The organism is Nocardiopsis oceanisediminis, from assembly GCF_048595525.1.
Lineage (GTDB): Bacteria > Actinomycetota > Actinomycetes > Streptosporangiales > Streptosporangiaceae > Nocardiopsis_A > Nocardiopsis_A oceanisediminis.
Map to the genome: position 1 here is coordinate 6,313,226 of NZ_JAFMZJ010000001.1, position 57,671 is coordinate 6,370,896.

Consider the following 57,671-nt stretch of genomic DNA (forward strand, 5'->3'; position numbering starts at 1 on the left):
CGCCTTCCTCGCGGCGCGCGCCGTGCCCGGGGTGGAGGAGGTCTCCGGCGGGGTGTACCGGCGCGCGCTCGCCCTGCCGCACGGGGCCGGGGTCGCCGAGATCGACACCGCTCCGCGCACCGGCCGCGGCGCCCACCTCCGCTGCCGCCTGCACCTGGACGACCTGCGCGACCTGGGCGCCGCCGTGCAGCGCTGCCGGCGCCTGCTCGACCTGGACTGCGACCCCGGGGCGATCGCCGGGGTGCTCTCCGCCGACCCGCTGCTGGCGCCCTCGGCCGCCGCCCGCCCGGGGCTGCGCTCCCCCGGCGCCGCCGACCCGGCCGAGTACGCGGCGCGCGCCGTCATCGGCCAGCAGGTGTCGGTCGCCGCGGCCCGCACCGTCGCCGGCCGGCTGGCCGAGCGGTACGGCGAACCGCTCTCCCCCGCGCTGGCCGCGCTGCCCGGCGGGGTGGACCGGCTCTTCCCCTCCCCCGGGGCGCTGGCCGCCGCCGGCCCGGACGCCCTGCCGATGCCGGCGCCCCGGGCGCGCGCCCTGGTCGCGCTCTGCGCGGAGCTGGACTCCGGCGGCATCGACCTGGGCCCCGGCGCCGACCGGGAGGAGAGCGCCGCCCTGATGCTGCGCCTGCCCGGCATCGGCCCGTGGACCGCCGACTACATCCGGATGCGCGCCCTGGGCGACCCGGACGTCCTGCTCCACCAGGACCTGGTGGTGCGCAGATCGCTGGAGCGGCTGGCCCCGAACGCGGCGGCGGCCCCCGCCGAACGGGGCCGCGCCTGGGGGCCGTACCGCTCCTACGCCACCCACCACCTGTGGGCGCTCGCCGGCCCCGCCGCGCAGGACCCCGTCCCCGCCGCGGCCGGAGGCCGAGGATGACGCCCCTGCCCGCGCCACCGCGCCACCGCGTCGGCGGAGGGTACCGCCCCGCCCCATGAGCGGGCTCCCGGTGGACCGGCGGTCTCCGGCGCCCCCGCTACGGCGGAGCGCCGCGGCGGCCGCCGCCGGAGAGGGCGATAATCGAGACCGCTCCCGCCCGCCCCCGGAGCCCCGCGGGAGCCGCCGGATCGGCGGTGCGGCCGGCGGGACGGGAGCACCCGGCGCAGCGCCCGGCCGCACCTCTCGGTCCGGTGCAGGAGGCCGGTCCGGCGACCGGAGCGCCCCGCAGGACCGGGCGGCCGCCCCTCGGAGGCCGCGCGAGGCGAGCGGCGATCGACCGCACCCGGCCGCGCCGGGCCACCCGACGACTTACGGAGCAGCGATGACCACCCCACCGCCCGGCCAGGACGCCCTCCCGCTGGACGTCCCCGAGCCCGCCGCGGCGCCGATGGCCGACTTCCGCGCGCCGCTGCCCGGACCGGTCCGCTACGACCTGGTCCCCTCCCCGCTGGGCGACCTGCTGCTCACCGGGGACGGCGAGTCGCTGACCGGCCTGCACATGGACGCCCCGCCCCCGCCGGACGCGGTGCACGACCCCGGTTCGCTCCGCGGCACCGCCGAGGAGCTGCGCGCCTACTTCGCCGGCGAGCTGCGGGAGTTCTCCGCCCGGCTGGCCCCCTCCGGTTCCGCCTTCCAGCTCCAGGTCTGGCGGCACCTGACGGCCGTCCCCTACGGGCGCACCGCGAGCTACGGCGACATCGCCCGCGCCCTGGACGCCCCGGGCGCCTCCCGCGCCGTGGGCACCGCCAACAACCGCAACCCGATCTCGATCGTCATCCCCTGCCACCGCGTCGTCGGCGCGGACGGCTCCCTCGTCGGCTACGGCGGCGGCCTGCCCCGCAAGCAGACCCTGCTCCGCCTGGAGCGCACCGGCCGCCTCTGACGGCCGGGCCCCACGGCGGCACCGCACCGGGCGGCACCGCACCGGGCGGCACCGCACCGGGCGGCGCCGCATTGGGCGGGACCGGGCCGGGCGGCCCCGTGCGGAGTCGGGCCGCTTCAGTCGCCCTGCGACCACGCGGAGACCGGGAGCGCCAGGTAGACGCCGAAGTCGCGGAGCCCCATCGCGGCCCGGATCTCCCGGTGCAGCCCGTCCACCCGCTCCTGCCGGTCGGCGGCCCTGCTCTCGAACCACTTGGACTTCACCTCGATCACCACGTCCAGGCCGCTCCGGTCCAGCGGGCCGCGCATCCGGAAGCGGATCTCCATGTCGCCCGGCTTCACGTCCCCGTCGTAGGGCTCCTCGGGGCACTCCACGGCCTTGGACACCAGGTGCGGCAGTACCGAGCCCAGTTCGCGGAGCTCCGACTCGGCGACCCCGGGCGCATGGGTGACTTCGACGATCGGCATCGGCCCATCCTAGGCCGGTCCCCTCCGGCGCCCGCCGAACCGCGGCGCGGACGAACCGGTGGCCCGGCGCGGCAGCGCCCCAGGGGGTACGGCTCCGGGGAGCCCCGGCACGCCTCCGCCCCGGCCCCTCCCCGGACGCCTTCCCCGTCGTCCGCACGGACACCCCCGCAGAACGCGGCCCTGGGTCTATCGCCACCGCGCCGAAGCCCCCGCCCCTCGAAAGAGGGGAGGGCGCGAAGCCGCACCGGACCGAAGAGACCGGGCCTCCGCGAATCCGGTGAAGCGCCGCACCCCACAGACGATCCGGCGAGGCGCAGCCCCGGCCCTCCGCACCGCCGTACCGAAGACCCGGGCGCCCCTCGGCAAGGGAGAGGGCGCGAAGCCGCGCCGAGCCGAAGAGACCGGGCCCGTGAGGCCCGAGAAGCGCCGTCCGCCCACTCCGGCTGGGCCCGGCCTGCTCCCGCTCCGCAGGCCCGGCCGCCCTCGACAGAGAGCAGACGCGAAGTCGCGCCAGACCGAAGGAACCAGCCCCCGCGCCGACCCGAGAAGCACCGCCCCGCGCGGGGCGTGCGGCCGGGGCCGAGGGGCGCCGTGCTGCGCGGCAGTGCACCGTCCGGGCGGGATGTGCGGGTACGCCCGTTCGCGGCCACGCCCAAGGGACGGGGACGCGGGCGCCCGGCCTTCGGAAGCGGTGCCTTCTCGGCGAGGCCGATGAGCCCGGCTCGCGGGCGGCGCGCCCTGCCGACCGCCCCGGAGGGCACCGGCGGGGACGGCTCTCTGAAAAGCGGACCGGAGGCGTTTCGGGTAGCGTGGGGCCGTCCCGGCGGTAAGGGCCGCGTCGAGCATCACCGCTCCGCCCCCGTTCCCGCCTGCGCTCCGCACCGCGGAGTCGGCGCCCCGGGCGCTCCCCGAGGACGGCGCGCCTCCTTCCTCTCCGCGTCACCACCGCCTTCCGGTGCACGCGGTCTTCCGGTCCTCCCGGTTCCAGCCCCTGCCCGGCTCCGCGCGGAGCCGTCCGCCGGCGTGCCCTCGCACGTCCGCCGCGGGCTCCGCGCCCGACGGACACCGGCCTCCCTGGAAGGACCCCGACCATGCGCACCCCGCCCACGACCGGACCGGCGCGCGCCGCCCTCGCCTTCGGCGCGGGCGCGTTCTGCGTGCAGTTCGACTCCTTCGCGCTGAACACGGCGCTGCCCGCGATCGGCGCCGACCTGGGGCTGTCCGGGGCCCGGCTGCCGCTGACCGTGGGCGTCTACCTGCTGGCGTGCGCGGCCGCGATGGTCCCCGGCGGCCGGATCGGCGACGCGGTGGGGCACCGCGCGGTGCTGGCCTGCGGTCTGGCCCTGTTCGGTGCGGGTTCGCTGCTCTGCGCGCTCGCCCCCACCGGGGAGCTGCTCATCGCCTTCCGCGCGCTGCAGGGCGTGGGCGGCGGGCTGGTGATGCCCTCGGGGCTGGCCCTGGTCGGCCGGGACGCCCGCGCGGCGGGGCTGGCGCTGGGCGCGGCGGGGTCGGCCACGGCGCTCGGGCCGGTGCTCGGCGGCATGCTGACCGAGCTCGCCGGGTGGCGGTGGGTCTTCGCGGGGGTGCTGCCGATCACCGCCGCCGCGCTGGTCGCGGCGGTGGCCGCGGGTTCCGCAGGCGCCCCCGGGAAGGCCGCCGACGGCCCCCGGGAGGGCGCCGGAGGCGGTACCGGCGGCACCGTCGACAGCCCCCGGGAGGACGTCCCTGGGGCCGGCACCGGCGGCGGCGCGGGGCGTCCGGGCCGCGGTGCGGGGCTGGGGCGGGAGTTCGCCGCGGGCACCGCCCTGGGGGCGCTGGCCAACGCCGCGACGGTGGTGTGGCTGTTCGCCGGGCCGGTGCTGCTGCAGGGCGCGGCGGGCCTGACCCCGGCCCAGGCGGGCCCGGCGTTCGCGCTCCCCTCGCTGGCCATGGCCGCGGCCGGGCCGGCCGCCGGGCGGATCGCCGACCGGTTCCCGGCGCTGCCCGCGCTGGCCCTGCTGACCTCGGCGGGCTGCGCGGGCCTGGCCGCGCTCCCCGCCGCGGCGTCCGCGCCGCTGCCCGCGCTGCTCGCCCTGCTCACCGCGTGCGGCCTGGCGCTGGGCACCGCGAACGCGCTGGCGCTCATCGCGACCCGGCGCGCGGCCCCCGAGCACTCCGCCGGCCTCGCCTCGGGCATCGCCAAGACCGCGGTGACCGCCGCGGGCGGCGCCGCCATGGCCGCACTGGGCGCCCTGCCCGCCGCCCGGTGAGAGCGGACCGCCCGCACGGACGCCGAGGCCGCCGTCCCGCCCGACCGGTCGCCGGTGCCCGTCGGGGCCTGGTCCGCAGCTCGCGGTGTCCGCACGGTGCCGGCGGGCCCTCCCCGGAACCCGGGCCTGCGGCCCGCCCTCCGGGCCCGGAACCGCGCGGCGGTGGAGCGGCGGGGCCGACGCTTCAGCGGGCCGCCCGCCTCTCCCCGGGAAAGGAGCCGGGCTCCGGCGCCGAGCGACCCGGCCGGCCGCCGGGGCCCTCTCGGGAGAGGCGGAAGGCGGGCGCCCTGCGGCGTCCGCCGTCCTTCTGCCGTCGGAGGCCGGGACCGTGCGGCGCGGCGGAGGGGACACCGGCGTCCGAGGCGCGCCCCGGCCCTGCGGGCCCCGGCTCGCGGGGCAGGGGCCCGGCCGGACGCCGGAGAGGGGCGGAGGCCGCGTCCTTCCCCGCGCCCCTCACCGGCCCTGCGGGCCCCTGGCCGTCGGCGGGGTCAGGGGGTGGAGGGGCCGGGGAGGTCGGCGGGGTCGTCGACCTCCAGGATCGCCATGAGTTCGCCGAGGGCGTCGACCTGGGCCGGGGAGAGGCGGTCGAAGACCCGGCCGCGGACCGCGGCGACGTGCCCCGGGGCGGCGTCCACCAGGGTCTCGGCCCCCTGGTCGGTGAGGACCGCCCAGAAGCCGCGGCGGTCGTCCTCGCACGGTTCGCGGCGGACGTGGCCGGCCGTCTCCAGCCGGGAGATCTGGTGGGTCAGCCGGCTCTTGGAGACCAGGACCTCCTCGGCGAGGCGGCGCATCCGCATCCGGCGGCCCGGCGACTCGGAGAGCGCGACCAGGATGCCGTACTCCACCAGGGTCAGTCCTCCGGTCCGGCGCAGGTCGCGGTCGAGTTCGGTCTCGATCCCGGCCTGGGCCCGCAGCAGGCTCCGCCAGACCCGCTGCTCCCGGTCGCTCAGCCACTCCACCTCGCCCATGCGCGTCATCGTAGCCGCGCCAGCCGCTCCCGGGCGGCGTCCACCAGGTGCGGCGGCAGGGAATGCCCGCCCGGGTGCTCGGCGAGCTCCACCCCGGCCCCGCGCGCGCCGAGCTGCTCGGCGAGCAGCCGCGCCTGGCCGACCGGGGTGATCGGGTCGGCGGCGCCGGCGCCGATGAACACCTCGGTCCCGGTCAGGTCGGCCCCCGGCGGTTCGCGGTCCTGCAGCGGCGCGGCGGCCGCGAACAGCGCGGCTCCGCGCAGCAGCCCGGGGTGGAGCAGGAGCAGCGCCGCGGCCATGTTGGCGCCGTTGGAGAAGCCCGCCGCGACCACCCGGCCGGGGTCGAAGCCGTACCCGTCCGCGGCCTCCCGGACGAAGCCGGCCAGCTCCGCGGCGCGGGCGACCACGTCGTCGACGTCGAAGACCCCCTCCCGCAGCCGGCGGAACCACCGGTTCGCGCCGTTCTCGTCCACCCGGCCGCGCGGGGAGAGCAGCCCCGCGCCCGGGTGCAGCGCCCGGCCCAGGCCGAGCAGGTCGTGCTCGTCGGCGCCGGTGCCGTGCAGCAGGAGCAGGGTGGGGGCGCCGTCCCGCTCGGCGGGGCGGTGGACGTGGGCGAAGCCGCCGGGGGTCACCGACGCCCCTCCGCCCCGGTCGCGGCCAGCTCGGGCAGGTTCCGCTCGATCTCCGCCCGGCGCGGCTCCAGCCACGGCGGCAGCCGCAGCGCCCGGCCCAGGTCCAGCAGCGGCTCGTCGTAGTCGAAGCCGGGGCCGTCGGTGGCGATCTCCAGCAGCACGCCGCCGGGTTCGCGGAAGTAGATCGAGGTGAAGTAGGAGCGGTCGCGGATCTCGGTGACGTCCACGCCGCCGTCGGCCAGGGAGCGCCGCCACCCCTCCTGGGTGGAGGCGTCCGGGGCGCGGTAGGCGACGTGGTGCACGGTTCCGGCGGCGACCAGGCCGCGCTCGGCCCGCGGGTCGGCGAGCACGTCGACCACGGTGCCCACGCCGCCGCCGGCGCCGGAGGTGCGGAACCGGTAGCGGCCGCCGCGCTCCTCGGCCAGGCGGAACCCGAGGGTGCCGCCGAGCATCCGCGCGGTGCCCTCGTGGTCGTGCTCGGTGAGCGTCACCGCGCGGATCCCGCGGATCGCGTGCTCGACCGGGACGGCGCCGCCGTCCCACGGGTCGGCCCCGGTGTGGTCGGCGGCGGCGACCAGCTCGATGGCCAGGCCGTCCGGGTCGCGGAGGCCGAGCACGTCCTCGTCCATCCGCTCGGCGGGGCGGGTCGCCTCGACGCCGAGCCGGGCCAGGTGCCGGCTCCACCAGCCGAGCGACCCCTCCGGCACCGCGAAGGAGGTGGTGGTGGCCTGCCCGGCGCCGATCCGCCCCTTGGGCGCGTCCGGCCAGGGGAAGAAGGTCATGACGGTGCCGGGGTTGCCGGCCCGGTCGCCGTAGTAGAGGTGGTAGGTCTGCGGGGCGTCGAAGTTGACCGTCCGCTTCACCAGCCGCATGCCCAGCGCGTTCAGGTAGAAGTCGGCGTTGGCCTGCGGATCGCTTGCGATCGCGGTGACGTGGTGGATCCCGTTCGGGCGGACGTCCATGGCGGCCTCCTCTGTGGTGCGGTCGGGTACCGGCACCCGGAACAACAGTTCAATTTTCAACTACATTCCCGTATCCGCCCTCCCTGGGCCCCCGCGGAGCTAATCTGACCCGCATGGCGCACCGACACCCCAGCAGACTCAACGCCGAGCACGTCGCCCACCCCTCGGCGCGGCGGCTGCTCAAGGCGGAGCTCGCCAACTGCGCCGAATGCCGCGCCTCCGGCGACGCCGAGGCCCTGCGCCACCCCGACGTCCTCGACTCCCTGCTCCGCGGGTTCGTCCTCAAGCGCGCCGCCCAATGGCGCGACCGCCACTCCCGCTACCCCACCGCCCTCTACGACCTGGCTCCCCCGGCCGAGCTGCGGCTGCTGTCCGCCCCCACCCGCGAAGCGGCCCGGCTGTGCGTCATCGGCTCCCGCTCCGGCGACCGGGTCGACACCACCGCCGCCCTGGACGAACTGGAGGCGATGACCGCCGCCGAGCGCCGCCGGGTCCTGGACGACATCATCGACGCCCTCCTCGAAGGCGAGGGCTGACCCCCTCCCCCGCACCGCGGATCACCGCGGGCGGCCACCGGGCCCGGGCGCCGTCGGATAGGGCGCCACCGTGCTGGTGTTCTCGTTCACCAGCAGCGGCCGCCCGGCCGGCGGGAACGCCCGCTGCGGGCAGGCCGGCCGGTCGCACACCTTGCACCCCAGGCCGATCGGGACCGCCGCGCGCGGATCGGCCAGGTCCAGCCCCGCGGAGTAGACCAGCCGGCGGGCATGGCGCAGCTCGCAGCCGAGCCCCACCGCGAAGGCCTTCGGCACCGCCCCGTGCCGCACCGGGGCGCCGCCCACCGTCCGCGCCACCCAGAAGTAGGACCGCCCGTCCGGCATCTGCGCGATCTGCGTCCGGACCTCCCCCGGAGAGGAGAACGCCGCGTAGACGTTCCACAGCGGGCAGGTGCCGCCCGCCCGGGAGAAGTGGAACCCGGTCGCCGACTGCCGCTTCGACATGTTGCCCGCCCGGTCGACCCGGACGAAGGAGAACGGCACCCCCTTGCGCCCCGGCCGCTGCAGCGTGGACAGCCGGTGGCAGACCGTCTCGAACCCCACCCCGAACACGTCGGCGAGCAGCCCGATGTCGTACCGCTCCGCCTCCGCCGCCTCCAAGAACGCCCCGTAGGGCAGGATGAACGCCCCCGCGAAGTAGTTCGCCAACCCGATCCGGGCCAGCTGCCGGGCCTGCCCGGTGCGCAGCTCATCGCCCTGCGCCAGCTCCGCCAGGAGCGGACCGTGCTCCAGGAACGCCAGCTGGGTCGCGGCCTGGAACTCCCGCTGCCCCGGGGTGAGCCGCGCCGGCAGCGACAGCACCCGCGCCACCGGGTCGTAGCCGCGCTTGCGGCGCTCCTCCTCCCCCGGTGGCCCCGTCACCACCCGCACCCCGTGCCGCTCGGCCAGCCGCCGCTCCGCACTCCCCGCGGCGGCCAGCTCCTCGGCCGACTCGTCCAGCTCCCCCACATAGTTGCGGCGCGCGTAGAAGAAGTCCCGGACCTGCTCGTAGGCCATCGGCTCGGCCGGCCCCGCCCCGCCGTCGCGCACCTCCGCCAGGGCCGCCGCCTGCCCGGAGACGTCCCGGTACCGCCGGTGCAGCGCCAGCACCGAGCGGGCCACCGACGGCAGCGACCCGGCCAGCTCGTCCAGGTCCTCCGCGGACGCCTCGGGCAGCGCCTCGCGCAGCTCCGCGATGAGCCTGGCGGTATCGGACTCGGAGAAGAACCCCGGGTCCACACCGAACGCCTCGGCCAGCCGGAGCAGCACCGGAACGCTCAGCGGGCGCTGGTTGCGCTCCATCTGGTTCAGATAGCTGGGCGAGACGCCGAGCTCGCGCGCCATCTCCACCTGCTTGAGGGAGCGCTCCTGGCGCAGTCCGCGCAACCGGGCCCCCGCGAACACCTTGCGCATGCCCCGGAGTATACGCATTTCCTGCACGCCGGATCTTCGCAGGATTCGCAGAATCACCGCCGACAATTAACAAGAATAGGCTTTTTCACCCACTCGACCTGCGCACAGGCCGTTTGGCAGGCTCAAGGCGAAGGAAGCGAAGAACGACCAGAAAAGGCTGCGCATGCAGGCACACCGGGTCCGCGCCCACAAGAGTTCCGAGCCGCTGGAGCCGCCCGCCCAGCTCGCCCACCGCATCGCCGAGGTCGCCGCCGACCCGGTCCCGGTGGACGCCGAGACCACCGAGATGGTCGGCAACCGGATCATCGACAACGCGGCCGTGGCCGCCGCCGCGCTCCGCCGCCGCCCGGTGCGCAGCGCCCGCGCCCAGGCGCTCCGCCACCCCTTCGCACCCGGCGCCGCCGTACTCGGCGCCCCCGCCTCCACCCGCGTCTCCCCCGAGTGGGCCGCCTGGGCCAACGGGGTCGCCGTCCGCGAACTCGACTTCCACGACACCTTCCTCGCCGCGGACTACTCCCACCCCGGCGACAACATCCCGCCGGTGCTCGCCGTCGCCCAGCACACCGGCCTGGGCGGGCGCGAACTCGTCCGCGGCATCGCCGCCGGCTACGAGATCCAGGTGGCCCTGGTCAAAGGCATCTGCCTGCACGAGCACAAGATCGACCACATCGCCCACCTCGGCCCGTCCGCCGCGGCCGGCATCGGCGCCCTGCTCGGCCTGCCCGTCTCCGCCGTCCACCAGGCGGTGCAGCAGGCCCTGCACGTCACCACCACCACCCGCCAGTCCCGCAAGGGCGAGATCTCCAGCTGGAAGGCGTACGCCCCCGCGTTCGCCGGGAAGATGGCGGTGGAGGCCGTCGACCGCGCGATGCGCGGCGAAGGCGCCCCCTCCCCCGCCTACGAGGGCGAGGACGGCTTCATCGCCCGCCTCCTCGGCGGCTTCGGCGCCTCCTACACCGTCGAACTCCCCGCCCCCGGCGAGCCCAAGCGCGCCATCCTGCAGACCTACACCAAGGAGCACTCCGCCGAGTACCAGAGCCAGGCCCTCATCGACCTGGCGCGGCGGATGCGCCCCCGCGTCGGCGACACCTCCCGGATCCGCTCGGTGACCATCCGCACCAGCCACCACACCCACCACGTGATCGGCACCGGCGCCGGGGACCCGCAGAAGACCGACCCCGGGGCGAGCCGGGAGACCCTGGACCACTCGATCATGTACATCTTCGCGGTGGCCCTGCAGGACGGCGCCTGGCACCACGAGCGCTCCTACTCCCCCGAGCGGGCCCGCCGCCCCGACACCGTCGACCTGTGGCGCAGGATCACCACCGTGGAGGACCCCGCCTGGACCGAGCGCTACCACAGCACCGACCCGGAGAAGAAGGCGTTCGGCGGGCACGTCGCCATCGAGCTGGACGACGGCTCGGTGATCACCGACGAGCTCGCGGTCGCCGACGCCCACCCGCTGGGCGAGCGCCCCTTCACCCGCCCCGACTACATCGCCAAGTTCCGCACCCTGGCCGACGGCGTGGTCTCCCGCACCGACCAGGACGCCTTCCTCGACCTGGTGGAGCGGCTCCCCGAACTCGCCCCCGAGGAGGTCCGCCGGCTCACCCTCACCGAGGACCCCGCGACCGCCCCCGGCGACCTGCCCGTCTCGAAAGGACTGTTCTGACCATGCGGTACGCCACCACCACGCCGAACGAGCGCCGCCGGGCCCTGCGCGACGGCCTCGCCTCCGGCCGGCTGCTGCGCGTCCCCGGCGCCTTCAACCCGCTGACCGCGGTCCTCATCGAGGAGCTCGGCTTCGACGGGGTGTACGTCTCCGGCGCGGTCCTCTCCGCCGACCTGGCCCTGCCCGACATCGGCCTGACCACCCTCACCGAGGTCGCCGACCGCGGCGGCCGGATCGCCCGCAGCACCGACCTGCCCGCCTTCATCGACGCCGACACCGGCTTCGGCGAACCGCTCAACGCCGCCCGCACCGTGCAGACCCTGGAGGACGCCGGCCTGGCCGGCTGCCACCTGGAGGACCAGGTCAACCCCAAGCGCTGCGGCCACCTGGACGGCAAGGCCGTGACCGGCACCGACGAGATGGTCCGCCGGATCCGCGCCGCCGTGCAGGCCCGACGCGACCCCGACTTCGTCATCTGCGCCCGCACCGACGCCCGCGCCGTCGAGGGCCTGGACGCCGCGATCGAGCGCGCCCGCGCCTACGTCGACGCCGGCGCCGACATGGTCTTCCCCGAGGCCGTGCGGGACGCCTCCGAGTTCGAGGCGTTCCGCAAGGCCGTGGACGTCCCGCTGCTGGCCAACATGACCGAGTTCGGCAAGAGCGAGCTGCTCACCGCCGGGCGGCTGGAGTCCATCGGGATGAACATGGCCATCTACCCGGTCACCGCGCTCCGGCTGGCCATGGGCGCGGTCGAGGCCGGCCTCACCGAGCTCCGCGACGCCGGCACCCAGACCACCGGGCTGATCGAGCGCATGCAGACCCGCTCCCGCCTCTACGAGCTCCTCGACTACGACTCCTACACCGCCTTCGACTCCGGCGTCCACGACTTCGCGCCGCCCGCCGGGGACGAGCCGAACACATCCGAACGGAAGGGGTGAGACGGCCATGGCCGACACCGCGATCCACAAGGGCCTCGCCGGGGTGGTCGCCGATACGACCGCGATCTCCACGGTCGACGCCGCCACCGACTCGCTCACCTACCGCGGCTACCCGGTGCAGGACCTCGCCGAGACCCGCACCTTCGAGGAGGTCGCCCACCTCATCTGGACCGGTGAGCTGCCCGGACCCGAGCAGCTCACCGCGTTCACAGCCCGCGAGCGGGCCGGCCGCGCCCTGGACCGCAACACCCTCGACCTGCTGCGCCGCGTCCCCGAGTCGGCCCACCCGATGGACGTGCTGCGCACCGCCATCAGCTACCTCGGCGCCGACGACCCGGCCGAGGACCGCGGCGCCGACCCGGCCACCGCCGAGCGGCTGATGGCCCGGCTGCCGTCGGTCATCGCCGCCGACCGCAGGCGCCGGCACGGCCTGGACCCGATCCCGCCCGACCCGTCCCTGGGCTTCGCGGAGAACTTCTTCCACATGTGCTTCGGCGAGGTCCCCGACCCCGAGGTGGTCCGCTGCTTCGAGGCCTCCCTGGTGCTCTACGCCGAGCACGGTTTCAACGCCTCCACGTTCGCCGCCCGCGTCGTCACCTCGACCCGCTCCGATGCCTACAGCGCGGTCACGGCGGCCATCGGCGCGCTCAAGGGCCCGCTGCACGGCGGCGCCAACGAGGCCGTCATGCACATGCTGAACGAGATCGGCACCGCCGACCGGGCCGAGGAGTGGGTGGAGCGCGCCCTCGCCGAGAAGCGGCGCATCATGGGCTTCGGGCACCGCGTCTACAAGCACGGCGACTCCCGCGTCCCCACCATGCACCGCGCCCTGGCCCGGATGGCCGGGGCCCGCGGCGCCGGCGACCTGATGGAGCTGTACGCGGCGGTGGAGCGGGCGATGGCCGACCGCACGGGCATCCACCCCAACCTCGACTACCCGGCCGGCCCCGCCTACCACCTGATGGGGTTCGACGTGCCGATGTTCACCCCGATCTTCGTGATGTCCCGGATCACCGGGTGGACCGCGCACATCCTGGAGCAGCAGGCCGCCAACGCGCTCATCCGCCCGCTGAGCGCCTACAGCGGCCCCCCGCACCGGGCGGTCCCCGATCAGCGCAGCCAGGTCTCCGCGGTGGCGAAGGGGTAGTCGAGCCGCGCCCGCAATGCCTGGAAGCGGGCCGGCCGCCCGGGAAGGGACCGGCTCGGGCCGACCGCCGGCCCCGCGGCGCCCAGGTGCTGTGGGTGGACGATCCGGCGCACCCGGTGGACCGGCCGGCCCCTGGTTGCTTCGCGCAGACTCCGATCCGATGGGACCGGAATCGAGTACAGGAAGCCCCGGCGCCGGACACGGCGCCGGGGCTTCCTGTCGTGCAGGTCTACCCGTCGTGCTTGACCTCCGCAACGAAGGCGGCCCACTCCTTGGCCCCGAAGAGCAGGTGTCCCAGCTCCCGGTGCTGGGTGTCGCGCACCGCCGATCCGATCGGCAGGTCGGCGACCTCCACGCAGTCGTTCCCGCGAGGGTGGCTGTAGGAGGACTTCCGGAAGGCGCTGTCTGGAATCGAGTGCATGACGCGTCCTAGTCGATGAGTGCTTGTAGTCGTTCGATGGTTTCCTGCGGCCGGTAGGCCGCAAGCCGGAGGTGGTCGGCGAGGCGGCGGTAGCGCGCCACCTCTTCGGCGTCCTCCAGGTACAGTCCGTCGGTCTCGGTCTCCAGGTAGACCACCGGCGGGTCGATCACTTCGGGGAAGTCCATGATCACGAACGACCCTCCGGACGCCGGGTTCAGCCGCCGAGACGACGTCATCTGGATGGTGATCGTGGGCGCGGCCGCCATCTCCAGCAGGTGGGCCACCTGCTCCCGGAGAAGGTGGAGGGTTTCCTGTCTGTGGCTCGGGGCGGTGGGAGCATGGTGAACGACGTCCGCGAGCGCGCCGCCCTGCTCTGGAGGAGCCCGTGACCGAAGCCGCCCGCCGGGGTGTGACCGGCCCCGGCTGAAGTCTCATCAATGGGCGTCTGCGCTGTAGCTCCCGGGCGCCCAGTCACCTACTATGTGAGCGGGAATAGAGTGCGAGCGGCCCTCGGAGAAGATCCGAGGGCCGCTTTCATGTCGCGAATCTAGGTGAGGTCGCTGCGTACCCCGTGGACGAAGGCGGCCCATTCGGCAGCGGGGAACCCCAGGGGAGCCGCGTCGGGGTGCCGGCTGTCCCGCACAGCGCACACGGTCGGGGTCTCAGCGACCTCGACGCAGTTGCCACCCTTGGGCTGGCTGTAGCTGGACTTGTGGAACAAGGCGTTGGGAATAGAGCGCGTCGATGTCATGTCTGGTCGGTCAATTCTCGTAGTCGGGCGATGGTCTCCCCAGGGCGGAGCGCCCCGAGGCGCAGGTGATTGAAGAGGCGCCGATACCGCGCGACCTCCTCGGCTTCTTCCAGGTAGAGGCCGTCGGTGTCAGTCTCCAGATGCACAACCGTGGGATCTACACGGTTCGGGAACTCGGTGATCACGAACGGGCCGGCACTCCCGGCGTTGAGCTGGTCTGCCCTGGTCATCTGGATGGTGACCGTGTTGTCGTCTTCGGCCAGCTCCAAGATGTGGGCGATCTGCGCGGTCATGACCTCGGGGTACTGGCGGAGCCGAAGGAGCACCCCCTCGTCGAAGATCGCCCACAGCTCCGGCGGGTCGTCGGTGAGGATGCGCTGCCGCTCGATCCGGCTGTCGATGACCCTCTGTACGTCGTGAGGCTGTGCCAGGGCAGCTCGGGCGGTCACCTCGATGTACTCCGGAATCTGAAGCAGTCCGGGCACCATCAGCGGCTCCCAGGTCGAGATCACCGACGCTTCCATCTCGAACCCCACATAGCGCCCCGGCAACACGTCTCGATAGCGAGCCCACCATCCGCGCTCGCGCGACTGCCGGCACAGCTCCAGGATCTCCTCGCGCTCCCGCTCGTCGGTCACCTTGCACGCGTCGAGGATGGCCCGGACCTCCGCAAGCTGGGGCCGCTGCTTCGCTCCCGACTCGATGTTGCCCAGGGTCGACTTCGGGATCTCGGCCCGCTTCGCGGCCTCCTCCAGCGTGATCCGCGCGGCTGAGCGGATGCGCCGAAGTTCTGCGGACAAGCGGCGTCGCCGGACGGTCGGGCTGTAGCGATGGGCGGCCATAGGGGTCTCCTCCAGGGTGCGCTGCTCTGAATCGTAGAGCCGTAACCAAGAAACGGACATTCCGGAATCCAGGACTCGGATTCCAACTAAATCTTCAACATCCCTTGCAGACTTGGATTCCAAGTTTCAATATGAGAGAGCACTCTATCCCGCCGGGCTTCCCACCCGGCCGACCCCCTTGGGGGATCCATGTCCGCTTCTCCACACGCGCCTCCGTGCACCTGCGGCCGGTCCGGCGCCCAGGCCCTTCTGGACGCCGTCGCCGAAACGCTGGCCCCGCCGCCGGCCCTCGACCCCTGGCGGCGGCAGGACCTGCTCGCCCGCCGCGCCGACCACGTCGCCGCCGTCCTGGCGATGTCCGGCGAGGTCGGCGCCGACGCCCTGCTCGACGGCGTCCGCCAGGCCCCGGTGTTCTTCCCGGTCGACTACCGGGAGGCGACGCTGTGACCATCACCTACACCCCGCCGCTGCTCAGCGGCCCCGCCTGCGACCGCCTCGCCGACCTGACCCTGCGCTACACCGCCTGGTCGCTGACCTACGGGACCGACGGCGCCGGCGCCGTCGCCTACACCGCCTCCCACGGCGCCGGGGTGAGCCTCACCGCCCGCGACCCGGACACCCTCTCCTTCCTGCTGCGCATCGCCGACGAGCGGATGCTGGACCTGGAGCCGCCCCCGCCGCGGGTCCGCCCCTACCTCATCGCCTGGGAACGCCACCAGGCCGCCGAAGAGCAGGCCGAACTGGCCGACCTGGTGCGCGAAGCCCTGACCGGGCAGGAGGCACCGGCATGATCACCGGCAAACACCTGATGACCACGGCCGAAGTCGCCGACCTGTTCCGAGTGAACACCCGGACCGTCTCCGCCTGGGCCCGGGAAGGCCGACTCGTGTCCGTGCGCACCCCCGGCGGTGACCACCGCTTCCCGGAGGAGACGGTCCTGCGTTTCCTCTCTCCTCGCGCCGAGGAGGCGCAGTGACCGCAGACGAACACGGGCGCCCCGCACGGCGCCCCCGGGGGACCGGCGCCGGGGCCCTGAACCGCCGCCCGCCCGCGTCATCCCTTCCGCGGGCGGGCGGCACCCCCGGGGAGAAAGCCGAGACCGCCATGCCCGAGCCCGACACGGCGCCTGCCCGGATCTTCTACCCGCGCCCGAGAGTGCACCGCCCCGACCCGGCCACCGAGGCCGCCGACGACCTGTACGACCGCCTGTCCGAGCTGCTACGCGAGCGCGGCGGCACCAAGGCCGACCTGGCCGAGCGCCTGACCGCCGCCGACGCCGCGTTCGACGCCCTGGACGAGCATTTGCACACCGGCGGCCGGCTGCCCACCCCGTGGCGGCGCGCCACCGCCCCTGACCAGAGCTGACAGAACCGAGGAGACTCCCGTGCGGAAGAGCATCCGCGACGCCGTTTCTCCTCCGCCCTCGTCGGGCCGGGGAGCGCCGCGGGCGAGCCACCGCACCAGACCACCCCACGCGCCGGGTCGAGGGGCCCGGCGCACCCGCAGGCGTCCGCCTCTGCACGCGGACGCCCGGCTCCGCTCCCCCCGCCACAGGGGAGGGAGCCCGCCCCCGCCGCCCGCCCGGCCCCACTCGTCTGCCGGGCGGGCGGCCACCTCCGGCCCTGGCCGGCCCCCGGTCGGCCGCTTGCGGCCGCGCCCGTCACAGGTGCCCGACACAGGGCCACCGCGACCGCCCGCAGTTCACCCACGACAACTCGCCGCGGCCGCCGAGGCAGGGCTGGACGTGCCCGAGACCCTGATCACCTCCGACCCCCAGGCCGCCCGCGACTGGGCGAAACACCTCGGCAAGCCGATCGTCTACAAACCCCTGAACGGGGTGTGGCACGCCGACGAGGGCCAGGCCCGGCTGATCTACACCACCCCCGTCCGCGACCCCGGCGACCTCCTCGACCCCCGCCTCGCCCTGACCGCCCAGCTGTTCCAGGAGCGCGTCCCGCTCGGGTTCGCGGTGCGCGCCACCATCGTCGGGGAGAAGGTGTTCGCCGCGCGGATCGACACCGACGACCCGGCGGCCCGAGAAGACTGGCGCGCCGCCTACGACGCGCTGCGCCACTCCGTGATCGAACTCCCCTCCCCGGTGACCGCCAGCCTGGTAGAGCTGCACCGGCGGCTCGGGCTGGTCTACGGCGCCGCCGACCTGCTCTGCGACCCCGGCGGGCGGTTCTGGTTCCTGGAGACCAACCCGTCCGGCGAGTTCGGGTGGATCACCGACCGCACCGGCCTGCCGATCGCCGACCTGCTGGAGGAAGCCTCATGAGCACCGCTGAAACCCTGGCCGACGAACTGGGCCTGACCGGATGGCTGCGAGAGGCGGTGCTGGCCGTGCCCCGCCAGGAGTTCGCCCCCGGCACCGGGTGGGCCGCCCCGGCCCGGGGACCGGGATACCCGATCGACCGGGCCGCCCGCCCGCGGGAATGGCTCCGGGCGGTGTTCTCCGACGCCGCGGTGGTCACCCAGTGGGAGGACGGGCCGACCGACCCCGGCGAGGTGGATCCGCTCCGCTCCCCGGCCTCCAGCTCCCTGTCCGCCCCCGGAATCGCGTTCGGCTTCCTGGACCTGCTCGCGCCCCGGCCCGGGGACCGGGTGCTGGAGATCGGCACCGGCACCGGCTACACCGCCGCCGTGCTCGCGGAGCGGGTCGGCGGGGGCAGCGTCACCAGCATCGAGGTGGACCCGGCGGTCGCCGCGCAGGCCGCCGAAAACCTCAAGCGCGCACGGTACGCCCCGCACCTGGTGGTCGGCGACGGCGCGCAGGGGCACCCCGGCGGCGCGCCGTTCGACCGGGTGCACGCCACCTGCGCCGTCCGCCGCATCCCGGGCGCCTGGGTCGCCCAGAGCCGGCCCGGCGGGGCCATCGTCGCCCCGTGGCAGCCCGGCCACGACTGGGGGTGGATGGTCCGGCTGACGGCGGACGGCGAAGGGGCCGCGCACGGCCGGCTCCACGGCCGGTCCGGCTACATGATGCTGCGCGGGCAGCGCACCGAGATGCGCTTCCGCCAACACCACCGCGAGGACGCGGACATCTCCACGACGGAGCTGGACCCGCGCAGCATCGCCGACGGCGGGGACGGCGCCGAACTGGCCATCACCGCGCTGGCGCCCGACATCAAACTCATCCCCCGCACCGGCGGCGACGGCGCCTTCACCCTGGCGCTGTACGAGATGGGCGGGCCGGGCGGCTCGTGGGCGGTCTGCGAGCATTCTCCCGGCGCCGACAGGTTCGAGGTCGCCCAGTACGGGGCGCGGCGCCTGTGGGACGAGGCCGAGGCCGCCTATCTGCGCTGGGTGGGCGCCGGAAGTCCCGATGCGGAACGGTTCGGCCTCACCGTCGGCGCGGACGGCCGGCACCGGGTCTGGCTGGACTCGCCCCGCAACCCGGGGGCCCTTCCGGACGGTCTTCCGACCTGTTCCGATGACCGGGCCTGCCGGCAGCAGCCCGGTCCGTCCATCCGAAAGGGATGAGATGACCACCCCCTCACGCCCATGACCCGGCCGTTCCACCGCTGCGGTTCGTCTGGCTGGAGATCACCGGCAAGTGCCGGCTCGCCTGCGCCCACGGCACCATGACCGCCGGCGACCGGCGGCGCGCCATCGACGAGGTCGCCGACACCGGCGCCGGCATGGTCCAGTTCATCGGCGGCGAACCCGTCCTCCCCCCGACCTCGCCGACCTGATCGGCCACACCCTGGGCATCCTCGACTGAGAGGGGGGAGGCGCCCCGCCCGGCCGGGGCGCCTCCCCCCTGTACTGCCGCAGCCTCACCCACCCGCCGACCGCCCGCCGGGTGCGCGAGGTCTTCGCCGACCGGCTCGACACCCCCGACGGGGTGCGCGCCCAGCTGTTCGTCATCGCCAGCAGGGTGGACGCCTCATCCGCACTGGGCCTCCTCCGCCGCCCTACCCCCGCGCGCCGCGCAGCGACCCCGGGGTCCGGCCCAGCAGCCCGCCGGCCGTCCGGGTGAAGTGCGCCTGGTCGGCGAAGCCGGCCTCGGCCGCCGCGTCCGCCGCGGACCCGTCCGCGAGCAGGCCGATCGCCGAACGCAGCCGGGCCCAACCGCGCAACCGCACCAGCGGCACCCCCACCGAGGCCCCGACCAGCGCCCGCAGCCGCACCGGCGACAGCCCCACCTCGGCGGCGATCGCGCCGATCCGCCCGCTCTCCCCGCCGGCCCGCATGCTCGTCCGGACCGCGTACTCCACCCGCGGGTCGAGCGGCGCCCCCGCCCCGGTCACCCGGGTGAGCTCCGCGAAGGCCGCGGACGTGTCCGGATTCTCGGCCGGCGGCCCCAGCGCGGCGAGCAGCCTGCGCACCTCGCCCCCGCCGAGCGGCACCGGTCCCGCCGCCGGGCGCAGTAGCCAGGGATCGACGAAGAGCGCGGTGAACGCCCCCGCCGCAGTGCACAGGTGCCCGGTCTCCGGCGGGACGGCCAGCCCTGCCCCGCCGATCCTCCGGCCGTCTCCGAGGACGGCCTCGACCGGACCGCCGCGCCCCAGGACCACCTTCCAGGCGGGCCCCCTGTGCCGGCCGACCCCGAAGGCGCCGTCCTCCGCGTAGACCGTCATCTCGGCGCCGGCGGCCAGCGCCGACCGGCGATCGCTCCGTTCAAGCACCCACGTCCGGCAGGCCGCCATCATCGCCCCATGACCGACTCCGCCGTTCCCGCCACGCCCGCTCCGCCCATGGACACGCTCCTCACGGACATACCGCCCTCGCTCTTCCCCGCAGCGGCCGGCCCCGGCGCTCCCGTCGCCATGGCGCTCGGCTGCTTCCTGGGAGCGGTCGGCCTCTGCCACTTCGCCTTCCGAAGTTACTTCCGGTCCCTGGTCCCATCCTGGCTGGCCCCCGTCTCGGGGCCGCTGGTCCTCGTCAGCGGGGTGGTCGAGATCCTGCTCGCCGTGCTGCTCTTCGTCCCGGGAACCCGCTCCCCCGCCGCCTGGGGCGCGGCGGCTCTCATCACCGGCTACCTGGTGTCCCATTTCGATGCGCTGGCCCGGAGCGACCGCGACGCCCGGCGCTTTCTCGACCGGCCCGCGGGCGGAGCGGCACGCGTGGCCGTCAATCTGCTCTATATCGCCTGGGCCGTGACCGCGGCCGTTCTCTCCTGACCTTCGGGCCGACCAGGGAATGCATGTTTCACATGTTCACAAGGCGGTGCGAAAAAAGGGCCCCCCAGCACCCCGAAAGGCACCAGGAGACCCCCGAAAAAGAAATGCGGCGGCGACCTACTCTCCCACCCCCACCATGGAGGCAGTACCATCGGCGCAGGGAGACTTAACGACCGGGTTCGAAAAGAGACCGGGTGTGACCCTCCCGCCATGACCACCGCAAACCCAACAGACCCGCGGACCCCCCACCCGCCGAAACCCCCAACACGAGGCCCCCGGCGGCGGGGGAAAAACAGTGTGCGCGAACACCCAGCATCTGCGGCGGACAAGCCCTCGGCCTATTAGTACCGGTCAGCTCCACGCCTCACGACGCTTCCACACCCGGCCTATCAACCCGGTCGTCTACCGGGAGCCTTACCCCCTCGAAGGGGCAGGAGACCTCATCTCGAAGCAGGCTTCCCACTTAGATGCTTTCAGCGGTTATCCCTCCCGAACGTAGCCAACCAGCCATGCTCCTGGCGGAACAACTGGCACACCAGAGGTTCGTCCGTCCCGGTCCTCTCGTACTAGGGACAGCCCTTCACAAGTCTCCAACGCGCGCAGCGGATAGGGACCGAACTGTCTCACGACGTTCTAAACCCAGCTCGCGTGCCGCTTTAATGGGCGAACAGCCCAACCCTTGGGACCAACTCCAGCCCCAGGATGCGACGAGCCGACATCGAGGTGCCAAACCATCCCGTCGATACGGACTCTTGGGGAAGATCAGCCTGTTATCCCCGGGGTACCTTTTAGCCGTTGAGCGACACCGCTTCCACACGCCGGTGCCGGATCACTAGTCCCTGCTTTCGCACCTGCTCGACACGTCCGTCTCACAGTCAAGCTCCCTTGTGCACTTACACTCAACACCTGATTGCCAACCAGGCCGAGGGAACCTTTGGGCGCCTCCGTTACCCTTTGGGAGGCAACCGCCCCAGTTAAACTACCCACCAGACACTGTCCCCGAACCGGATCACGGCCCAAGGTTAGATGCCCGAAACAGCCAGAGTGGTATTTCACCAACGCCTCCACCGCCACTAGCGTGACCGCTTCACCGGCTCCCACCTATCCTACACAAACCATCCCAAACACCAATGTCAAGCTATAGTGAAGGTCCCGGGGTCTTTCCGTCCTGCTGCGCGAAACGAGCATCTTTACTCGTAGTGCAATTTCACCGGGCCCATGGTTGAGACAGCGGGGAAGTCGTTACGCCATTCGTGCAGGTCGGAACTTACCCGACAAGGAATTTCGCTACCTTAGGATGGTTATAGTTACCACCGCCGTTTACCGGCGCTTAGATTCCCAGCCTCGACCCCGAAAGATCTAACCGGTCCTCTTAACGTTCCGGCACCGGGCAGGCGTCAGTCCGTATACAGCGTCTTACGACTTCGCACGGACCTGTGTTTTTAATAAACAGTCGCTTCCCCCTGGTATCTGCGACCCCACCCAGCTCAGAAAGCAAAGTTCCATCACCGGACAGGGCTCCCCTTCTCCCAAAGTTACGGGGACAATTTGCCGAGTTCCTTAACCATGGTTCACCCGAACGCCTCGGTATACTCTACCTGACCACCTGCGTCGGTTTCGGGTACTGGCCGCCCGCGAACTCGCTAGAGGCTTTTCTCGACAGCACGGGATCACTCACTTCACTGAAAACAGCTCGGCATCACGCCTCACCCTTGTGAGGGGCACGGATTTACCTGCACCCCGGGCTACACGCTTACCCCCGGACAACCACCGCCGGGTAGAGCTACCCCACTGCGTCACCCCATCACTTACCTACTACCCCATCGGGTCCCACGCCTCCACCATCATCCCCCCGAAGGGAGAAAACGGCTTCGGTGGTGGTTAGCATCAAAGGACTCGGTATCGGACGCGCACGGACGGGTACGGGAATATCAACCCGTTGTCCATCGACTACGCCTGTCGGCCTCGCCTTAGGTCCAGACTCACCCTGGGCGGATTAACCTGCCCCAGGAACCCTTAGTCAATCGGCGGCAACGTTTCTCACGTTGCTCTCGCTACTCATGCCTGCATTCTCACTCGCACGCCCTCCACGACACGGTCACCCGGCCGCTTCACCGAACGCACGACGCTCCCCTACCAACCCGCACAAACGTGCAGGCTCCACGGCTTCGGCGGTGTGCTTAAGCCCCGCTACATTATCGGCGCAGAATCACTTGACCAGTGAGCTATTACGCACTCTTTAAAGGATGGCTGCTTCTAAGCCAACCTCCTGGTTGTCTCAGCAACTCCACAACCTTTCCCACTTAGCACACGCTTAGGGGCCTTAGCCGATGATCTGGGTTGTTTCCCTCTCGACCACGAAGATTATCCCCCGCAGTCTCACTGCCGCGCTCCACCTGACCGGCATTCGGAGTTTATCTGACGTCAGTAACCTTGTCGGGCCCATCAGCCAAACAGTAGCTCTACCTCCAGCAGGCAACACGCGACGCTGCACCTAAATGCATTTCGGGGAGAACCAGCTATCACGGAGTTTGATTGGCCTTTCACCCCTACCCACAGCTCATCCCCCAGGTTTTCAACCCTGGTGGGTTCGGGCCTCCACGACCTCTTACAGCCGCTTCACCCTGGCCATGGGTAGATCACCCCGCTTCGGGTCTGCAGCATGCGACTCATGCGCCCTATTCAGACTCGCTTTCGCTACGGCTACCCCACCCGGGTTAACCTCGCCACACACCACAACTCGCAGGCTCATTCTTCAAAAGGCACGCCATCACCCGGCTTGGGGCTCTGACGGCTTGACAGCACACGGTTTCAGGAACTATTTCACGACCCCTCACCGGGGCACTTTTCACCTTTCCCTCACGGTACTAGTGCACTATCGGTCACCAGGACGTATTTTGGCTTAGCAGGTGGTCCTGCCAGATTCACACGGAATTTCACGGGCTCCGCGCTACTCGGGAGCATGCCAACGCCCAGGCTCTTCCTTCACCTACGGGACTCTCACCCACTACGGCTCCGCTTCCCAACGGATTCGGCTAAAAGAACCATCAGCGCACCCGGCCGGCAGACCGGGAACAGGCACATCCCACAACCCCGCGAACGCAACGACCGCCGTCTATCACACGCCCGCGGTTTAGCCACATCCCCTTTCGCTCACCACTACTCAGGGAATCACTGTTGTTTACTCTTCCTGCGGGTACTGAGATGTTTCACTTCCCCGCGTCACCACCGACCGCCCTATACATTCAGGCGGCGGCAACCCGACACGACTCGGGCTAGGTTTCCCCATTCGGACACCCGCGGATCACAGCTCGGTTGACAGCTCCCCGCGGCCTATCGCGGCCTCCCACGTCCTTCATCGGCGCCTGGTGCCAAGGCATCCACCGTATGCCACATTCACTTGGCCACCACAGATACAAGATGCTCGCGCACACTATCCACGAATCAAAACACCAGCCACGAACCCGCCTAAAACACCCGCAACCCAGCCGGCGCACCAACCCGAACAGGCAGGAACCGGACAACCAGGGAAGACAGGGTCTTCGACCGGGGTGGCACCCGGAAACAACCAGCGGTTGCTCCCTCAGACACCCAACAGCGCGCCCCGAGGCCTTCCAGAAAACCTCGGGGAAGTTCAATCTCTACGGCCATCCCGGAAAACCCCAGGCCGAAGCCTGCGAGTCCGGGTCCACTTTCGAGTCCGCCGGCCAAACTTGGAAAACAGCCGGCTGCAAAAGACTCCTTAGAAAGGAGGTGATCCAGCCGCACCTTCCGGTACGGCTACCTTGTTACGACTTCGTCCCAATCGCCAGCCCCACCTTCACCCGCTCCCTCCCGAAGGTTGGGCCACAGGTTTCGGGTGTTGCCGACTTTCATGACGTGACGGGCGGTGTGTACAAGGCCCGGGAACGTATTCACCGCGGCATTGCTGATCCGCGATTACTAGCGACTCCACCTTCATGGGGTCGAGTTGCAGACCCCAATCCGAACTGAGACCGGCTTTTAGGGATTCGCTCCGCCTCACGGCATCGCACGCCCACTGTACCGGCCATTGTAGCATGTTTGCAGCCCAAGACATAAGGGGCATGATGACTTGACGTCATCCCCACCTTCCTCCGAGTTGACCCCGGCAGTCTCCCATGAGTCCCCACCATCACGTGCTGGCAACATGGAACAAGGGTTGCGCTCGTTGCGGGACTTAACCCAACATCTCACGACACGAGCTGACGACAGCCATGCACCACCTGTCACCGATCCCCGAAGGACCCACCATCTCTGGCGGTTTACCGGTGATGTCAAACCTTGGTAAGGTTCTTCGCGTTGCGTCGAATTAAGCAACATGCTCCGCCGCTTGTGCGGGCCCCCGTCAATTCCTTTGAGTTTTAGCCTTGCGGCCGTACTCCCCAGGCGGGGCGCTTAATGCGTTAGCTGCGGCACGGGAACCGTGGAAAGCCCCCACACCTAGCGCCCAACGTTTACGGCGTGGACTACCAGGGTATCTAATCCTGTTCGCTCCCCACGCTTTCGCTCCTCAGCGTCAGGTAAGGCCCAGAGACCCGCCTTCGCCACCGGTGTTCCTCCTGATATCTGCGCATTTCACCGCTACACCAGGAATTCCAGTCTCCCCTACCTACCTCTAGCATGCCCGTATCCACTGCAAAACCGGGGTTAAGCCCCGGCCTTTCACAGCAGACGCGACACGCCGCCTACGAGCTCTTTACGCCCAATAATTCCGGACAACGCTCGGACCCTACGTATTACCGCGGCTGCTGGCACGTAGTTAGCCGGTCCTTATTCCCCACCTACCGTCAACCCCGGGAGAACCCGGGGCCTGCGTGAGTGGTAAAAGAGGTTTACAACCCGAAGGCCGTCATCCCCCACGCGGCGTCGCTGCGTCAGGCTTCCGCCCATTGCGCAAGATTCCCCACTGCTGCCTCCCGCAGGAGTCTGGGCCGTGTCTCAGTCCCAGTGTGGCCGGTCGCCCTCTCAGGCCGGCTACCCGTAATCGCCTTGGTAGGCCGTTACCCCACCAACAAGCTGATAGGCCGCGAGCCCATCCCCGACCGACAAGACTTTCCACCCGAACCCATGAGGGTGCGGGTCGTATCCGGTATTAGACGGCGTTTCCACCGCTTATCCCGGAGTCGGGGGCAGGTTGCTCACGTGTTACTCACCCGTTCGCCGCTCGTGTACCCCCGAAGGGGCCTTACCGCTCGACTTGCATGTGTTAAGCACGCCGCCAGCGTTCGTCCTGAGCCAGGATCAAACTCTCCATCAAGGTCTAACCCACCCGCCGGTCGCCCGGGGGTGAAACCTGGAAGAGAAACCCTGACCGAACCCGGGTGGCGGAAAAACCACCCGATATCCAATCAAAGGAACCCTACGGACCATCGGCCGAAAGACCGCGATCCGACGGGGCCAAAACAAACATGGCACATAAAGTATTGAACACGCGCTGTTGAGTTCTCAAGAAACAACCGCTCATCCCGTAGAAGCTTCCCCGCCGATCTTGGATCGGCCCGGTCGCTCTTCCGCTAGAGGCGGCGCTTTCCGCTTTTTCGGGGCTGACCCCTCGCCGTCGAGCTTATCAGAAGCTCTGGCTTGAGACCAACTCTCCCAGTTTACTCAGAAATTCCTACCCGTCAAGGACCGGTGAGGTTTTCCGGAGTGGTTCCCACCCTACAAGGCCGCCGCGAGTGCTCGCGCCATCCGTTGGAGTGGGGGTCGGCCGCTCTGCGGTGTGACCCGCTTCCGCCTGCCGATGTCTCAACTCTACAGGCTCCCCGCAGTGCTTCGGACGCTTTCCCGGAAACTCCGGTGTGTCTCCGAGGCGTCCCCCGGGTTGCATCCCCGCGTCCACCGGCCGTACGGCGGATGTCCCCCTGTACGCCGAAGGGCCGGCGCCCGCGCGGCGCCGGCCCCTGGTGTGCTTCTCCCGCGAGGCCTCCGCGGACCCTCTCCGCGGATCCCTAGAGCTTCTCGATCGGGGCGAACTTGACCAGGAAGTCCTTCTCCCCGATGTCCGCGCCGAAGTCGATGCGCGCCTTGGTCTTGTCCCCGGCGCCGTCGACCAGCATCACCGTGCCCATGCCGAAGGAGTCGTGGGTGACCTTGTCCCCCGGGCTGAGCAGCGGGACGTCCTTGGCGGGGCGGCGCGCCGGCGGTTCGCGGCGCGGGCGCGGGGAGGACAGGCTCGACATCGAGGACTCCGCCCGGCGCCAGTCGACGAGCTCGCCCGGGACCTCGTCCAGGAAGCGCGACGGCGGGTTGTAGGACGGGGTGCCCCAGGCGCTGCGCACCGCGGCCCGGCTCACGTACAGCCGCTCCTGCGCCCTGGTGATGCCGACGTAGGCGAGCCGGCGCTCCTCCTCCAGTTCGCGCTTGTCGCCGAGGGTCCGCATGTGCGGGAAGACCCCGTCCTCCATGCCGGTGAGGAAGACGACCGGGAATTCCAGCCCCTTGGCGGCGTGCAGGGTCATCAGGGTGACGACGCCGCCGCCCTCCTCCGCGTCCGGGATCTGGTCGGTATCGGCGACCAGGGAGATCTGCTCCAGGAAGTCGACCAGGGTCGGCTCGCCGGGTCCGGTGTCCGGCTCCGCCCCCTCCTCGGCACCCTCGTCCTCGGCGCCCTCCTCGGCGTCCTCCGGGTAGAGCGGGCCGGAGAAGGTGTTCTCGAACTCCCGGGCGACGTCGACGAACTCCTCCAGGTTCTCCACCCGGCTCTCGTCCTGGATGTCCTTGGAGGCGGTGAGTTCGGAGAGGTAGCCGGTGCGCTGCAGCACCGCCTCCACCAGCTCCGCCGGGGAGGAGGTCTCCACCATCCCGCGGAGCTCGTCCAGCAGGGCGTTGAACTCGCGGATCGCCTTCAGCGAGCGGGTGGCCAGCCCGGGCGCCTCGTCCGCGCGGGCCAGTGCGCGGGCGAAGGAGGTGCGCTCCCGGGCGGCGAACAGCTCGACGGTCTCCTCGGCCCGGTCGCCGATGCCGCGCTTGGGCACGTTGAGGATGCGGCGCAGGCTGACCGTGTCCTCGGGGTTGGCCAGCACCCGGAGGTAGGCCAGGATGTCGCGGATCTCCTTGCGCTCGTAGAAGCGGAGCCCGCCGACGATCTTGTAGGGCAGCCCGGTGCGGATGAAGACGTCCTCGAAGACCCGGGACTGCGCGTTGGTCCGGTAGAAGACGGCGACGTCGGAGGGCTTCGCGGCGCCCTCGTCGTTCAGGGTGTCGATCTCGCCGACGACGAACGCCGCCTCGTCGTGCTCGTTGTCGGCCACGTAGCCGGTGATCCGGGGGCCGGCGCCCTGGTCGGACCAGAGGTTCTTCGCCCGGCGGCCGTCGTTCCGCTCGATCACCGCGTTCGCGGCGTTCAGGATGGTCTGGGTGGAGCGGTAGTTCTGCTCCAGCAGGATGGTGCGGGCCTGCGGGTAGTCCCGCTCGAACTCCAGGATGTTGCGGATGCTGGCGCCGCGGAACGCGTAGATGGACTGGTCGGCGTCGCCCACCACGCACAGCTCGGGCGGCGGGGCGGCCGCGGGGGCGCCCCCCTCCGCGCCGGCGTCCCCGACGAGTTCGCGGATCAGCGCGTACTGGGCGTGGTTGGTGTCCTGGTACTCGTCGACCAGCAGGTGCCGGAACCGGCGCCGGTAGTGCTCGGCGACGTCGGGGAACATCTGCAGCAGGTTGACGGTGACCATGATGAGGTCGTCGAAGTCCATCGCGCCGGCCTCGTGCAGCCGCCGCTGGTAGAGCGCGTAGGCCTCGGCGAGCCGCTTCTCCTGCTCGGTCTGCGCCTGGTCGGCGTGGGTGTCGTAGTCGACCAGCTCGTTCTTGAGGTTGGAGACCTGGGCCGAGAACGACTTGGGCGGGAAGCGCTTGGGGTCGAGGTCGAGCTCCTTGCAGACCAGCTGCATCAGCCGCTTGGAGTCGGCGGAGTCGTAGATGGTGAAGTTGCTCGGGTAGCCCAGCCTGGTGGCCTCGCGGCGGAGGATCCGCACGCAGGCCGAGTGGAAGGTCATCACCCACATGGTGTTGGCGACCCGGGAGCCGAGCAGGCCCTCGATCCGCTCCTTCATCTCGGCCGCGGCCTTGTTGGTGAAGGTGATCGCGAGGACCTCGCCGGGGCGCACGCCGCGCTCGGCGAGCAGGTGGGCGATGCGGTGGGTGAGGACCCGGGTCTTGCCCGACCCCGCCCCCGCCACGATGAGCAGCGGGGAGCCGGAGTGCGTCACGGCTTCCCGCTGGGGGGCGTTCAGGCCTTCGAGGAGCGACTCTGCAGAGGACACCCGTCCAGCCTACGAGGGTTCCCGGGCTGCTTCCTCCCCGCTCCGGGAGGGCCGGTGGAATACCGTCGCCCGCCCGGCCGTCGAATAGGGTGGTCGGTCGGGCATTTCGCTCCGACAGCCACGTTCCACCTGCGAACGGCCGCGCTCCGCCCGGAGCGCCCGCCGTCCCGAAAAACGATTGGGGGGCTCCCGTGCGCGTCTTCATCGACTGCGACCCGGGGATCGACGACGCCTTGGCGCTCGCCTACCTCACCGCCGACTCCGGTGTCGAGCTGGTCGGCGTCGGCACCGTGTTCGGCAACAACAGCGTCGACATCACCACCGACAACGCGCTCCGGCTGCTGGAGCTGTACGGCCGCCCGGAGGTCCCGGTCGCGCGCGGCGCCGAGCGGCCGCTGGTGCAGGAGCCCAGCCTGGCCGAGTCGGTGCACGGCGCCAACGGCCTGGGCGACGTCGAGCTGCCCGCCCCGGCCGGCTCCCCGGTCGAGGAGTCCGCCGCCGAGCTGCTGGTCCGGCTGGCCCGGGAGAACCCGGGCGGGATCGACCTGCTCGCGGTCGGCCCGCTCACCAACATCGCGCTGGCCCTGGCGCTGGAGCCGCGGCTGCCGTCGCTGCTCCGCAAGGTCGTGGTGATGGGCGGCGCGGTGCAGGAGCCGGGCAACGTGACCCCGTGGGCCGAGGCGAACACCTCCAACGACCCGGAGGCCGCCGAGCGGGTGTTCGCCGCCGGCTTCGACCTGGACCTGGTGGCGCTGGACGTCACCATGAAGACGGTGGCGCCCGGGGAGTGGCTGGACGAGCTGAAGACGCTGGCCGGTGAGCGCGCCGGGAAGACCGCCGCGTTCCTGGACTTCTACTACGGCTGGTACAGCAGCGTGTTCGGGGTGCGGCAGAGCGCCATGCACGACCCGCTGGCCGCCGGGATCCTGCTGGACCGGTCGCTGGTGACCCGGTCGGTGGACCGCCCGGTCATGGTGGAGCTCAAGGGCGAGTACACCCGCGGCCTGACCATCGCCGACCTGCGCCCGTTCTCCACCGCGGAGGGGGCGGAGCGGCCGCTGGTCACCCTGGTGCAGGAGGTCGACGGCGACGCGTTCCTCAAGCGGATGATGGACGCGCTGCGCTAGCGCCGGATCCGGTCGCGGCCCCTTCCCGGTTCCGGGGAGGGGCCGCGGTGCTCCGGGGCCGGGGCGGCGCTCAGACGAGTTTGCGGGCGGTGGCCCAGCGGCTGAGTTCGTGCCGGTTGGAGAGCTGGAGCTTGCGCAGCACCGAGGAGACGTGCGTCTCCACGGTCTTCACCGAGATGAAGAGCTCCTTGGCGACCTCCTTGTAGGCGTAGCCGCGGGCGATCAGCCGGAGCACCTCGCGCTCGCGCTGGGTCAGCCGGTCCAGCTCGGGGTCCATCGGCGGGGCGTCGGTGGCGGAGAACGCGTCCAGCACGAACCCGGCCAGGCGCGGGGAGAAGACCGCGTCGCCGTCGGCCACCCGGACGATGGCGTCGGCGAGCTCCTTGCCGGAGATGGTCTTGGTGACGTAGCCGCGGGCGCCGCCGCGCACCACGCCGATGACGTCCTCGGCGGCGTCCGACACCGACAGGGCCAGGAAGCGGATGTCGGGGTGCTTGGCCAGCACCCTGCGGAGCACCTCCACTCCGCCGCCGCCGGGCAGGTGCACGTCGAGCAGGACCAGGTCGGGGCGGTGCTCGGTGATGACCCGGACCGCCGCGTCGACGTCGCCGGCCTCGCCCACCACCTCGACCGCGTCGCCCAGTTCGCCGCGGACACCGCTGCGGAACAGCCGGTGGTCGTCCACGATCACGACGCGGGGGACCTCCGCGCCGTCGGCGAAGGTGCTCTTACCGTCTCCCACAGTGTCTCCCACACTGTGGACTGTACCCATCCGGGCGGCCCGGCCGGGAGCGGTGCCCTCATTCGGCCGCGGTGATCCGCGGCATCCGCAGCTGCACCTCGGTTCCCTCGCCCGGGGCGGTGCGGATCCGGGCGCTGCCGCCGTGCCGCTCCATCCGGCCGATGATGGAGCCGCGCACGCCCATCCGGTCCTCGGGGACGGCGTCCAGGTCGAAGCCCTCGCCGCGGTCCCGGACGAAGACGAGCACCTCGTCCGGTTCGACCTCGCCGAAGACCGAGACGGTGTCGGTGCCGGCGTACTTGGAGGCGTTGACCATGGCCTCGCGGGCGGCGCGCAGCTCGGCGTGGACCGCGTCGTCCATTTCGCCGTCGCCGACGCAGACCACCTCGATCGGCACCCCGTGCTCCTCCTCCACCTCGGCCGCGACCCGTTCCAGGGCGGCCTTGACGGTGCTCTCCGCGTCGGCCGGGCGCTGGTAGAGCCAGCTGCGCAGGGCGCGCTCCTGCACCCGGGCCAGGCGCTGGACCTCGCGCGGGTCGGAGGCGCGGCGCTGGATGAGGGTGAGGGTGTGCAGCACCGAGTCGTGGATGTGCGCGGCGAGTTCGGCGCGCTCCTGGCTGCGGATGCGCTCGCGGCGCTCCCGGTCGCGCTCGCGGACCAGGCCGACGATCCAGGGGGCGGCGATGAGGCTGATCCCGGCGAGCATGGCCAGCGCGAAGGTGAGCCCGGCCCGGGCCTCGTGCAGCTGCTGCTGGAAGGCGAGGAAGCCGAACACCCCGATGACGATGAGCATGATGCCGGCGCCCGCCCGCATCCAGCTCTTCCGGCTGCGGATCGCGGTGACCGAGACCCACTCGTCGCGCTGGGCCGGGTTGGCCTGCTGCCAGAGGATGGCGGCGCCGATGGCGCCGAAGACCAGGAACCACAGCAGCGGGTCGAACAGGCCGCCGAAGACCAGGAAGAGGACGCCGAGGCCGGCGGCGAGGGCGAGGTAGCCGAGGAGCTGGCTGAGGTCGCGGCCGCGGCGGCGGGAGGCGTCCTGCTCGTCCTCCCGGGTCTCCGCCCCGTTCTCGACGGGTACCAGGAAGAACAGGGTGGCGTAGACGGCGATGCCGATGCCGCCGAAGGCGAGGGCGAGCAGGGCGAGCCGCGCCACCACGGGGTCGATGCCCAGGTGGTGGGCGAGGCCGGCGCCGACCCCGCCCAGCAGGCGGCCCTCGCGCGCCCGGTACAGGCGGGGCTCCTCTTCGGCCGCCGTGGTCTCCGCCGCCATCGCGTCGCGTTCTCCGTTCCGTGGCCGGTGCTCGGCTACCAGGATGCCGCGCGGCGGGCCGGGGCGGCATCAGGGGCTCGCCCGGAGCGGGCCCGGAGCGGGGCGCGCGGGGCTCAGGGTGGGGTCAGGGTCGTCCCGGATGGGAAACGGTGCTGGTGGGCGCGACCATGGTGGCGTGGAGGAGACGTGGTGAGGACCGTGGACGAGGAGCCGGAGGCCGAGGAGGGCACGCTGCGCCGCGACCGCGACGCGGGGGTGCTGACCGGTGTCTGCACCGGCCTGGGCCGCTACACCGGCACCGATCCGGTGGTGTGGCGGGTCGCCTTCGCGCTGACCGGGCTGGCCGGCGGCGCGGGGGTGCTGCTCTATGTGGGCGCCTGGCTGACGATGCGGGACGCCGACGGCGGTCCGGCCATGTTCGAGCAGCTGCTGAACCGGAGCATCCCGCCGCGGGCGGTGCCCGCGCTGCTGGCCGTGGCGCTGGCCGCGCTGACCGCGCTGAGCCTGGTCGGCGGGTTCGGCTGGGGGACGATGGTGCTGGCCGCGCCGCTGATCCTGGGGCTGCTCTCGGCCCGCAACCGCGGCGTCAACCTGCAGCGGCTCTTCCGCGAGCTGCCGTCGCTGCTCAGGGCGCACCGGCCGCCGCCGGCCGCGCCGGCCCCGGAGCCGAAGCCGGCCTACTACAACCCGGCCCAGCCGTGGGCGCAGCCGCTCTCGGGCCCGATCGACCTGGCGGTGGTGGCCGGCCGGGGCGGCGAGGAGGACGCCGAGGAGGAGGCGGACGGGGGCGGGGAGGCCCGCGAGGACGGGCCGGACGGAGGCGGGGAGCGGGACGGGAGCAGCGGATGCGGGGTGCCGCACCCGCGGGCCGGGCGGCGGTCCCGGCGCGACCGGGGCGTGCGGCTGCTCGCCTTCGCGTTCTGGGCGGCCGTCGCGGCGGCCGGGGTCGCGATGATCGCCACCGGCCGCTATTCGGCGGACACGCTGTTCGGCCCGGAGACCGGGCCGGTCTACCTGGGGAGCGTCGCAGTGATCATCGGTGCGGCCCTGCTCGTCGGGGCGTGGGCGGGCGACCCGCGCGGCCTGGTCGCCGCGGGCGTGCTGGCGGTGGCGCTGACCGCCGCCTCCGCCGCCACCGACCTGACCGAGCTGCGGTTCGGCAGGGCCGAATGGCATCCGCGGAGCGCCGCGGACCTGGCTGAAGAGGAGTACCGGTTGACCGTGGGAACCGCTGATCTGGACCTGACCGGGATGGAGCTGGATCCCGGGGAGCGGGTGGACGTCGAGGCCGACGTGCGCTTCGGGGCGCTGGACGTGTTCGTCCCGCCCCAGGCCCGGGTGGTGGTGAACGGGAGCGCGGTGGTGGGCGAGATCCGGATGCAGGGGTGGATGCGCTCGGGGACCCGGCTGAAGGCGGCCAACACCTTCGAGCCCGAGGCCCCCGCGGGCGGGCGGAAGGGGGGCGGCGCGGAGCCGCCCACCCTGGTCGTCAACCTCTCCTCGTACGCGGGCGATCTGGAGGTGCACCGTGTCGCGCCGTAGGACCGACTGGGGCTCGCTGGTCGCCGGCCTCCTCTTCATCGGCCTGGGGGCCGCGTTCGTGGTGCGCGGCACCGGGGACTGGGGTTTCGACCTGGTCTGGGTGCTGCCGGTGCTGGCGATCGGGTTGGGGCTGGCGGGGATCGCGCGGGCCCTGGTGAAGTCGCGCGACCGGGAGGCCCGGCGCGGGGGGTAGTGATCCAGGTCACTTTGTTTTAGGTTGGTCGGTACTGTTCCGCGGCTACCCGCGCATCAGCGCTCCCCCGGTTGGTCTCCAGATCCACGACCCGGGAGGTCTCGGTCCCATGCCCGACATCCGCGTATCCGTCGACGGCGTGCGCTACCACGACCAGGTCGAGGCGCGCCGCCTCCTCGTCCACTACCTGCGTGAGGACATCGGCAAGACCGGCACCCCGATCGGCTGCGACACCAGCAGCTGCGGGGCGTGCACCGTCCTCGTGGACGGGCTGTCCGTGAAGAGCTGCTCGGTCCTGGCCGCCCAGGCCGACGGCAGCGAGATCCGCACCGTCGAGGGCCTGGCCCGCGACGGGCGGTGGCACCCCCTGCAGCGGGCGTTCCACCGCAGGCACGCCCTGCAGTGCGGCTACTGCACGCCGGGCATGCTGATGGCCTCCATCGACCTGCTCCGGGACAACCCCGACCCGAGCGAGGACGAGGTCCGCGAGGGCCTGGAGGGCAACCTGTGCCGGTGCACCGGCTACGCCAACATCGTCGCGGCCGTGCTGGACGCCGCGGCGGAGATGCGCGGCGAGGCCGGGGTGCCCCGGCAGAGTGCGCGCGGGGAGGCGCCGGCGGCGGCCGGCGCGGTGCAGGGAGGTGCGTCGTGACCGGCGCCCCGGAGGCCCCGGCCCGGCAGACCGGGCTGGCGCTGCCCCGCAAGGAGGACGCGCACCTGCTGACCGGCCGCACCGAGTGGACCGACAACATCGCGCACAGCGGCACCCTGCAGGTGGTGTTCCTGCGCAGCCCGATGGCGCACGCCCGGATCACCGGGATCGACGCCTCCCGGGCCGCGGAGATGCCCGGGGTGGTCTCGGTGCTCACCGGCGCGGACTTCGCCGGCGAGCAGGGCTCGCTGCCGTGCGCCTGGCCGGTCACCGACGACATCGTGCTGCCCGAGCACCCGCCGATGGCCGTGGAGGAGGTCCGCTACGTCGGCGAGGCGGTGGCCTGCGTGGTCGCCCGGGACGCGGCGAGCGCCGCCGACGCCCTGGAGGAGATCGACGTCGACTACGAGCCGCTCCCGGCGGTGCTGGACATGGAGCGGGCCATCGCCCCCGGCGCCGACCTGGTGCACGCGGACAAGGGCACAAACACCTGCTACGTGTGGCCGTTCGCCTCGGGCGACGTGGACGCCGCGTTCTCCGGGGCCGACGTGGTGGTCACCCGCCGGTACCGGCAGCAGCGGCTGATCCCCGCGGCGATGGAGCCGCGCGCGGTGGTGTGCCGGCCGGAGAACGGCGGGTACACCATGTGGTCGGCCACCCAGATCCCGCACATCCTGCGGCTGATGCTGGCGATGACCACCGGGATCCCCGAGCAGGACATCCGGGTGATCGCGCCGGACGTGGGCGGCGGCTTCGGCTCCAAGCTCCAGGTCACCGCCGAGGAGGTGCTGCTGCTCCTGCTGGCGCGGCGGCTCGGCGCCCCGGTGAAGTGGACCGAGACCCGGTCCGAGGGGTTCCAGACCACCCACCACGGCCGGGACCAGATCCAGGACGTGTCCATCGCCGCCGACGCCGACGGCAGGATCCGCGGGCTGCGCGTGCAGCTCCTCGCCGACATGGGCGCCTACCTGATGCTGGTCACCCCGGGGGTGCCGATCCTGGGCGCGTTCATGTACCCGGCGATCTACAAGATGGACGCCTACTCGTTCACCTGCACCGGGGTGTTCACCACCACGATGCCCACCGACGCCTACCGGGGCGCCGGGCGGCCCGAGGCGACCTACGCCATCGAGCGGATCGTGACCGAGCTCGCCGAGGAGCTCGGCATGGACCCGATCGAGCTGCGGCGGCGCAACTGGATCGGGCACGACGAGTTCCCCTACACCACGGTCGCCGGGCTCACCTACGACTCGGGGAACTACGAGGCGGCCACCGAGCAGGCCACCGCGCTCTTCGGCTACGACGGGCTCCGCGCCGAGCAGCGGCGCCGCCGGGAGCGCGGCGACCCGGTGCAGCTCGGCATCGGGGTGTCCACCTACACCGAGATGTGCGGGCTGGCGCCCTCCCGGATCCTGGGCGAGCTCAAGTACGGCGCGGGCGGCTGGGAGCACGCCGCGGTGCGGATGCTGCCCACCGGGAAGGTGGAGGTGGTCACCGGCTCCTCGGCGCACGGCCAGGGGCATGAGACGGCGTGGAGCCAGATCACCGCCGACCGGCTCGGGGTCCCGGTGGAGGACGTGCGGGTGCTGCACGGCGACACCATGGTCTCCCCGCGCGGCATGGACACCTACGGGTCGCGCTCGCTGGTGGTGGGCGGGTCCGCGGTGGTCCGGGCCTGCGACCGGGTGGTGGACAAGGCGCGCCGGTTCGCCGCGCACCTGCTGGAGGCCGCAGAGGACGACCTGGAGTTCTCCGGCGGGCGGTTCTCGGTGCGCGGCACCGAGCACCCCTCGGCCACCATCCAGGAGGTGGCTCTGGCCGCGTTCGCCGCGCACGACCTCCCCGACGGGGTGGAGCCGTCGCTCGACTCCGACGCCGCCTATGAGCCGTCCGACTTCTCCTACCCGCACGGCACGCACCTGTGCGCGGTCGAGGTGGACACCGAGACCGGCGGGGTGCGGATCCGCTCCTACACCGCGGTGGACGACGTCGGCACGGTGGTCAACCCGCTGATCGTGGACGGGCAGGTGCACGGCGGGCTGGCGCAGGGCATCGGCCAGGCGCTGTTCGAGGAGGCGGTGCACGACGCGGAGGGCAACCTGGTCACCTCGACCATGGCCGACTACCTGGTGCCGTCCGCGGCGGACCTGCCGGACTTCACCACCGACCGGACGGTGACGCCGTCCACCACCAACCCGCTCGGCGCCAAGGGGGTGGGCGAGGCGGGCACCATCGCCTCCACCCCGGCCGTGGTCAACGCGATCGTCGACGCGCTGCGCCCGCACGGGGTGCGCGACGTGCACATGCCGTGCACGCCGGAGCGGGTCTGGCGGGCGATCGCCGACGCGAAGGAAGGCGGTGCGCGATGATCCCGCCCCGTTTCGACTACCTGCGGCCCGGCACGGTGCCGGAGGCCGTGGACGCGCTGGCCGCCGACGAGGACGCCAAGGCGCTCGCCGGCGGGCAGAGCCTGGTGCCGCTGCTGCGGTTCCGGCTGGCCGCCCCCACCACCGTGGTGGACCTGGGCGGGCTGTCCGGGCTGCGCGGCGTGCGCGACGAGGGCGAGAGCCTGCTGATCGGCGCGATGACCTCGCACTACGAGGTGATCCGGGACCCGCTGGTGCGGGAGCACTGCGGGCTGCTCCCGATGGCGGCGCGGACCGTCGCCGACCCCGCGGTGCGGCACCGGGGCACGCTCGGCGGCGCCCTGGCCCATGCCGACCCGGCCGGCGACCTGCCCGCCGTCGCGCTGACCCTGGACGCCGAGTTCCTGCTGACCGGCCCGGACGGCGAGCGCTCCGTGCCCGCCGCGGAGTTCTTCGTGGACTACCTGACCACCGCGATGGAGCCGGGCGAGGTGCTGACCGGGGTGCGCTTCCCCAAGTACGGCGGCTGGTCGTTCCATTACGAGAAGTTCTCCCGGACCGCGCAGGCGTGGGCGATCACCGGGGTGGCGGCGGCGGTGCGGCCGGACGGCGGCGGGATCGCCGAGGCCCGGATCGGGCTGACCAACATGGGCCCGGTCCCGATGCGGGCGCGCGCCGCCGAGGAGGCCTGCCGGGGCGTCCCGGCCCAGGCCGGGGCGGTGCACGACGCGGCGGAGCGGGCCGACGAGGGCACCGACCCGCCGAGCGACCTGAACGGCCAGGCCGACTACCGCCGCCACCTGGCCCGGGTCCTGACCGGCCGCGCCCTGCTGGCGGCCGCCACCTGAGCGGGCGGGCCCGCGCTCCGGCCCGGAGGGGCGGCACGGCGCCCGGCCGGGCCGCCCCGCACCCGGAGCCGGCGGCCGAGCGGCCCGCGCATCCGCGCCGGAGGCCCGCGGCACCGCCCGCCCCCGGCCGGAGCCCGCGCTTTTCCGGGGCCGGGGCACCGGGTACCGGTTCCGGAGGCGGTGCGGGCGCGCCCGCGCCGCCCCGTGCCCCGGTGCCGGGGCGGCGGGGCCTCCGGCCGCCGGGGCGCCGGCTCGGGCGGGGGCGGAGGGCAGGACCGGGATCGAACGGCCCGGCCGGGCGCCGGCCGGGCCGGGGCAGGCGGCCGCTTTTCCGAGAGGAGTCCGATGAGCATCCGGCTTGAGCACCGGTTCACCGTCCCGGTCCCCGTCGAGGAGGCCTGGGACGTGCTGCTGGACGTGGAGCGGGTCGCCCCGTGCATGCCCGGGGCGACACTGGAGTCGGTCGACGGCGACGAGTTCACCGGCAAGGTGCGGGTGAAGGTCGGCCCGATCACGGTGACCTACCGCGGGCGGGCGCGGATCACCGAGAAGGACCCGCGGGCCCGGACCGTGCGCATCGAGGCCTCCGGCAAGGAGGCGCGCGGGTCGGGGACGGCGAGCGGGACCGTGCTGGCCCGGCTCTCCGACGCGGACGGGGGCACCGAGGTGGCGGTGGAGACCGACATCACGGTGACCGGCCGGGTCGCCCAGTTCGGCCGGGGCGTGATGGCCGACGTCAGCGAGCGCCTGGTCTCCCGGTTCGCCGACGGCCTCGCCGCGGAACTGGCCGGATCCGGCGGACCGGCGCCGGCCGCGGCGGCCCCTGTGGCCCCCGGGGAGCGCGGCGCGGAGGAGCCCGCGGCCGCCGGGGAGCGCGGCGCGGAGGAGCCCGAGCGGGCGGAAGGGGCGGGGAAGGCGGAGGAGCAGGCCGCCGCGGAGCGGACCCGGGCCGCGGCCCGCGCCTCCCGGGAGGCCGATCAGGAGGCCCTCGACCTGCTCCGGACCGCCGGGGTGCCGGTGCTCAAGCGGGCCCTGCCGATCCTCGCCGGGGCCGCCGTGGCGGTGCTGGTGCTGCGTCGGCTGCGCCGGAGGCGCCGCCGGGGCTGACCCCGGACGGGTAGCCCCGGACGGATGGGGCCCGCCCTTTCGGATCGCCGCCGGGGAGGCCCGCCCCGGGACGATGCTCCCGACGCGGCGGGGGTGCCGGCGCGCGCCGATGCCCCCGCAACGCCGAGGTCATCGGGGAGGAGCGGCCGGCGGGTGCTCTCCGCCGTCGGCCGTCCTTCTCCCCTCGGCGGCCCCAGGGGACGTGCGGAACGCCGCGAAGCGGTGCGAAGCTGGCTAGGATCGCTCCCGCACACCTGCGTCCCCCGCCCCCGTGAAGAAGGAAGTTCCGCATGGCTCCGGGCAGCGAACCGACCGGCGCGCCCCTCCCCCCCGAACTGAGGCCGCTGCGCGAGGAGGACCCGCGCCGGATCGGCCCCTACCGGGTGGCCGGTCGGCTGGGTCAGGGCGGCATGGGAACCGTCTTCGGCGCCATCGACGCCGACGGCCGGTGCATCGCGGTGAAGGTGGTCTCGCCCCGGCACGCCTCCGACCCGGCGTTCCGGGCTGCGTTCGCCCGCGAGGTGGAGCTGATGCGCCGGGTGGGCGGCGTGTGCGCCGTCGCGGTGCACGGCGCCGACACCCGGGCCGACCCGCCGTGGGTCGCCACCGACTTCGTCCCCGGCCCGACGCTCGGCGGCCACGTCCGGGAGAGCGGCCCGCTGGAGGACGAGATGCTGACCGCGTTCGCGGCCGGCACCGCCGAGGCGCTCGCCGCGATCCACGCCGCGGGGATCGTGCACTGCGACGTCAAACCGGGCAACGTGATCCTCTCCCCGGACGGCCCGCGGGTGCTGGACTTCGGCATCGCCCGCCCGGCCGCCTCCCGGCCGGACCCCTCCGGCGCGGTCTTCGGGTCGCCCGGGTGGGTCAGCCCGGAGCGGTTCCGCGGAGCGCCGCCGGCCCCGGCCTCGGACGTGTTCGCCTGGGGCGCGCTGGTGGCCTACGCCGCGACCGGCCGCTCCCCGTTCGCCGCCGACGACACCGGGGAGCGGCAGCGCCGCGCGGTGGAGGAGGACCCCGACCTGGACGGGGTGCCCGCCGGGCTGGTGCCGATGCTCCAGGCCGCGCTGGCCAAGGACCCGGCGCACCGCCCGGACGCGGAGTCCATCTACCGGGGGCTGCTCGACTACTCGGTCGCCGAGGACATCAGCGCGGTGCCCACCTCCGACCTGGCGGGCCGGCTGCGCGGGCTGCTCTCCGGGGTGTGGACCGGCATCGACGCCTCCTGGCACGACCCCCGGATGTGGGCGGCCGCCGCGGGCACCGCCGCCGCCGGGCTCGGCGCGGTCGCGGCCGGATCCGCCGCCGCGGGCGCGGCCGGAGCGGGCACCGGAGCCTCCGGCACCGCGGGCGCGGCCACCGGCGCCGCGGCCGGCACGGGGGCCGGAGTCGGGAGCACCGCCGCGGTGGGCGGCGCGGGCAAGCTCGCCGCCGTGGTCACCGCGGCGATCGTCGGCACCGTCGGGGTCGGCGTGGGCGGCCTGTTCGTGGCCCGCTCCGTCGCCGGCGAGGGCGCGCCGCAGGCCGAGGCCTCCCCGAGCCCGACCGCCCCGCCGACCCCGGAGGAGGCGGTGGCCGGGGTCATCGAGCTGTTCGAGACGGCCGAGTCGTACCACGCGGTGCTCGAGAACGAGAGCTCGCCCGACGACCCGGCGCCCCGCCCGGTCGAACTGTCGTACGTGCACCGCTCCGACCCCGACTTCTACCAGCGGCACAGCGGCGGCACGGAGGCGGTGGACGCCGTCTACGACGTCCACAACGACCGGAACCTGCAGTACGGGCCCGCCTTCGTCGCCGACTTCAGCCCCAGTTCGGACGGGAACTCCATCGAATCGGAGGAGGACGCGCGGGCCCCCGTCCTGCGGCCCTTCCGGGACCTCTTGGAGAGCATGGAGGTCCGGGAGGAGGAGACCACCGAGCTGGACGGCACCCCCGCGACCCTGATCTCCGGCGACTACCAGGGGAGCGAGCCCGACCCGAGGACCGGGGAGGACCGCCTCGAGGACCGGGCCTTCTCCCTCTGGATCTCCGAGCAGGGGGTTCCGCTGCGGCTGGAGTACACCAGGCCTGAGAGCCCGACCCCCTGGACCTGGACCTACAGCGCCTTCGACGGCGACCTGGACCGGTGGAACTGCGGCGCGGTCTCCGCCGCGCCCGCGGTCGACGAGGTCGTGCTCGTCGCGACCTCCCCGGACATCTCCTGCTCCGAGGGCCGCCCCGTCGTCGAGCGGTACCTGGAGACGCCCGAGGCTCAGGGGGGAGCCGCTCCCCCGGCCGGCTTCGAGGGATGGACGTGCACCTTCCAGCCCTCCGCCCAGTCCACCCGGACGAGCGCGGAGCTCGGCTCCTGCGCACCGGAGGGGGCGGCGCAGGGCGAGCGGCTCGCGATGATCCAGATGTTCTGACCCGGCGCGGCCCGGACCGGTTCCGGCGGCGCGCACGGGTCGGCCCCGGCGGGAAGGTTCCCGCCGGGGCCGTTCCGCGTGCGGCACGCGGCCGCTACTCCCACTCGATGGTGCCCGGGGGCTTGCTGGTCACGTCCAGGGTGACCCGGTTGATCTCGCGAACCTCGTTGGTGATCCGGTTGGAGATCGCGGCCAGCACGTCGTAGGGCAGCCGGGTCCAGTCCGCGGTCATCGCGTCCTCGCTGCTGACCGGGCGGAGCACCACGGGGTGGCCGTAGGTGCGGCCGTCGCCCTGGACGCCGACCGAGCGGACGTCGGCGAGCAGCACCACCGGGCACTGCCAGATGTCCCGGTCCAGGCCGGCCCGGGAGAGCTCCTCGCGGGCGATCGCGTCGGCCTCGCGGAGCACGTCCAGGCGGTCCCGGGTCACCTCGCCGATGATGCGGATGCCCAGGCCGGGGCCGGGGAACGGCTGGCGCCAGACCATCTCGGCGGGCAGGCCGAGCTCTTCGCCGACCCGGCGCACCTCGTCCTTGAACAGCTCGCGGAGCGGCTCCACCAGGGTGAAGGCGAGGTCGTCGGGGAGGCCGCCGACGTTGTGGTGCGACTTGATGTTGGCGGTGCCGGTGCCGCCGCCGGACTCCACCACGTCCGGGTAGAGCGTGCCCTGCACCAGGAACTCGACCTCTTCGCCGGCGGCGCCGCCGTCGGCGACCACCTCGCGGGCGGCCTGCTCGAAGACCCGGATGAACTCCCGGCCGATGATCTTGCGCTTCTCCTCCGGGTCGGTGACCCCGGCCAGCGCGGACAGGAACCGCTCCTGGGCGTCGACGACCTTCAGCCGGGCGCCGGTGGCCGCGACGAAGTCCTTCTCCACCTGCTCGGCCTCGCCCTTGCGGAGCAGCCCGTGGTCGACGAAGACGCAGGTCAGCTGGTCGCCGATGGCGCGCTGCACCAGGGCGCCGGCCACCGCGGAGTCCACGCCGCCGCTGAGCGCGCAGATCGCGCGCTTGCCGCCGACCTCCTCGCGGATCCGGGCCACCTGCTCGTCGACGATGTTGACCATGGTCCAGGTGGGGCGGCAGCCCGCGCCGTCGTAGATGAACCGGCGGAGCACGTCCTGGCCGTGCTCGGTGTGCATCACCTCGGGGTGGAACTGCACCCCGAACAGGCCGCGGCCGGTGTCCTCGATGGCGGCGACCGGGGCGCCCGCGGTGCTGCCCACGGTGCGAAAGCCCTCCGGGGCCTCGGTGACCGAGTCCCCGTGCGACATCCACACCGACTGGGCGGCGGGCAGGCCGCCGAAGAGCACCGAGTCGGTGCCCAGCTCGGCGTCGGTGCGGCCGAACTCGCTCAGCCCGGTCTTGGCGACGGTCCCGCCGAGGGTGGAGACCATGGCCTGGAACCCGTAGCAGATCCCGAAGGTCGGCACCCCGGTCTCGAACAGGCCGTCCGGGGCCTGCGGGGCCCCTTCGGCGTAGACCGAGGACGGGCCACCGGAGAGGATGATCGCCTTCGGCTTCTTGGCGAGCATCTCCTCGACGGGCATCGTCGAGGGGACGATCTCGCTGTAGACGTGCAATTCGCGCACCCGCCGCGCGATCAGCTGCGCGTACTGCGCGCCGAAATCGACGACGAGAACGGTGTCGAACGTGCTGTCGCCAGCACCGGCAAGGGACACGTAACGGCCTTCCCGCAGGTAGAGGTGGATCGTTACCAGTCTAAATCGTCGCCGCCGGACCCGGGACCGCGCCATCGGGCCCCGCCCCCGCCGCCTTCCGGGCGAAGGTCCGGGTCGGCGCTCCGCACCGCTTCCCCGTTGATCTTGGGGTCGCGGGGGTATCGGAGCGCTCCGGTACCCCCGCGACTCCAAGATCAACGAGGCGGCCCCACCGGGCGGCCGGCCGGTTCCGCGTCCTCCCGGACCGGTACCGGGTGCGGGGCCGGCGGCCGGTCAGAGGGCGGCGACCAGTACCGCGCGGTCGTCGGCGCGGCCGCCCTCGTCGGACCAGTCCATCACCGCGGAGCAGACCTCGGCCGGCTCCGCCCCTCCGTCCCCGCCCAGGCCGCCGAGGAGGCCGGCCAGGGCGCCGACGCCCTGGTCGATGGAGGCGCCGCGGCGCTCCACCACGCCGTCGGTGTAGAGCACCAGCAGGTCGCCGGGGGCGGTCCGCTTCCACCTGCGGCGGTGGCGCAGGCCCAGGGCGCAGCCGAGCGGCGGGTCGGGGCGGCCGGGAAGCGGCTCGCACCGGCCGTCCGCGCGGACCAGGATGGGCGGGACGTGCCCGGCGATGCAGTAGCAGAGCCGGGCGGCGTCCGGGTCGTGCACCGCGTAGGCCATGGTGGCCATCTCCTCGGGGAGGAACGCCTCGACGTAGCCGTCGATCCGGTCGGCCATCCGGTCCGGCCGGGCGCCGACCTCCAGCGAGCAGGCCCGCACCGCGCTGCGCAGCTGCGCCATGACCGCCGCCTCGGCCAGGCCGTGCCCGGCGACGTCGCCGATCACCAGCCCGGTCTTGGCGGTGCCCGCGACGGTGAAGGCGTCGTACCAGTCGCCGCCGACCTCCGAGCCGCGCGCGGTGGGCGCGTAGGCGGCGGCGACCCGCAGCCGGGTGGTGTCCACCCGCTCGGGCAGCAGGCTGCGCTGGAGGCGGAGCGCGGCGGCGTGCTCGTGCTCCAGCCGGGCGCGGAGCCGGCGCTCCCGGGCGCCGCGGGCGGGGGTGGTCCGGTCCGCTTCGCGGACCGGCACCAGGCGGACCTGGACGGCCGGGCCGCCGGTGCGCGCCCAGGAGGCGCGGGCTCCGAAGCAGTGGCAGCGCCGCGGGCGGCCGTCCCGGTCGATCAGGGCGAGCGAGCCGGCCAGCGGCCGGCCGGAGCGGGCCCAGCGGTGCAGCGTCTCCCCGACCTGCTCGGGGCCGTCCGCGGCGAGCCGGTACAGGTCGGCGCCGACCTCCGCGCCGGGGAAGAGCCGGCGCATCACCGCGTTCCGGCCGAGCACCTCGCCGTCCTCGGCGACCAGCAGCATCGGGTCGCTGACGGTGCGGGTGATGGAGCCGAAGAGGTCTCCGGCTAGCACGGGCCGTCCGCTCCCGGACCGTAGTACTCCTCGCCGGGGCCGTCGTCCGGGCCGGGGTGCAGGCTGATCTCGATCAGGCAGCGGGGGCGGCCGCGCGCGATGGTCTCGGCCAGGTCGACCCGGGCGTAGCCGGTGTGCCGGGCGGCGAGGTCGCCGGCCAGGCCGGAGGTCATGGTGCACAGCGCCTCGCGGCCGCGGACCCCCGCGCCGAACGGGCATGCCAGGTTGGCCAGCACGATCCGCTCGCCGTCGCAGGAGACCAGCCGGAGGTCGCCGTCGATGCCGCGGTAGAGGTCGATCAGGGCGGCCGCGATCCGCTCCGGTCCGAGGGGGCCGCGGGGGCGGTGCGGGCCGAGTTCGTCGCCCATCCGCTGGGCGGCCAGACCTATGTGGCCGGCGGCCTCCTCCGGGCCGATGGTCTCCTCCAGCGACGCCGCCAGCTCGACGAGCAGGCGGCGCATGAAGGCCTCCGTGTCCACGGGCACGGCCGCTTCCGCAGGCATGGCCCCTCCCCTCCCCGGCGATACCCAGAACGTAACGCGCCAGAGTGGGATCACGCAGGGTTTTCCGCCTTTTGGGCCGGACCACGGTGATCGCCGGAATCGGTACCCGCCCCGCGATCCCGGCGCGGGACCCGCAGGAGGGCCGCGCCGGACGCCTCCGCATCCGGAGAAGGGGCCCGGAAGCAGGGCGGGGACGCCCGGTACCGCCGGTCCGGCGGGGGCCGGCCGCGCCCGGCCGCGGTGCCCGGGGCCGGGAGGCGGAGCCGTCGGCGGAGAACGGCTCCCGGCTCCCGGGCAGCGGCCGCCGGACCCCTGAGAGGCTTCCGGGGTGTCCGGCCGGTCGCCCGGTGGGGCCCCGCCCCGCGCGTACCCGGCCGCGGCACCGGGGCCGGGGCCGGCCGCGGGGGCGGCCCCGGGCAGCGGCCTGCGGCGGGGAAGGAGCCGGGCCGCCCGTTCCGGCCGGGGCGGGCCGGGTCAGCGGATGCGGAAGCGCTTCATCAGCCGGGCGCCGGTGGTCATCAGGCCGGCGAGCCGCTCGTAGTCCATCCCGGGGGGACCGCCGAAGCCGATGATGTGCTGGCTGGCGATGGTCTGCGGCTCGGTGAACCGGAGCAGCCCCTCGTCGCCGTGCCGGCGGCCCAGGCCGGACTTCTTCATCCCGCCCATCGGGCCGCCGTAGCTGGCCCAGGCGGCGGCGAAGCCCTCGTTGACGTTGACCGTCCCGGACCGGATCCGCTCGGCGATGCGCCGGCCGCGGCCGGTGTCGCGGGTCCACACGCTGGCGTTGAGCCCGTACTCGGTGGCGTTGGCCAGCCCGATCGCCTCGTCGTCGTCGGAGTACCGGTAGATCGAGACCAGCGGGCCGAAGGTCTCCTCGGCGCAGGCGGACATGTCCGGGTCGACGCCGGTCATCAGCGTCGGCTCGTAGAACAGCGGGCCGATGTCGGGGCGGGCCCGGCCGCCGGCGAGGATCTCGGCGCCCTTGGCGCGGGCGTCGTCCACGTGCTGGACGACCCGGTCGAGCTGCCGCCGGTAGGTGAGCGAACCCATGTCCGGGGCGTAGTCGAAGGAGGTGCCCAGCCGCATCGCGGAGACCGCCTCCGCGAACCGGGGGACGAACTCGTCGTAGAGCGCGTCGTGCACGTACATCCGCTCGGTGGAGATGCACAGCTGGCCGGCGTTGCTGAAGCAGGACCGGATGGCGCCCTCGACGGTCCGCTCGACGTCGGCGTCGTCGCAGACGATCATCGGGTTCTTGCCGCCGAGCTCGGCGGAGCAGCCGATCAGCCGGGCGGCGGCGCGCTGCGCGATCTGCGCGCCGGCCCGGGTGGAGCCGGTGAAGGCGACGTAGTCGGCGAGGTCCACCAGGGGGTCGCCGATCTCGGCGGGGTCGCCGAGCACCGGGATCCACAGGTCCTCCGGGAGGCCGGCCTCGACCGCCAGGTCGATCGCCCACAGCGCGGTGAGCGCGGTCTGGGTGTCCGGCTTGGCGACCACGGCGTTGCCCGCGAGCAGCGCGGGGACGGCGTCGCTCACCGGAAGCGACAGCGGGTAGTTCCACGGCGTGATGACGCTGACCGCGCCCTTGGCCTGGTGGTGCACGTAGGACCGGGTGGCACCGGGGATCGCGCCGGGGACGCGGCGGCGGCGCAGCAGCGCGGGGGCGCGGCGGGCGTAGTGCAGCGGGCCGGCGGCGGCGTCGTAGACCTCCTCGAAGGCGTGCCGGCGGGCCTTGCCGGTCTCCCACTGCACGATGTCGAGGATCTCGGTCTGCCGGTCCAGCACCAGGTCGTGGAAGCGGAGGAAGACGGCGGCGCGCTCGGCCGGGGTGCGCTCGGCCCAGCCGGCCCGGGCGGCGCGGGCCCGTTCGAAGGCGGTGGCGACGTCATCGGCGGTGGAGAGCGGAAGCTCCGCCAGGGGCTTGCCGGTGAACGGCGCCTCGGTGGTCGCGGTGGCTCCGGAGGAGCTCTGCACGCGGCGGGTGAGTCCGGAGATCAGGGCGGGGTCGAGCGCGGGCGGCTCCGCGGTCTGCGGCGTGGCGTTTCCCATGACCGCACCCTAGTCCAGCGCCCCGCACATGACTACCGGTCGGTAACACCGAGATTCCGCAGCGGAGCACCGGGCCGGCGCCCCCGGCGGCGCCCTATTCGGGGTAGCCGTCCGGGTTGGCGGTCTGCCAGCGCCACGCGTCGGCGCAGGCCTCGGCGATGTCCCGCTCGGTCTTGAAGCCGAGGTCGCGCAGGGCCGCGGAGGGGTCGGCGTAGCAGGACGCGATGTCGCCGGGGCGCCGGGCGGCCACGCTGTAGGGCACCCGGGCGCCGGTGGCCTCCTCGAACGCGCGGATCGCCTCCAGCACCGAGGTGCCCCGGCCGGTGCCGAGGTTGTAGACCCGGCGGCCGGGCGCGTCGCCGAGGTGCTCCAGCGCGGCCAGGTGCCCCCGGGCCAGGTCCACGATGTGCAGGTAGTCGCGGACCCCGGTGCCGTCGGGGGTGGGGTAGTCGTCGCCGAAGACCTTCAGCTCCTCGCGGCGGCCGGCGGCGGCCTGGGCGATGAACGGGAACAGGTTGGCCGGCACGCCCTTGGGGTCCTCGCCGATCAGGCCGCTGGGGTGCGCGCCGATCGGGTTGAAGTAGCGCAGCGACACCACGTGCCAGCGCGGGTCCGCGGCGGCGAGGTCGGCCAGGATCTGCTCGGCGAAGAGCTTGGTGGCGCCGTAGGGGTTGGTCACCGACAGCGGCATGTCCTCGGTGATCGGCACGGTGGCCGGGTCGCCGTAGACGGTGGCCGAGGAGCTGAATACCATCCGCCGGACACCGTGGTCCTCCATCGCCTCGCAGAGCGCCATCAGCGCGGAGAGGTTGGTGCGGTAGTAGAGCAGCGGGCGCTCGGTGGACTCGCCGACCGCCTTGAGGCCGGCGCAGTGCACCACCGCGTCGATCCGGTGCTCGGTGAAGATCCGGTCCAGCAGCGCCCGGTCGGCGCAGTCCCCGGTGTAGAAGGGGATCTCGGTGCCGGTGATGCGCTCCACCCGGCGGACCGCCTCGGCGCGGCTGTTGTACAGCGCGTCGAGCAGCACCACGCCGTGCCCGGCTCCGGCCAGCTCGACGGCGGTGTGCGTGCCGATGTAGCCGGCGCCCCCGGTCAGCAGAACGTTCACAGCCACGGCCCTCCGAGCCCCTCGCATCCCCGCGCTCCCCGCGGGCGCCCCCAAGGATATGCGCCGCCACCGGGGACCGGTCCGCGGACGCCCCTCCCCGGCCTGGGCGCTTCCCCGCCGGACGCAGCCCCCGCCCCGCGGGCCCGCCCCGGCCCGGGTTCCCGCCTCCGCCGGCGTACGCGTCCCGGCCGGCTCCCGTCCGGCCGCTCGGGCCGGGCGGGAGCGGGCGGGAGCCGGCCCCTCGGTCCGGCGGGGTCCCGTCCTCCCGTCCTCCCGTCCGGCGGGGAGGCGCCGCACGCTCCCGCACCGCGTCCGGGCCCGCGGGGCGGTCCGCCGCTTCCCGGGCCGGGCGGCGGTCAGAGCCGGGGGTCGACCGGTTCGGACTCCAGGGCCAGGGTGGCGAAGACCGGCTGGTGCACCCGCCAGAGCGGTTCGGCGCGGGCGTGCCGCGCCAGGGCCTCCAGGCCGAGCTTGTGCTCCCGGATCGCCAGACCGGACTTGCGGCCCAGGCGCCGGTCGCGGAGCCGCTCCATCCGCTCCGGGCGCAGGTAGTCCGGCCCGTAGATGATGCGCAGGTAGTCCGGGCCGCGCACCTTCAGGCCGGGCTGGGCCAGCCCCTCGGCGCCCTCGGCCGCGGCCCCGGCCAGCGGCTTGACCACCATGCCCTCGCCGCCCGCGCCGACCAGCGACTCCCACCACCGCTCCGCGGCGGCCGCCGACTCCTCCTCGCCGGTCTCCACCACCAGGTAGCGGGTGGTGCGCACCAGCGGGCAGTGCTCGGCGAGCCGCTCGGCGACCTGCATGTGCCACAGGTGGTCGCGGTCGGTGAACGCGGCGCCCTCCGCGGCCAGCACCGCGAACGGCGCGTAGCGGAGCCCGGCGGAGCCCTCCACCGGCCAGGTATAGCGCCGGTAGACCGCGCTGAACTCCTCGATGTCCCTGCCGGCCGCGGCGGTCCGGTCGGACAGCGCGGAGACGTCCAGGCCGCGTCCGGCCGCGGCCGCCAGGGCGTCCGCGGCCGCCGGCAGCGCGGCGCGGGCCGCCGCGCCGACCGAGGCGTACTGCTCCCGGATCAGCCCTTCGGCCTTGGCCGACCAGGGCAGCATCTCGCCGTCCAGCGCGATCCAGTCGGTGTCCAGCCGCTCCCACAGCCCGGCTGCGCCGATGCCCTCGCGCAGCTCGGCCAGGACCTCGGCCTCGGTGGCCGGGTCGCGGAAGAACGGCCGGCCGGTCCGGGTGTAGACCGCGCCGAGCGAGCCCGGCGCGAACCGGCGCTCGGCCGCGGCCCCGTCCCGGCAGACCACGGCCACCGCCCGCGAGCCCATGTGCTTCTCCTGGCAGACCACCCGGTCCACGCCGGCCGACCGGTAGGCCTCGAAGGCCTCCCGCGGCCGCTCCAGCAGCTCCGGGTCGGCCGAGGTCGGCGCGGGCGCCATGGTCGGCGGCAGGTAGAGCAGCCAGCGCGGGTCGGCGGCGAACCGGCTCATCGCCTCCAGCGCGGCCAGGGTGTTCTCCTGGGGCACCCGGACCGGGCCGTGCCCGGTGTCGACGATGCCGCCGGGCAGCATCCCGGACTCGAACTCGACCGCGTTGACGTCGGCGGCGTCGATCACGCCGGGCTCGCGCTCGGCCGGCGCCTCCTCCTCCAGCGGCCGGGTCGGCTCGTACCAGGTGCGGTGCGCGGCGACGTCGACCAGCTCGCGCTCGGGGTAGCGCAGCGCGGTGAGCCGCCCGCCGAACACGCACCCGGTGTCCAGGCAGATGGTGTTGTTGACCCACTCGGCCTTGGCGGTGGGCACGTGCCCGTAGACCACCGCGGCCCTGCCCCGGTACTCCTGCGCCCAGGGCAGCCGGACCGGCAGCCCGTACTCGTCGGTCTCGCCGGTGGTCTCCCCGTACAGCGCGAAGGAGCGGACCCGCCCGGAGGCGCGGCCGTGGTACTCCTCCTTGAGGCCGGCGTGCGCGACGACCAGCCGGCCGCCGTCCAGCACGTAGTGCGCGACCAGGCCGTCGCAGAACTCCAGGGCGCGGGCGGTGAACTCCTCGCCCGCCTCCTCCAGCTGCTCCAGCGATTCGGCCAGCCCGTGCGCGACCGTCACCTTGCGCCCCCTGAGCGCCCGGACCAGCTTGCTCTCGTGGTTGCCGGAGACGCACAGCGCGTCGCCGTCGCCGATCATGCCCATCGCCAGGCGGAGCACCCCGGGGGTGTCCGGGCCGCGGTCGACCAGGTCGCCGACGAACACGGCGGTGCGCCCCTCGGGGTGGTGCGCGCCGACGGCCCGCCCGGCCCCGTCCCGGCGGATCCGGTAGCCCAGCGCGGCGAGGAGCTCCTCCAGTTCGGCGCGGCAGCCGTGCACGTCGCCGATGATGTCGAACGGGCCGGTCAGCTCCCTCTTGTCGTTCCAGGACTTCTCCCGGACCACGGTGGCCGCGTCGATCTCCTGCTCGGTGCGGAGCACGTGCACCTTGCGGAAGCCCTCCTTGCCCATCCGCTTGAGGTGCCGGCGGAGGTCGCGGCGCTGCCGGGGGACCACGTGCGGGCGGAGCGAGCGGTCGGTGCGCGCGGCGTTGCGGGACCGGGCGACGCCCTCCGGCACGTCCAGCACGATGGCGACGCACGGCACGTCGTTCTCCTTGGCCAGGCGGACCAGGCCGGCCCGGGCCGAGGGCTGCACGTTGGTCGCGTCGGCCACGGTGAGCAGGCCCCGCTTGAGCCGCTTGGCGACGATGTAGTGGAGCAGGTCGAAGGCGTCGGCGGTGGCGGACTGGTCGTTCTCGTCGTCGCCGACGGCCGCCCGGCAGAAGTCGGAGGAGACCACCTGGGAGGGGCGGAAGTGCCGGGCGGCGAAGGTGGACTTGCCCGACCCGGAGACCCCGACCAGCAGCACCAGCGCCATCTCGGGCACGGCGATCCCGGGCGCGCCGTCCGCGGCCGCGTCTGCTGCGCTCACTTGGTGAACACCCCCATCTGGGTCGGCGCGCCGGTCCGCTCGTCCTCGCGGCCCACCGGCAGGTACCGGACCCGGTAGCCGTACTCCCCGGCGACCCGCTCCGCCCATGCGGCGAACTCGGCCCGGGTCCATTCGAAGCGGTGGTCGGAGTGGCGCATCCCGCCCTCCGGCAGCCCTTCGTAGTGCACGTTGTACTCGGCGTTGGGCGTGGTGACGACCACGGCCGCCGGGGCGGCGGAGCCGAACACCACCCGCTCCAGCGCGCCCAGCCGGCCCTCGTCGACGTGCTCGACGACCTCCATCAGCACCACCGCGTCGTGGCCGGCGAACCGCTCGTCCCGGTAGACCGCGGAGCCGGGGAACAGCCGCAGGCGGCGCCGGGCGGGTTCGGGCAGCTGGTCGGTGCGGAGCCGGCGGCGGGCCCGCTGCACGTTGAGGGCCGAGGCGTCGGCGCCGGTGACCCGCTCGAAGAAGGTGTCGCCGAGCATCCGGGCGACCAGGGTGCCGGTGCCGCAGCCCAGGTCGAGCACGCGGCGGGCGCCTTCGGCCCTGAGCACGTCCAGTACCGCGGCGGCGCGCTGCGCGGCCAGCGGCGGCTCCCGGTCGGCCCTGCCCTCCGCCGGCGCGGGGCCGGAGCCGGTGCGGGCGGGCGCCCGCTCCTCGTTGGCCGGGTCGTCGGCCTCCTCCGGCTCCGCGGCCTCCTCGGCGGCGGCCAGCCGCGCGGTGGCCTCCCGCACCAGGGTGCGGCGGCGGGCCAGGTAGCGGCCGGTGATCCGGTTGCGCAGCGGGTGGGTGGGGAGCCAGCCCTCCGCCGCGCGCAGCAGCTTGTCCACCTCGTCGGCGGCGACCCAGTAGTGCTTGGCGCCGTCCATCACCGGCAGCAGCACGTAGACGTGGCTGAGCGCGTCGGCCAGCCGCAGCTCACCGGTGAGGGTGAGGTCCAGGTAGCGGGAGTCGCCCCAGTCGGGCAGCTCGGGGTCGAGCGGCACCGGTTCGGCGCGGACCGTCCAGCCCAGCGGCTCGAACAGGGCGCGGGCCTCCTCGGGGCCGCGCCGGCAGGGCACCGCGGGCAGGTGCAGCTCCAGCGGCAGCGCGGTTCCGGGCAGCTCGGGCCGGGCCGCGCAGCGCCCCTTGAGCGCGGTGCGGAACACGTCGCCGACGGCCACCGCGAAGAGCGACGCCGCCGCGTAGGGGCGGTCGTTGACGTAGGAGGCCAGGGCGAAGTCCGGGCTGTCGACCGTGCCGCGGGCGCGGAGCAGGGCCTGCGGGTCGGTCTCCAGCAGCAGCGCGGCGGTGCACCGGTCCTCTTCCGCCTCCGGGTAGAAGACGTGCGCCGTACCGAAGGACTGGCCGAAGCTCTGCACCTTGTCCGGGTGCTTGTGCAGCAGGAACCCGAGGTCCGTCGCCGGCCGGTGTCGGGAGGTGATGGTCATCAGCACACCGCCGAGTGTCCCGCACCCGTTGTCCGGACCGCGACGGGTTTTCGGATTGCCGCCCCTTATGCCGGGGGAGAAACCCCACGTCGGATGCGTGATCAGGTGGGGGGACCGTCCGATGCGTGCCATCGCCGTCGCCGAGTTCGGCGCAGCGCCCGAACTCATGGATCTACCCGTTCCCGAGCCCGGCCCCGGAGAGTTCCTGGTGCATCTGCGGGCGGCCGGGGTCAACCCGTTCGACTGGAAGGTCGCCGAGGGCATCCTCGGCGGCGTGGTCCAGCACGGATTCCCGCTCATCCTCGGCAACGACGGCGCCGGAACGGTGCACGCCGTCGGGGAGGGCGTCACCGGCTTCCACCCGGGGCAGAAGGTCTACGGCCAGTTCATGCGGCTGCCGCTGGGCCTGGGCAGCTACTCCGAGTACGCGCTGGCCACCGCGGAGGACGCGGTCGCGCCGATGCCGGAGGGGATGCTGTTCACCGGCGCGGCGGCGGTGCCCACCGCGACCATGGCCGCGTTCGGCCTGGTCGAGGCGGCCAAGGTGGACGCCGGCCAGTGCGTGCTGGTGGTGGGCGCCACCGGCGGGGTGGGCCAGTCCGCGGTGCAGTTCGCCGCGGACCGGGGCGCCCGGGTGATCGCGACCGCCGCCGACCCGCAGGACCAGGCGTGGATGCGCCGGCTGGGGGCCGAGGACGTCGTCGACCACACCGCGGGGCCGGTGGCCGAGCTCCTGCTGGAGGGGCATCCGGAGGGCGTGCACACCGTGCTGGACCTGGTGGACGACGCCGCGGGGGTGGCGCGGATCCTGCCCGCGGTGCACCGGCCCGGGGGCACGGTCGCCAGCACCCAGGGCGTGCTGGACACCGCGGACCTGGCCCGGCGCGGCATCACCGGGATCAACTTCCGCAGCCGCGGCAGCGCGGCGCTGCTGCGCACCCTGGCCGACCTGCTCGCCGCGGACCGGCTGCACGTGCACATCGACCACGAGGCCGACCTGGCGGACGCCCCGTCGGCGCTGCAGCGGATCCGGGCCGGCCGCGCCCGGGGCAAGACGGTCCTGCGCATCTGACCGGCCCGGCGGCGGGGCGGAGCCGTCCGGGACGCGCGCCGCCTCCCCGGCGGGCGGGCCGCTCGGCCGGTGCCAGGGCGGGGCCGGCGGGGTCAGGGCAGCGCCTCCGGGCCGGCGGTGAACAGCGGTTCGGCCGGGCCGCCGGCGTCCAGCGCGAACGGGCGCCCGGAGGTGGTCCCGGCGAACGGCAGCGACTCCAGCAGCGCCGGGTCCACGTCGACCGGGCGCTCCTCCGAGGCTCCGTCCACGGCCAGGACCAGCGAGAGCGCGTACCGCCCGTCGGCGGGCGCCGTGTCGGGGGCGGTGGGCAGCACCGCGGAGAACCCGTCGCCGTCGGCGGCCACCGGGACGGTGCTGCGCTCGCCGGTGGCGGTTTCGGTGAGCACCAGCTCGGCGGCGCTCTCGGGGGCGGCGAACGGCCCGGAGACGCGGAGCTCGCCCTCCTTCCACTCGGCCCCGGAGATGAGCGGGCGCTCCACCCCGGTGCGGAGCAGCGCCCAGCCGGGCCCGTCCGGTTCCAGGCCGACGGTGCGGTCCTCGGCGACCCGGGCCCGACCGCCGACGTCCTCGCCCTCCAAGGCCACCCGGTACTCCACCCGGGCGCCGTCCGCCACGTGCACGTCCCACAGCTCGGAGGCGGTGGGGCCGCCCGCCGCGGAGCGGCGGGCGCCGAACCCGTCGAGCAGCAGCTCGGCCGGGACCCGCGCGGTGAACAGGCCCGGGGCCAGGTCCCGCTCCATCTCGACCTCGTGGAACACGTCGCCGGGGCGGCGGGTGAGGCGGAGCACGGCGCTCCCCGGCACGTCCGGGGCGGCGGTGCCGGTCAGCTCCAGCACGGTCCCGGCGCCCTCGCCGGTGAAGCCGCTGCCGGTGATCCGCACCCGGGGCGTGTCGACCACCAGGCGCAGCCCGTCCTCGCCGCGCCACTCCGGGCGGATCCACACGCCCGGCTCGGCCTCGTGCGGTTCGGGCCGGGACGCGGCGCCCGGGTCCGGCCAGGCCAGGGTGGCCCGGCGGGTGGTGCCGCGGTTGACCGCCCACAGCTCCACGGTCCACTCCCCCGGCCGCCACACGTCGTTGGCCTGCAGGTCGCGGGGGTCGATGCTGAGCTCGTAGCCGCCCCAGTCGCGGCGGGTGGTCACCGCGCCGCGGGGCAGCTCGAAGGCGTTGGCCTTGCGCGGCCGGATCCGCACCCGCGCCTTGGCGCCGGTGCCGGGGTTGACCGCGCGGGCCCTCAGGTACTGGCGGAACCGGCTGTCCGGCGGGAGGAAGCCCATGTGCAGCCGGCCGGAGACCACCAGCCGCCCGCCCTCCCAGCGCACCGACTCGGCCCGCTGCTGCACGTCGATCTCGCCGGTGAGCCGGTAGATCGCCTGCGGCACCTCGGCCAGCGGGTCGTCCAGGAACGGGTAGTCGACGTACCAGCGGGTGCCGTGCCGGACCGCCAGCGCGTCGGCGTGCAGCCCCTCCGGGCCGGCCTCCCGCTCGAAGGCGAGGACCCGGAGCAGCTCGTCGTGCATGTGCCTGCGGACCAGGTACCACTTGAGCCGGTCGATCACCGGGAGCCGCTGGAAGACCCGGGGGTCGACGGTGTCGATGTAGGAGTTGGCGATCTCGGTGAAGGCGCGCCGGGACGCCTCGTCGGCCTCCTCGGTGCGGCGCAGCGCGTCGGCCAGGTCGGCGGAGAGCGCCTGGGCGTCCCAGGCGGCGCGCGCCTCCGCGCCCGCGATCTCGGCGACCGCCGACGCGACCGCGCGGACCAGGGCGAACAGCTCCTCGGGGGCGGTGGCGGAGCCGGCCGCGGCGGGGTCGGGGCCGAGCAGCAGCGGCTCGTCCAGCACGTCGACCGCGGAGGCGAGGAAGTGCGCGGGCACCACCACCCGCATGTCGCCGTGGGCGACCCCCTCGGGGAAGGAGAGGCCGGCCGTCTCCCAGAAGGAGCGGCGCCACATCCGGCCGGCGGCGGAGCGGTCGGCCAGCAGCGCCGGCCGCTCGGTGACGTGGGTGCCGCGCACCGGGCCGGCGGTGGAGCCGGGCGGGGCGGCGGTGGCGAAGTCCGATCCGGAGGCGCGCAGCCCTTCGGCCATCGCGCCGAAGGCGTAGGGCGGCACCCGCTCCCCGGCGTCCAGGAAGACCAGGAACTCGCCGACGGCGCGGCGGGCGCCCTCGTTCCGCGCGGCGCCGATCCCGGCCGAGGAGTCCGCCACGACGGCCTCCACCCCGCCCAGGGTCTGCGCCTCGATCGAGGCCAGGCACTCCTTGAGCCGCCGGTCCCGTTCGCCCTCGCCCGCGGACACCACTGCGCTGACTACGACCACCGATCGACCCCCGCCCCCGGAGCGCGGCAGGACCGCGCCGCTGAACGTCGGGACCAGGCTAGGACGGGGGCATGCGGGTCTTACCTCGACACACGGCAAAATGCCGACAAAAACCGTGCTCGCTCCGGGTCAGCGGCCCCGCACGCGCACCGTCCTTCGGCGGCCCGGAAGGGGGCGGGGAAGGGCCCGGCGGACCGGCGGGCGGGCACCGGTGGCCGGGGAGGCGCGGGCCGGCCTCAGCGCGGCCCGCGCCGGAGCAGCTGAGCGGCGGAGGGGCCGGGCCCCGGGCCGACTCGGCCTTCGCGGGCGGCGCCGGGCCGAGGAGCCGGGAGTCGGCCCTCCCTCCCGCAGGGAGCGGTACACCGCCGCCGGAGCGCCGGACCGGCACCGGCACCGGCAGGCGGTGAGCAGGTCCGGGAAGCGCGGGCCGGCCTCACAGCGCGGCCCCTCGCACCGGAGCCGCCGGAGGCTCCCGGGCGGCGGGGGCGGTGTCTTCTCCCGGGGGCGGGGCGGCGGCGCCGGGGGCCGCCGCCCCGCGCGGGGTCAGGAGGAGGCGGCCACCCGGGCGCCGCCGTCCTCGGGGACGATCTCCGGGGCGCCGTGCTGGACCGCGTCGGCCTCCTGGTCGGTGTCCTGCTCCTGGGCGGCCCGCTCGGCCTCCATCCGCTTGCGGTAGTACTCGACCTCCCGCTGCATCTGGGCGTCGTCCCAGCCGAGCGGCCCGGCCATCAGGCGGGCGGCCTCCTCCGCGGCGGCGATGCCGCGGTCCCAGGTCTCCATGAACACCCGGGTGCGGCGGGTCAGCACGTCGTCCAGGTGCCGGGCGCCCTCGTAGCGGGCCGCGTAGACCACCTCGGCGCGCAGGTAGTCGTCGGCGCCGGCGAGCGGCTCCTTGAGCCCGGGGTCCTCCTCCATCAGGGCGAGGACCTCGGTGATCAGCGAGCCGTACCGGCGCAGCAGGTGCGCCACCCGGGAGGGGTGCAGGTCGGCCCTGCGGGCGATGCCGCGCCGCTGGTTCCACAGCGCGGCGTAGCCGTCCGCGCCGACCAGCGGGAGCCTGTCGGTGACCGACGGCGGGACCCGGCCGTCCAGCCCGTGCACGACCGCGTCCACCGCGTCCTTGGCCATGACGCGGTAGGTGGTGTACTTGCCTCCGGCGATCAGCACCAGGCCGGGGACCGGGTGCGCCACGGTGTGCTCCCGGGAGAGCTTGGAGGTCTCGTCGGACTCGCCGGACAGCAGCGGGCGCAGGCCGGCGTAGACGCCCTCGACGTCGTCCCGGGTGAGCGGGACCCGCAGCACCCGGTTGACGTGGTCGAGGATGTAGTCGATGTCGCTGCGGCTGGCCGCGGGGTGCGCCTTGTCCAGGTCCCAGGAGGTGTCGGTGGTGCCGATGATCCAGTGCCGGCCCCACGGGATGACGAACAGCACGCTCTTCTCGGTGCGCAGGATCATGCCCGAGGAGGCCTGGATCCGGTCGCGCGGGACGACCAGGTGGATGCCCTTGGAGGCGCGGACGTGGATCTGGCCGCGGCCGCCGACCATCTCCTGGATGTCGTCGGTCCAGACCCCGGCGGCGTTGACCACCTGCTTGGCCCGGATCTCCAGCTCCTCGCCGTTCTCCAGGTCGACCGCGCGCACCCCGGTGACGTGCTCGCCCTCGCGCAGGAAGCCGTCCGCCCGCACCCGGGAGGCGATCTTCGCGCCGTAGGAGGCGGCGGTGCGCAGCACGGTCAGTACATAGCGGGCGTCGTCGACCTGGGCGTCCCAGTACTGCACGGCCCCGACGAAGGCGTCCCGGCGCAGCGCGGGGAAGACCCGCAGCGCACCGGTCCGGGTCAGGTGCCGGTGGTTGGGCAGCCCGCGCGAGGTGCCCATGGTGACCGACAGGGTGTCGTACAGGGCCACGCCGGCGCCGATGTAGGGGCGCTCCCAGTGCTTGGTGAAGGGGAACAGGAAGGGCACCGGCCGCACCAGGTGCGGGGCGATCCGCTGGAGCAGCAGGCCGCGCTCGGTGAGCGCCTCGCGGACCAGTTCGAAGTCGAGCTGCTCCAGGTAGCGCAGCCCGCCGTGGATCAGCTTGCTGGACCTGCTGGAGGTGCCCGAGGCGAAGTCCCGGGCTTCGATCAGGCCCACCGAGAGCCCGCGCGACACCGCGTCCAGCGCGACGCCGGCCCCGACGATCCCGCCCCCGACGACCAGGACGTCGAATTCACCGTCCTTCATCTGGTCGAGCGCGCCGGCCCGCTCCTCAGGTCCCATCCGTGCTGCCGTCATCCTCACGCCTCTCTCCCGGCAGGCGGTTCTTTCCACGCCCGGACCACCAGGCTAACGCTCTCATTCCGGACAGTCGGAGTGACACGGCGCGTTCAGGGTGTGACGGTCGTCCGGCTGCCGGTGGCGTAGGTGTGCGCGTTGTCCATGACGTCGGCGACGTAGGCGTCGGAGCGGTTGTAGGAGAGCACCGCCTCCCGCCAGTCGGCGGGGTCGGTCAGGTCGCGGCCGTCGGCGCACAGGTAGCGGGCGGCGGCCAGGGCGGCGTCGTCCAGGCTGTGCGGGTCGGCGGCGCCGTCGCCGTTGCCGTCGGCGCCCCACTGCTCCCAGGTGGAGGGGATGAACTGCATCGGGCCGACGGCGCGGTCCCAGCGGGCGTCCCCGTCGTGCTCGCCGCCGTCGGTGTCGGGGATGG

Annotated in this window: 45 protein-coding genes, 3 rRNA genes and 2 pseudogenes (2 of these 50 running past the window's edge); 24 read left to right on the plus strand and 26 right to left on the minus strand. The window is 73.7% G+C overall.

All coding sequences use genetic code 11. The features are described 5' to 3' along the window. A protein-coding gene (locus tag J0910_RS27480; RefSeq protein WP_420162107.1) for an AlkA N-terminal domain-containing protein crosses the window boundary here: on the plus strand, nt 1-874 show its 3' portion. Its footprint begins 650 nt before the window's first position; the window shows 874 of its 1,524 coding nt (coding positions 651-1,524); its start codon lies off the left edge, out of view; the stop codon is at nt 872-874. 382 nt (nt 875-1,256) lie between these two features. Continuing rightward, nucleotides 1,257-1,817, plus strand: a complete 561-nt coding sequence (locus tag J0910_RS27485; RefSeq protein WP_420161431.1) for a methylated-DNA--[protein]-cysteine S-methyltransferase — start codon at nt 1,257-1,259, stop codon at nt 1,815-1,817. 116 nt (nt 1,818-1,933) lie between these two features. Here J0910_RS27485 and J0910_RS27490 read toward each other — a convergent pair whose 3' ends face one another. After that, the gene (locus J0910_RS27490) at nt 1,934-2,284 is read right to left on the minus strand and encodes a hypothetical protein (protein WP_420161432.1); all 351 of its coding nucleotides are present in this window, start codon (nt 2,282-2,284) and stop codon (nt 1,934-1,936) included. Nucleotides 2,285-3,375: 1,091 nt separating this feature from the next. Here J0910_RS27490 and J0910_RS27495 point away from each other — a divergent pair. Continuing rightward, nucleotides 3,376-4,533, plus strand: coding sequence for an MFS transporter (locus J0910_RS27495; RefSeq protein ID WP_420161433.1), 1,158 nt, complete (start codon nt 3,376-3,378; stop codon nt 4,531-4,533). A 488-nt stretch (nt 4,534-5,021) separates the two neighbouring features. On the opposite strand, the gene J0910_RS27500 is transcribed toward J0910_RS27495, so the two are convergent. The 3 genes from J0910_RS27500 to J0910_RS27510 are packed head-to-tail and all read right to left on the minus strand — an operon-like array spanning nt 5,022 to nt 7,095. After that, nucleotides 5,022-5,510, minus strand: coding sequence for a MarR family winged helix-turn-helix transcriptional regulator (locus J0910_RS27500; protein ID WP_420161434.1), 489 nt, complete (start codon nt 5,508-5,510; stop codon nt 5,022-5,024). After that, nucleotides 5,507-6,133: an alpha/beta hydrolase gene (locus tag J0910_RS27505; protein WP_420161435.1), complete on the minus strand. Its 627-nt coding sequence runs from the start codon at nt 6,131-6,133 to the stop codon at nt 5,507-5,509. Before J0910_RS27505 ends, J0910_RS27500 begins: the two co-directional genes overlap by 4 nt. Next, nucleotides 6,130-7,095 (minus strand): VOC family protein, encoded by a 966-nt coding sequence (locus tag J0910_RS27510; RefSeq protein ID WP_420161436.1) that lies wholly within the window; start codon nt 7,093-7,095, stop codon nt 6,130-6,132. The genes J0910_RS27505 and J0910_RS27510 overlap by 4 nt, the downstream gene beginning before the upstream one ends. A gap of 113 nt (nt 7,096-7,208) precedes the next feature. On the opposite strand from J0910_RS27510, the gene J0910_RS27515 reads away from it, so the two are divergent. Continuing rightward, nucleotides 7,209-7,631, plus strand: a complete 423-nt coding sequence (locus J0910_RS27515) for a hypothetical protein (protein ID WP_420161437.1) — start codon at nt 7,209-7,211, stop codon at nt 7,629-7,631. A gap of 21 nt (nt 7,632-7,652) precedes the next feature. On the opposite strand, the gene J0910_RS27520 is transcribed toward J0910_RS27515, so the two are convergent. Continuing rightward, a complete protein-coding gene (locus tag J0910_RS27520; protein WP_420161438.1) occupies nt 7,653-9,041 on the minus strand; it encodes a short-chain fatty acyl-CoA regulator family protein in 1,389 nt (462 codons plus the stop codon). 163 nt (nt 9,042-9,204) lie between these two features. Between J0910_RS27520 and J0910_RS27525 the strand changes: the two genes are divergently transcribed. The 3 genes from J0910_RS27525 to J0910_RS27535 are packed head-to-tail and all read left to right on the plus strand — an operon-like array spanning nt 9,205 to nt 12,798. After that, nucleotides 9,205-10,713, plus strand: a complete 1,509-nt coding sequence (locus J0910_RS27525; protein WP_420161439.1) for an MmgE/PrpD family protein — start codon at nt 9,205-9,207, stop codon at nt 10,711-10,713. Nucleotides 10,714-10,715: 2 nt separating this feature from the next. Next, on the plus strand, nt 10,716-11,651 hold the full coding sequence (gene prpB / locus J0910_RS27530; RefSeq protein WP_420161440.1) for a methylisocitrate lyase: 936 nt from the start codon (nt 10,716-10,718) through the stop codon (nt 11,649-11,651). Between the two features lie 7 nt (nt 11,652-11,658). Then, the gene (locus tag J0910_RS27535; RefSeq protein WP_420161441.1) at nt 11,659-12,798 is read left to right on the plus strand and encodes a bifunctional 2-methylcitrate synthase/citrate synthase; all 1,140 of its coding nucleotides are present in this window, start codon (nt 11,659-11,661) and stop codon (nt 12,796-12,798) included. A gap of 229 nt (nt 12,799-13,027) precedes the next feature. Here the strand turns inward: J0910_RS27535 and J0910_RS27540 are convergent, their stop codons facing one another. The 4 genes and pseudogenes from J0910_RS27540 to J0910_RS27555 form a co-directional block, all read right to left on the minus strand. Beyond that, nucleotides 13,028-13,219 (minus strand): DUF397 domain-containing protein, encoded by a 192-nt coding sequence (locus J0910_RS27540; RefSeq protein WP_420161442.1) that lies wholly within the window; start codon nt 13,217-13,219, stop codon nt 13,028-13,030. An 8-nt stretch (nt 13,220-13,227) separates the two neighbouring features. Beyond that, a pseudogene (locus J0910_RS27545) lies at nt 13,228-13,506 on the minus strand (Scr1 family TA system antitoxin-like transcriptional regulator); the annotation flags it as partial. Nucleotides 13,507-13,766: 260 nt separating this feature from the next. Further along, the gene (locus J0910_RS27550; RefSeq protein WP_420161443.1) at nt 13,767-13,970 is read right to left on the minus strand and encodes a DUF397 domain-containing protein; all 204 of its coding nucleotides are present in this window, start codon (nt 13,968-13,970) and stop codon (nt 13,767-13,769) included. After that, a complete protein-coding gene (locus tag J0910_RS27555) occupies nt 13,967-14,812 on the minus strand; it encodes a helix-turn-helix domain-containing protein (protein WP_420161444.1) in 846 nt (281 codons plus the stop codon). The genes J0910_RS27550 and J0910_RS27555 overlap by 4 nt, the downstream gene beginning before the upstream one ends. Before the next feature lie 189 nt (nt 14,813-15,001). On the opposite strand from J0910_RS27555, the gene J0910_RS27560 reads away from it, so the two are divergent. The 7 genes and pseudogenes from J0910_RS27560 to J0910_RS27590 all read left to right on the plus strand — a co-directional run. Further along, complete coding sequence (locus J0910_RS27560) at nt 15,002-15,259, plus strand: hypothetical protein (protein ID WP_420161445.1); 258 nt, start codon at nt 15,002-15,004, stop codon at nt 15,257-15,259. Then, complete coding sequence (locus J0910_RS27565; RefSeq protein ID WP_420161446.1) at nt 15,256-15,603, plus strand: hypothetical protein; 348 nt, start codon at nt 15,256-15,258, stop codon at nt 15,601-15,603. The genes J0910_RS27560 and J0910_RS27565 overlap by 4 nt, the downstream gene beginning before the upstream one ends. Beyond that, complete coding sequence (locus J0910_RS27570; protein WP_420161447.1) at nt 15,600-15,788, plus strand: helix-turn-helix domain-containing protein; 189 nt, start codon at nt 15,600-15,602, stop codon at nt 15,786-15,788. The genes J0910_RS27565 and J0910_RS27570 overlap by 4 nt, the downstream gene beginning before the upstream one ends. 128 nt (nt 15,789-15,916) lie before the next feature. Beyond that, a complete protein-coding gene (locus J0910_RS27575) occupies nt 15,917-16,177 on the plus strand; it encodes a hypothetical protein (protein WP_420161448.1) in 261 nt (86 codons plus the stop codon). A 379-nt stretch (nt 16,178-16,556) separates the two neighbouring features. Then, nucleotides 16,557-17,090, plus strand: coding sequence for an MvdC/MvdD family ATP grasp protein (locus tag J0910_RS27580; protein WP_420161449.1), 534 nt, complete (start codon nt 16,557-16,559; stop codon nt 17,088-17,090). Next, nucleotides 17,087-18,295: a methyltransferase domain-containing protein gene (locus tag J0910_RS27585; protein WP_420161450.1), complete on the plus strand. Its 1,209-nt coding sequence runs from the start codon at nt 17,087-17,089 to the stop codon at nt 18,293-18,295. The genes J0910_RS27580 and J0910_RS27585 overlap by 4 nt, the downstream gene beginning before the upstream one ends. Nucleotides 18,296-18,509: 214 nt before the next feature. Then, nucleotides 18,510-18,794, plus strand: a pseudogene (locus J0910_RS27590) (hypothetical protein); the annotation flags it as partial. Here the strand turns inward: J0910_RS27590 and J0910_RS27595 are convergent. Continuing rightward, nucleotides 18,730-19,443 carry a helix-turn-helix domain-containing protein gene (locus tag J0910_RS27595; protein ID WP_420161451.1) on the minus strand — a complete coding sequence of 238 codons (714 nt, stop codon included), beginning with the start codon at nt 19,441-19,443 and terminating at the stop codon, nt 18,730-18,732. The pseudogene J0910_RS27590 and the gene J0910_RS27595 sit on opposite strands and share 65 nt — an antisense overlap. Nucleotides 19,444-19,473: 30 nt before the next feature. On the opposite strand from J0910_RS27595, the gene J0910_RS27600 reads away from it, so the two are divergent. Further along, nucleotides 19,474-19,938, plus strand: a complete 465-nt coding sequence (locus J0910_RS27600) for a DoxX family protein (RefSeq protein ID WP_420161452.1) — start codon at nt 19,474-19,476, stop codon at nt 19,936-19,938. Between the two features lie 104 nt (nt 19,939-20,042). Here J0910_RS27600 and rrf read toward each other — a convergent pair. The 4 genes from rrf to pcrA form a co-directional block, all read right to left on the minus strand. Next, nucleotides 20,043-20,160 (minus strand): 5S ribosomal RNA (rrf, locus tag J0910_RS27605). A gap of 98 nt (nt 20,161-20,258) precedes the next feature. Then, nucleotides 20,259-23,345, minus strand: a 23S ribosomal RNA gene (locus tag J0910_RS27610). Between the two features lie 339 nt (nt 23,346-23,684). After that, a 16S ribosomal RNA gene (locus tag J0910_RS27615) occupies nt 23,685-25,216 on the minus strand. Together the 16S, 23S and 5S rRNA genes form the textbook arrangement of a ribosomal RNA operon. A 691-nt stretch (nt 25,217-25,907) precedes the next feature. After that, nucleotides 25,908-28,217 carry a DNA helicase PcrA gene (gene pcrA / locus J0910_RS27620; protein ID WP_420161453.1) on the minus strand — a complete coding sequence of 770 codons (2,310 nt, stop codon included), beginning with the start codon at nt 28,215-28,217 and terminating at the stop codon, nt 25,908-25,910. A 191-nt stretch (nt 28,218-28,408) separates the two neighbouring features. On the opposite strand from pcrA, the gene J0910_RS27625 reads away from it, so the two are divergent. Further along, complete coding sequence (locus J0910_RS27625) at nt 28,409-29,344, plus strand: nucleoside hydrolase (RefSeq protein WP_420161454.1); 936 nt, start codon at nt 28,409-28,411, stop codon at nt 29,342-29,344. 70 nt (nt 29,345-29,414) lie between these two features. Here the strand turns inward: J0910_RS27625 and J0910_RS27630 are convergent, their stop codons facing one another. Then, the gene (locus J0910_RS27630) at nt 29,415-30,086 is read right to left on the minus strand and encodes a response regulator (protein WP_420162108.1); all 672 of its coding nucleotides are present in this window, start codon (nt 30,084-30,086) and stop codon (nt 29,415-29,417) included. 58 nt (nt 30,087-30,144) lie between these two features. After that, complete coding sequence (locus tag J0910_RS27635) at nt 30,145-31,359, minus strand: ATP-binding protein (RefSeq protein WP_420161455.1); 1,215 nt, start codon at nt 31,357-31,359, stop codon at nt 30,145-30,147. A gap of 189 nt (nt 31,360-31,548) precedes the next feature. Here J0910_RS27635 and J0910_RS27640 point away from each other — a divergent pair, with 189 nt between their 5' ends. The 7 genes from J0910_RS27640 to J0910_RS27670 all read left to right on the plus strand — a co-directional run bounded on the left by J0910_RS27640 (nt 31,549) and on the right by J0910_RS27670 (nt 40,472). After that, nucleotides 31,549-32,901 carry a PspC domain-containing protein gene (locus J0910_RS27640; RefSeq protein ID WP_420161456.1) on the plus strand — a complete coding sequence of 451 codons (1,353 nt, stop codon included), beginning with the start codon at nt 31,549-31,551 and terminating at the stop codon, nt 32,899-32,901. After that, nucleotides 32,888-33,094, plus strand: coding sequence for a hypothetical protein (locus J0910_RS27645; RefSeq protein ID WP_420161457.1), 207 nt, complete (start codon nt 32,888-32,890; stop codon nt 33,092-33,094). The genes J0910_RS27640 and J0910_RS27645 overlap by 14 nt, the downstream gene beginning before the upstream one ends. Nucleotides 33,095-33,203: 109 nt before the next feature. Further along, nucleotides 33,204-33,746, plus strand: coding sequence for a (2Fe-2S)-binding protein (locus J0910_RS27650; protein WP_420161458.1), 543 nt, complete (start codon nt 33,204-33,206; stop codon nt 33,744-33,746). Further along, the gene (locus J0910_RS27655) at nt 33,743-36,115 is read left to right on the plus strand and encodes a xanthine dehydrogenase family protein molybdopterin-binding subunit (protein ID WP_420161459.1); all 2,373 of its coding nucleotides are present in this window, start codon (nt 33,743-33,745) and stop codon (nt 36,113-36,115) included. Before J0910_RS27650 ends, J0910_RS27655 begins: the two co-directional genes overlap by 4 nt. Then, nucleotides 36,112-36,960: an FAD binding domain-containing protein gene (locus J0910_RS27660; protein WP_420161460.1), complete on the plus strand. Its 849-nt coding sequence runs from the start codon at nt 36,112-36,114 to the stop codon at nt 36,958-36,960. Before J0910_RS27655 ends, J0910_RS27660 begins: the two co-directional genes overlap by 4 nt. A 345-nt stretch (nt 36,961-37,305) precedes the next feature. Continuing rightward, nucleotides 37,306-38,067: an SRPBCC family protein gene (locus J0910_RS27665; RefSeq protein ID WP_420161461.1), complete on the plus strand. Its 762-nt coding sequence runs from the start codon at nt 37,306-37,308 to the stop codon at nt 38,065-38,067. A 290-nt stretch (nt 38,068-38,357) separates the two neighbouring features. Further along, the gene (locus tag J0910_RS27670) at nt 38,358-40,472 is read left to right on the plus strand and encodes a serine/threonine-protein kinase (protein ID WP_420161462.1); all 2,115 of its coding nucleotides are present in this window, start codon (nt 38,358-38,360) and stop codon (nt 40,470-40,472) included. 94 nt (nt 40,473-40,566) lie between these two features. Here the strand turns inward: J0910_RS27670 and guaA are convergent, their stop codons facing one another. From guaA to J0910_RS27705, 7 genes are all read right to left on the minus strand, one after another. Beyond that, nucleotides 40,567-42,153 carry a glutamine-hydrolyzing GMP synthase gene (guaA, locus tag J0910_RS27675; RefSeq protein WP_420161463.1) on the minus strand — a complete coding sequence of 529 codons (1,587 nt, stop codon included), beginning with the start codon at nt 42,151-42,153 and terminating at the stop codon, nt 40,567-40,569. A gap of 273 nt (nt 42,154-42,426) precedes the next feature. Then, nucleotides 42,427-43,548 carry a PP2C family protein-serine/threonine phosphatase gene (locus tag J0910_RS27680; protein ID WP_420161464.1) on the minus strand — a complete coding sequence of 374 codons (1,122 nt, stop codon included), beginning with the start codon at nt 43,546-43,548 and terminating at the stop codon, nt 42,427-42,429. Then, nucleotides 43,542-44,033 (minus strand): methanogen output domain 1-containing protein, encoded by a 492-nt coding sequence (locus J0910_RS27685; RefSeq protein ID WP_420161465.1) that lies wholly within the window; start codon nt 44,031-44,033, stop codon nt 43,542-43,544. The genes J0910_RS27680 and J0910_RS27685 overlap by 7 nt, the downstream gene beginning before the upstream one ends. Nucleotides 44,034-44,525: 492 nt before the next feature. Continuing rightward, nucleotides 44,526-46,100: a succinic semialdehyde dehydrogenase gene (locus J0910_RS27690; protein ID WP_420161466.1), complete on the minus strand. Its 1,575-nt coding sequence runs from the start codon at nt 46,098-46,100 to the stop codon at nt 44,526-44,528. Between the two features lie 94 nt (nt 46,101-46,194). Further along, nucleotides 46,195-47,208 carry a UDP-glucose 4-epimerase GalE gene (gene galE / locus J0910_RS27695; protein ID WP_420162109.1) on the minus strand — a complete coding sequence of 338 codons (1,014 nt, stop codon included), beginning with the start codon at nt 47,206-47,208 and terminating at the stop codon, nt 46,195-46,197. 356 nt (nt 47,209-47,564) lie between these two features. Continuing rightward, entirely contained in the window at nt 47,565-50,105 is a 2,541-nt protein-coding gene (locus tag J0910_RS27700; protein WP_420162110.1) for a polynucleotide kinase-phosphatase, read from the minus strand. 50 nt (nt 50,106-50,155) lie between these two features. Then, entirely contained in the window at nt 50,156-51,598 is a 1,443-nt protein-coding gene (locus tag J0910_RS27705) for a 3' terminal RNA ribose 2'-O-methyltransferase Hen1 (RefSeq protein ID WP_420161467.1), read from the minus strand. A gap of 115 nt (nt 51,599-51,713) precedes the next feature. Here J0910_RS27705 and J0910_RS27710 point away from each other — a divergent pair, with 115 nt between their 5' ends. Next, the gene (locus J0910_RS27710) at nt 51,714-52,664 is read left to right on the plus strand and encodes an NADP-dependent oxidoreductase (protein WP_420161468.1); all 951 of its coding nucleotides are present in this window, start codon (nt 51,714-51,716) and stop codon (nt 52,662-52,664) included. A 92-nt stretch (nt 52,665-52,756) separates the two neighbouring features. Here the strand turns inward: J0910_RS27710 and J0910_RS27715 are convergent, their stop codons facing one another. The 3 genes from J0910_RS27715 to J0910_RS27725 all read right to left on the minus strand — a co-directional run. Beyond that, nucleotides 52,757-54,982: a glycosyltransferase gene (locus tag J0910_RS27715; protein ID WP_420161469.1), complete on the minus strand. Its 2,226-nt coding sequence runs from the start codon at nt 54,980-54,982 to the stop codon at nt 52,757-52,759. Between the two features lie 543 nt (nt 54,983-55,525). Further along, the gene (locus J0910_RS27720) at nt 55,526-57,259 is read right to left on the minus strand and encodes a glycerol-3-phosphate dehydrogenase/oxidase (protein WP_420161470.1); all 1,734 of its coding nucleotides are present in this window, start codon (nt 57,257-57,259) and stop codon (nt 55,526-55,528) included. A gap of 92 nt (nt 57,260-57,351) precedes the next feature. Further along, on the minus strand, nt 57,352-57,671 hold the end of the coding sequence (locus tag J0910_RS27725) for a lytic transglycosylase domain-containing protein (RefSeq protein ID WP_420161471.1). Its footprint extends 514 nt past the window's final position; only the last 320 of its 834 coding nucleotides appear in the window; its start codon lies beyond the right edge, outside the window; the stop codon is at nt 57,352-57,354.

Bases quoted from the DNA above. Each gene is read 5' to 3' on its own strand.
- J0910_RS27485 (WP_420161431.1), top strand. From the start codon at position 1,257: ATGACCACCCCACCGCCCGGCCAGGACGCCCTCCCGCTGGACGTCCCC.
- J0910_RS27490 (WP_420161432.1), bottom strand. From the start codon at position 2,284: ATGCCGATCGTCGAAGTCACCCATGCGCCCGGGGTCGCCGAGTCGGAG.
- J0910_RS27495 (WP_420161433.1), top strand. From the start codon at position 3,376: ATGCGCACCCCGCCCACGACCGGACCGGCGCGCGCCGCCCTCGCCTTC.
- J0910_RS27500 (WP_420161434.1), bottom strand. From the start codon at position 5,510: ATGACGCGCATGGGCGAGGTGGAGTGGCTGAGCGACCGGGAGCAGCGG.
- J0910_RS27510 (WP_420161436.1), bottom strand. From the start codon at position 7,095: ATGGACGTCCGCCCGAACGGGATCCACCACGTCACCGCGATCGCAAGC.
- J0910_RS27515 (WP_420161437.1), top strand. From the start codon at position 7,209: ATGGCGCACCGACACCCCAGCAGACTCAACGCCGAGCACGTCGCCCAC.
- J0910_RS27520 (WP_420161438.1), bottom strand. From the start codon at position 9,041: ATGCGCAAGGTGTTCGCGGGGGCCCGGTTGCGCGGACTGCGCCAGGAG.
- J0910_RS27525 (WP_420161439.1), top strand. From the start codon at position 9,205: ATGCAGGCACACCGGGTCCGCGCCCACAAGAGTTCCGAGCCGCTGGAG.
- prpB (WP_420161440.1), top strand. From the start codon at position 10,716: ATGCGGTACGCCACCACCACGCCGAACGAGCGCCGCCGGGCCCTGCGC.
- J0910_RS27535 (WP_420161441.1), top strand. From the start codon at position 11,659: ATGGCCGACACCGCGATCCACAAGGGCCTCGCCGGGGTGGTCGCCGAT.
- J0910_RS27540 (WP_420161442.1), bottom strand. From the start codon at position 13,219: ATGCACTCGATTCCAGACAGCGCCTTCCGGAAGTCCTCCTACAGCCAC.
- J0910_RS27550 (WP_420161443.1), bottom strand. From the start codon at position 13,970: ATGACATCGACGCGCTCTATTCCCAACGCCTTGTTCCACAAGTCCAGC.
- J0910_RS27555 (WP_420161444.1), bottom strand. From the start codon at position 14,812: ATGGCCGCCCATCGCTACAGCCCGACCGTCCGGCGACGCCGCTTGTCC.
- J0910_RS27560 (WP_420161445.1), top strand. From the start codon at position 15,002: ATGTCCGCTTCTCCACACGCGCCTCCGTGCACCTGCGGCCGGTCCGGC.
- J0910_RS27570 (WP_420161447.1), top strand. From the start codon at position 15,600: ATGATCACCGGCAAACACCTGATGACCACGGCCGAAGTCGCCGACCTG.
- J0910_RS27575 (WP_420161448.1), top strand. From the start codon at position 15,917: ATGCCCGAGCCCGACACGGCGCCTGCCCGGATCTTCTACCCGCGCCCG.
- J0910_RS27585 (WP_420161450.1), top strand. From the start codon at position 17,087: ATGAGCACCGCTGAAACCCTGGCCGACGAACTGGGCCTGACCGGATGG.
- J0910_RS27600 (WP_420161452.1), top strand. From the start codon at position 19,474: ATGACCGACTCCGCCGTTCCCGCCACGCCCGCTCCGCCCATGGACACG.
- J0910_RS27635 (WP_420161455.1), bottom strand. From the start codon at position 31,359: ATGGCGGCGGAGACCACGGCGGCCGAAGAGGAGCCCCGCCTGTACCGG.
- J0910_RS27650 (WP_420161458.1), top strand. From the start codon at position 33,204: ATGCCCGACATCCGCGTATCCGTCGACGGCGTGCGCTACCACGACCAG.
- J0910_RS27660 (WP_420161460.1), top strand. From the start codon at position 36,112: ATGATCCCGCCCCGTTTCGACTACCTGCGGCCCGGCACGGTGCCGGAG.
- J0910_RS27665 (WP_420161461.1), top strand. From the start codon at position 37,306: ATGAGCATCCGGCTTGAGCACCGGTTCACCGTCCCGGTCCCCGTCGAG.
- J0910_RS27670 (WP_420161462.1), top strand. From the start codon at position 38,358: ATGGCTCCGGGCAGCGAACCGACCGGCGCGCCCCTCCCCCCCGAACTG.
- J0910_RS27690 (WP_420161466.1), bottom strand. From the start codon at position 46,100: ATGGGAAACGCCACGCCGCAGACCGCGGAGCCGCCCGCGCTCGACCCC.
- J0910_RS27700 (WP_420162110.1), bottom strand. From the start codon at position 50,105: ATGGCGCTGGTGCTGCTGGTCGGGGTCTCCGGGTCGGGCAAGTCCACC.
- J0910_RS27710 (WP_420161468.1), top strand. From the start codon at position 51,714: ATGCGTGCCATCGCCGTCGCCGAGTTCGGCGCAGCGCCCGAACTCATG.
- J0910_RS27720 (WP_420161470.1), bottom strand. From the start codon at position 57,259: ATGACGGCAGCACGGATGGGACCTGAGGAGCGGGCCGGCGCGCTCGAC.